We start from the raw sequence: 55722 nt of genomic DNA on the forward strand, positions 1-55722 counted from the left end.
GGGCGACCGCCCGGTGATCTCCCTCGCCGTGGGCGACCGCGTCACCCACGACCAGTTCGGCATGGGCACGGTCGTCTCCGTGACGGGCCGCCCCGGCGACGAAAAGGCCACGATCGACTTCGGCGACCCCCGCCCCAAGCAGCTCCTGCTGAGGTACGCCCCGGTGCAGAAACTCTAGGCACGCTCCCGGCAGAGGGAGTGCTCCCGGTGAAGGCGCCCCGTCAGGGGCGCGGGGAACTGCGCGACCAGCCCACCACCGGCGGGTGGTGCCGGGACGGCCGTAAGGGGCAGGGCGGGGGCAGGGGTTAAGGTCGGCCCGGGGTTACCGGGGGTCCAGGCCGTGGGAGAGCAACCAGGGCAACGGGTCGATCGGCGCGCCCCCACCAGGGCGCACCTCGAGGTGCAGATGCGGCCCGGTCGTGTTCCCGGTGTTCCCCGAGTACGCGATCACATCGCCGGCCTTCACCGACCCGCTCCGAACCTTCGTACTGCTCAAGTGGCAGTACCACGTCTCCGTCCCGTCCGGAGCCGTGACGATCGCCATGTTCCCGTACGAGCTGTTCCACTGCGTGCGGACCGTCCCGTCCGTCACCGCGGTCACCGGCGTCCCGACCTGCACCGGGAAGTCGATCCCGGTGTGCAGCGCCATCCAGTTGACGCCGGCCTGCCCGAAGTACGCGCTGAGCCCCTTCTGCTTCACCGGCAGCAGGTACTTCGGCCGCAGCGCCTCCTTCCGCGCCGCCGCCTCCTGCTTCGCCTTCTTCGCCGCCGCCTCGCGGTCCTTGAGGTCGATCCGCTCCTGGGTCCTGCTGGCGCGGGTCGCGAAGTCGTCCGCGTCGGCGCTGACTCCGGTGAGCTGCCGGTCGAGCTGCGTGGTCGGCGCGTTCGTCGCGGCCGTGGCCGTCGACACCGGCGCGTCCGCCTGCGACTTGGTGTCCTGCGCGACGCCGACTCCGCTGACCGCGGCCGCGCCGACCGCCGCGACGCCCATCACGGCGACCGACGGCACTCCGACGGTCAGCAGCGCGGACCGCTTGTGCGGCTTGCGGCGGCGGCTGCGGGCCGCCGGCATCACGTCGTCGCCGGGGCCGTCGGGCGCGTAGTCGTGCTGCTCGGCCGGCTCGTCGTCGTGCGGTGCGGCCTCCGCGGCGGCGTAGGCCGCGTCGAGGTCGAAGTCGAGATCGACGCCGAAGTCGGGGGCGGCCGCCGGTACGGGCTCAGGCCGCGGGTCCGGCGCCAGGTCGCGTTCCGGCTGCGGCTGTTCCCGCTCCTGCTCCTGGTACGGCGGGGCGACCTGCTCGTATATCCCGGTGTCGCCGCCGGCGTCATAGCCGTACCCGTAGCCGTAGGCGGGGTACGCGCCCGAGTCCCAGTCCGGCTGCTGTTGCTGCTGGGGCTGCGGCTGGGGCGACTGCTGCTGCGGGATCGTCGGCATCGTGGCCGTCTGGTACGCGGTGGCCTGCGCCTGGTACGGGTCCTGGTAGTCCGTCACCGGGTAGTAGCCGGTGGTCGTTTCGGGCTGCTGCCAGAGCGCGGAAGTGTCGTACGTACCGGTGTCGTAGTACGTGCCCGTCGCCGTCGGGTACGTACCGGTCTCCTGGCCGGCCGGCTGACCGGCGGCGTACGGGTCGTAACCGGTGCTGTAGCCCGCGCCGCCCGTGTCGTAGCCGGCGCCGTAAGCGGCGGTGTCGTACGCGGGGACGTATCCGGTGTCGTAGCCCGTGCCGTAACCGGCGCCGTATGCCGCGTCGTAGCCGCCGGCGTAACCGTGGTCGGCGACGGGCGCCTGGCCCTGGCCCTGCGGGACGTATGCGTAGCTGCCGGTCGCGTCGGGCGAGGGGCCGAAGAGCGGATCCGCCGCGGAGAAGGTGGTGCCGACGGTCTGGTACGAGCCTGAGGAATAACCGTCATACCCGTAGGCGTCGTAGTCGGGGGAGTACCCCGACGGGGGACGTTCGTTCACCGCCAACTTCTCTTTCGCCTCGGCAGCAGGAGAATTAGCGGTGACTGTAGCTGCCCGGACCCTGAGCCGACAATCTCCGGCGGCGACCTGACGTCCGCCTTGCCCGGCGTTCGGTTGATATTCGACCGTTATGTGTCCGTTATGCGGCGTCGATCGCGTCCGGCAGCGGGCCGTGTCCGGCCAGTGTGCGGCGGATCTCCGCGGCCACTTCGGCGTGCAGCGGCAGGCCGAGATGTCCGACTCCGGTCACCTCGATGTTTTTCGTCCTGAGGTCCTTGTGTTCGAGGCGCGCCGACTCGACCGGGATCATCAGCTCGTCCAGGTCGCTCCAGAACGCCACGAACCGGGTCCGGCAGCCGCGCGCCCGGCCCGCGAGTTCGGCCAGCACCTCGGAATCCGGCCGCATCTGGCGGATCAGCGGGTGCGGCAGCAGCGCCGGGATGGCCCGGGTGCCGGTGTGCGGGGTGCCGAGCGTCACCAGCGTGCGGACCCGGCGGTCGCCGCCGAGGCACTGCACGTAATAACGCGCGATCAGGCCGCCGAGGCTGTGCCCGATGATGTCCACCTGCTGGTGGCCGCTCTGCTCGCAGATCTGCTCCACCTGCCGGCCGAGCAGTGCGGCGGCGGTGCGGATGTCGCTGGTCAGCGGCGAGTAGTTCAGGGCGGGGACCCGGGTCCAGCCGTGGTCGAGCAGCGAGCGGCGCAGCGTGCTGAAAGTGGACCGGTTGTCCACGAAGCCGTGCAGCAGCAGGGCCGGCGGCAGGTCCCGGCCGGTGGCCGTCGGCGCGAGCGCGGGCCCGGCGTTCCTGCCGGCCTTCCGCGGGCCGTCGTCGGCAGCGTCCCTGGGTGGCGGCGGGGCCTGGTCGCGCTCGGGGAATATGCCGGTGGGATACATGACCAGGTGCCGGGCCAGGACCGCGAGGTCCATCGCCGTGGCCCGCGCCAGATTCACGCTGTGCCACAGCCGGCCCGCGGCGGACGTCTCCGCGGCCTGCGCCGCGTCCGCCGCCTCAGCCGCCGCCTCAGCCGCTGCCTCAGCCGCTGTCCCGGCCGCCGCGGTGGCGGCCGGACGCTTCGGCTCCTGGTCCTTGCTCCTGCGCTTGCCCGCCCCGGGCTCTCCCTCGGGGTCCGCTCCGGATCCTGTCCCGGCTGTCGGTGACTGGGCGGCCATGGCCCACCTCCCGTCGCGGCACCCGGGGGATCAGCACTGGCCCCGGGGGCCCTCGCGGGAGCCGGAGCGGATGCCGCACCGGCGCACCCTGCGGCTGCGAGTGCGGAGATACGGCATCCTGGCGGCGGCTCCACTGGAACGCGCCGGGCCCGCGGCGGCTGGGGCGTGTCCCGCGCCCGGCACCGTCAGGGACCCGACCTCTGGTGAATGTGTCCCACTGTGTGATTTCCCCCTCCCCGGGGTTCGTAAAACTGACGGGCGGCTCGCATCGGCGATAACGTTCGTTCACCGCGTAGTCCGCATGGAGGTAGTGATGCCAGTGTCCGGTCCGATTCGCGTGGTGGTCGCCAAGCCCGGCCTCGACGGCCACGACCGGGGGGCCAAGGTCATCGCGCGGGCACTGCGGGACGCCGGTATGGAGGTCATCTACACCGGCCTGCACCAGACGCCCGAGCAGGTCGTGGACACCGCCATCCAGGAGGACGCCGACGCGATCGGCCTGTCCATCCTGTCCGGCGCGCACATGACGCTCTTCGCGAAGGTGCTGGAACTGCTCAAGGAGCGGGACGCCGAGGACATCAAGGTCTTCGGCGGCGGCATCATCCCCGAGGCCGACATCGCCCCGCTCAAGGAACTCGGCGTCGCCGCGATCTTCACCCCGGGCACGCCCACCGGCGACGTGGTGACCTGGGTGAACACCCACGTCCAGCAGGGCGTCGCCTGACCGCTCGGCGGGCGGCCCGCGCCGCCACCCGAACGGGCTAACCGCGCAGCTCGGCCAGCATCAGCGCGCGCAGCCGCAGCGTGCCGGTCAGCCGCTGGAAGGCCTCCGACCAGTACGTCGCCGCTCCCGGTGACGCCTCCGGCGGGTCCTCGCCCGCCGCGCTGAGCACCGCCACCTGCTCGGCCGCCGCCGGGTCCAGGCAGCGCTCCGCCAGGCCCATCACCCCGCTGAAGCTCCACGGGTAGCTGCCGCCGTCCCGGGCGATGTCCAGGGCGTCGACCACCGCCCGGCCCAGCCGCTCCGACCAGGGCACCGCGCACACCCCCAGCATCTGGAACGCCTCGGACAGGCCGTGCGCCGCTATGAAGTCCGCCACCCAGCGGGCCCGCTCCTCCTGCGGCAGTATGGACAGCAGCTTGGCCGGGTCGCCGACCGCCGCGACCGGTCCTGCCGGGACCGGCGGCGGGCCGAGCAGTGCCCGCGCCCAGGCCGGATCGCGCTGCCTGACCGCGGCACGGCACCAGGCCGCGTGCAGATCGGACTGCCAGTCGTCCAGCACCGGCAGCTCGATGATCTGCTCCGGGCCGCGGCCGCCGAACCTGGCCGGCCAGGTGGACAGCGGCGCCGAGTCCACCAGCTGGCCGAGCCACCAGGCCCGCTCGCCCCGGCCGCTGGGCGGCTTCGGTGCCACGCCGTCCCGCTCCATCGCCGCATCGCACTCGTAGGGCGCCTCCACCGTGATGCCGTCCGGGCCCAGTGAGACATGGCTGCGAGCCCGGGCCGCCATCCGCGCCGCCAGCGCCGAACCGGGCAGCGCGGACAGCAGCTCGGCCGCCGTCGAGCGGACGTTGCGGCTGCGGTCGGACAGCGCCTGTTCGAGGAACGGCTCGTCGTCGGCGGACAGTCCGATGCGCAGCGAGTCCAGGAACATCAGCCGGTCCTCGGCGCGTTCGCTGCGCCAGCTCGCGGTGAGCAGGGCGAGCGCGCCGGCCGGGTCGGACCGGCGCAGCCGGGTCAGCAGGGCGATGCGCTCCGCGAACAGGCCCTCCTCCCACAGCTTTTGCGCCTCCTGCGGGTCCTGCTCCTCGTCCTGGCCGGCCGCCGCGGCGGTCAGGGCGCCGCTTCCGGCGCGCAGCGCGAATTTCCAGTCCGGGTTCAGCTTCGCCAGCCACAGGCCGCGCGGGCCCGCCAGCGCGAGGGCGTCGGCCCGCAGATCGGTGCGGGCCCTGGCCGCTTCGAGCAGCGCGGGCAGCTGCGCCGGCGGCGCGGCGAAGCCCTCCCGGCGGGCCGCGGCCAGCCACTGCGGCAGCAGCTCCGCGAGGTTCGGCGCCGCCCCGCGCCGGCCGCCCGAACTCCCCCCGGTCCGGTCCGCCAGCAGCTTCCCCAACCGCTGCTGCGCCGCGGCGGGCATCTGCGCCCGCCCGTCCACCGGCGCCACCGCGGGCCGCTGCCCCGCCACCCCGGGAAGCACCCCGCCCCGCCGCCGCAGGACCCCCACGGCAGCAGCGTCGAGCAGCCCCAGAGCGGCCTCCTCCGCATCCCCGCCGACCACCCCACCCGGCCGCCGCCGCTCCGTCCCGAGCAGAGCGCTCCCCACGAGGTCATCCCACCGATTCCCCACGACTTTCCCCTCTCTACCCGTCGTTCCCGTCGAGCCGCCCCCAACGAGCGCCCCCCGTCATGCCGTTCACACCGAACCCGCCAGACCGGCCGTCCCCTGCCCGTCCCGGCCCCCGCCCGCAGCGGGACCCGCGAGCCGCCCCCCGTATCCCCGTTTGACCTCGACCCCGGCCCCGCCCGCCATTTCCGCCCGCAGGGCTAGAGGGGGATCGGTTGGGACGTCTCCGGGGACCAGACCGCCAGGGGGTGGAGGCCCGTGGGGGTGAGTTCGCCGAAGACTGTGACCGGGTGGCCGGCGGAGACCGCGGCCAGGCGCCATAGGCCGGACGGGGTGGGCGGGGGCGTCAGGGGGACGGCGTCCTCGGCGGTGGCGTCGGCCAGTTGCCAGCGGTCGGGGCCGGGTATGGGGACCACGCCGGAGAGCATGACCGGCCACGCGTCGAGCCACGGGTCGTCGGCCAGCGCCGTGCCGTAGAAGTCGAGCGCGGGGGAGACCGCCGTGCCCGTCGGCACCGCCGCCGACGCCGCGACCGCGCCGTGCCGGGTGCCGAGCGCGGCCCGCAGCGGCAGCGCCGCCGGGTGGTAGGCCAGCTCCGCGTCGAGCACCGAGCCCACCGCCAGGGCCAGTTCGGGCGCCCGGCCCGCCGCCCCGAACGACAGCAGCATCGCGAACCGCCCCTCCACCTCGTCCCGCAGCCAGATTCGCCGGGTGGTGAGCCGTTCGTCCGCCGTGTCGTACTGCGCGAGCACCTGCCAGCTGCCCCGCACCGTCGGCCCGGCCAGCAACTCCGCCGTGTCCACGGTGAATCCGACCCTCGCCCGTACCGTCTCCTCCAGCGGCCGGGGCAGCCGCTCGCGGCCCAGGAAACCGCGGGCCAGCAGATGCAGCAGCGCCGTCTCCTCCAGCATCCGCGACGGCCAGTCGCCACCCGCCCCGACCACCGCGCCCAACCCCCTTACCCGGGTGGCCAGCCCGGGCGCCTGCGCGTCGACCATCCGGGCCGCGATCTCGTCCCACTGCCGGTATCCGCCCCGATCGGCCCCCGCCAGCCCGCCGCGCAGCAGGTCCGCGAGCCGCTGCTCCAGCTCCACCGCCCCGCCCTCCACCCGGACCGCCCGCCGGTCGGCCCGCCGCTTCGCGCCGTCCGGATCGGCCGGTCCGGAGGCGGCCCGCGCCTCCGCCGACTCCGCGGTGGCCTCCGCCTTCTTCCGCCGCGCGGACAACCACAGTTCGGCCCACTCCGGCACCGCCGCCGGCTGAGCCGCGGCCACCGGGCCCTGCTCGCCCTCCGCCCAGAGCAGCAGCAGCCCGAGCGCGTGCTTGCACGGGAACTTCCGGCTCGGGCAACTGCACCGGAAGGCCGGCCCCTCGACATCCACCACCGTTTGGTAGGGCTTGCTGCCACTGCCTTTGCACAGCCCCCACACCGCCGATCCCACCGTCCCCGCGCCGGACCACGGGGCAGGCGTGGCGAGCCGCGCGCCCGCCTTTCGTGAGGCGGCGTCAGGCGCGAGCGCCAGGACCTGATCCGCTGTCCACCGTGCTTCCATCTCCATGCCCACGACCGTAGAACCCCCCACTGACAATCACCTTGACCTGCGGAAATAGCGCGCTGTGACGGATTGTCAGTGGTCGGGTGCAAGGTGGATGACAGCACGGGCCGAGGGGTCCTGACTGATCGAGTGGGGGAGTTCCATGACTGCCTTGACGGGCATCTCACAGGCGCCGGCGGCCGAGGGCGCCGGCACCGGTTCCGGGGCCGAGCAGGCGCTGCGGCCGCACGCCGAAGACGCCTTCGCGGACGAACTCGCCGCGCTCGCCGCCGCGGACGACCGGCCGCGGCCGGCCCGCTGGCTGATGTCGCCGTGGGCGGTGGCCACGTACCTGCTCGGCGGCACGCTGCCGGACGGCACGGTGATCACCCCGAAGTACGTGGGCCCGCGGCGGATCGTGGAGGTCGCGGTCACCACGCTCGCCACCGACCGGGCGCTGCTGCTGCTCGGCGTGCCCGGCACCGCGAAGACCTGGGTGTCGGAGCATCTGGCGGCCGCGATCAGCGGTGACTCCACGCTGCTGGTGCAGGGCACCGCGGGCACCCCCGAGGAGGCCATCCGATACGGCTGGAACTACGCGCAGTTGCTCACCCACGGCCCGAGCCGGGACGCGCTGGTGCACAGCCCGGTGATGCGGGCGATGGCCGAGGGGCGGATCGCCCGGGTGGAGGAGCTGACCCGCATCCCGGCCGACGTGCAGGACACGCTGATCACGATCCTGTCGGAGAAGACGCTGCCGATACCGGAGTTGGGCTCGGAGACGCAGGCGGTGAGCGGCTTCAACCTGATCGCCACCGCCAACGACCGCGACCGCGGGGTCAACGACCTGTCCAGCGCGCTGCGCCGCCGCTTCAACACGGTGGTGCTGCCGCTGCCCGCCTCCGCGGAGGACGAGGTGGACATCGTCTCCCGCAGGGTGGACCAGATCGGCCGCGGCCTCGAACTGCCCGCCGCCCCGCGCGGCGCGGACGAGATCCGCCGGGTGGTCACGGTCTTCCGCGAGCTGCGCGGCGGCATCACCGAGGACGGCCGCACCAAGCTCAAGTCGCCCTCGGGCACGCTCTCCACGGCCGAAGCGATCTCCGTGGTCACCGGCGGACTCGCGCTGGCCGCGCACTTCGGCGACGGGGTGCTGCGCGCGGGCGACATCGCGGCGGGCATCCTCGGGGCGGTGGTCCGCGACCCGGCGGCCGACCGGGTGATCTGGCAGGAGTACCTGGAGACGGTCGTCCGCGAGCGCGACGGCTGGAAGGACTTCTACCGGGCGTGCCGCGAGGTGTCGGCATGACCCCGCCCACCACGCTCCGCTCGGCGTCGACCGCCCGGGCGCGGACCGCGGTCGCCGCGCATGACCCGAGCGGCCCGCCCGGCCGGGCCGGAAAGCCCGGGCCCGCCACGGCGGGGGCTCCCGGTGCCGCCGCCGGGAGCCGTTCGGTGGCCGGCGCCGTCGATCCCGGCGCCGGCGGGAGCGCGCGCGGCGGCCTGGGGGAGCTGGTGCTGCTGGGGGTCCGGCACCACGGGCCCGGGTCGGCGCGCGGGGTGCGCGCGGCGCTGGAGGAGTGGCGGCCCGACGTCGTACTGATCGAGGGGCCGCCCGAGGCCGACGCGATGGTGGGGCTCGCTGCCGACCCTGAGATGCGGCCGCCGGTCGCGCTGCTCGCCCATGTGGTGGATCAGCCGGCCAAGGCCGGGTTCTGGCCGTTCGCGGAGTTCTCGCCCGAGTGGGTGGCCCTGCGGTGGGCCGCGGACAACGGCGCCGAGGTGCGCTTCATCGACCTGCCCGCCGCGCACAGCCTGGCGATGCGCGCCGAAGCCGAAGCCGAAGCCGAAGCCGGAGCCGACGGCCCTGACGGCCCCGGCGGCCCAGCACCCGACACCGACGACGAGGCGGCCGACCGCGTGCGGATCGACCCGATCGCCGTACTCGCCGAGACCGCCGGGTACGACGACCCGGAGCGCTGGTGGGAGGACGCCGTCGAGCACCGGGACGGCTCGGCGGCCGGCGCCGGCGACGCGCTCACCGCGTTCACCGCGCTGGCCGAGGCGATGACCGCCATCCGCGAGACCTACGGCGACGGCGGCCACGCCCAGGACCTGGTCCGCGAGGCGCACATGCGGCTGCGGATCCGCGACGCCCGCCGCCAGTACGGCAGAACGGCGGTGGTCTGCGGCGCCTGGCACGTGCCCGCGCTGGCCGAGCGGACGACGGCGGGCGCCGACCGGCAGGCGCTCAAGGGCCTGCCCAAGGCGAAGGTGGAGATCACCTGGGTGCCCTGGACGCACCGCAGGCTGTCCCGCGCGAGCGGCTACGGCGCCGGGATCGACTCGCCGGGCTGGTACCGGCACCTGTTCACCGCCGCCGACCGCCCCGTCACCCGGTGGATGACCAAGGTGGCCGGGCTGCTCAGGGACGAGGACCTGCCGGTGTCGTCCGCGCATGTGATCGAGGCGGTGCGGCTCGCCGACACGCTCGCCGCGATGCGCGGCCGCCCGCTGGCCGGGCTGCGCGAGACCACCGACGCGGTCAGGGCGGTGATGTGCGACGGCTCCGACGTGCCGCTCGCCCTGATCAGGGACCGGCTGGTGGTCGGCGACGTGCTCGGCGAGGTCCCGCCGGACGCACCCGCCGTGCCGCTGGCCCGCGACCTGGCCAAGGAGCAGCGCAGGCTGCGGCTCAAGCCCGAGGCGCTGGAGCGGCAGTTGGAGCTCGACCTGCGCAAGGACATGGACGCCGAGCGCAGCCGGCTGCTGCACCGGCTGGCGCTGCTCGGCATCGGCTGGGGCGAGCGGACCACCGCGTTCAACACCAAGGGCACCTTCCGGGAGAGCTGGCAGCTGCGCTGGGAACCGGAGTTGGCGGTGCGCATCGCCGAGGCCGGGATCTGGGGCACCACCGTGCAGGGCGCGGCCACCGCCCGCGCCGAGGAGACGGCCGCGAACGCGAGCACCCTCGCGGACGTCACGACCGTGGCCGAGTCCTGCCTGCTGGCCGGCCTGTCGGACGCGCTGCCGGTCGTGATGCGGGTGCTCGCCGACCGTGCCGCGCTGGACGCGGACGTGGCACACCTGGCCGCCGCGCTGCCCGCGCTGGTCCGCGCGGTCCGGTACGGCGACGTGCGCGGCACCGATTCCACGGCGCTCGCCCGGGTCGCCCACACCCTGTCCCAGCGCATCTGCGTCGGCCTGCCCCCGGCCTGCGTCGGCCTCGACGCGGACGGCGCCTCCGCGATGCGTACGCACATCGACGAGGTCCACCGCGCGATCAGTCTCCTCCCGTCCGCCCCCGCCGCGCCGGACCCCGGCCAGGGAACCTCGGTGGACGACCTCCGGGAGCGGTGGGCCGGGATGCTGGGGGGGATCGCGCGGCGGGACGGGGCGATCCCCGGCCTGCTGCGCGGGTCCGCCGCGCGGCTGCTGCTCGACGACGGGCGGCTGGACGTGGAGGAGGCCGCGCGGCTGATGGGCCTCGCGCTGTCGCCAGGAACCGGGCCCGGCGAGGCCGCCGCGTGGGTGGAGGGGTTCCTGTCCGGCGGCGGGATGCTCCTCGTGCACGACGAGCGGCTGCTCGCGCTGGTGGACGGCTGGCTGGCGAGCGTGCCGGCCGACGCCTTCACCGACGTACTGCCGTTGCTGCGGCGGACGTTCGCGGAGTTCGAGTCCGGGGTGCGCCGCACGGTCGGCGAGCTGGTCAGGCGCGGCCCCGCCGCCTCGCAGCGCCGCCCGGCCGCCTCCGCCGAGGCCGGCCTGCCCGGTTTCGGCCCCGGCCTTGACGCCGCCCGCGCGGAGGCCGCCGTCCACACCGTACGGCTGCTGCTCGGCACGGCGGCCCCGACCGAAGCGGAACTGACCGGCGCCGAGGGTGCATCCGAAACCAGCACGACCACCCCTGGGGGGACGCAGGATGACTGACACCGACGAGCGGCTGCGCCGCTGGCGCCTCGTCCTCGGCGGCGGGTCGGCCGACGGTACGGGCCGCGAACTCGCCGGCCGGGACGCGGCCATGGACCGTACGCTCACCGCGCTCTACGGCGGCTCCGCGCCCGGCGACCGGGGGGCGGCGAGGGGCGGCGACCGCTCGGCCGGGCTCGGCGGCTCCGCCCCGCAGGTCGCCCGCTGGCTCGGCGACATCCGGACGTACTTCCCCAGCTCCGTCGTCCAGGTCATGCAGCGCGACGCCATCGACCGGCTCGGGCTGTCCGCGCTGCTGCTGGAACCGGAGATGCTGGAGGCCGTGGAGGCAGACGTCCACCTGGTCGGCACCCTGCTCTCGCTCAACAAGGCGATGCCCGAGACGACCAAGGAGACCGCGCGGGCGGTGGTCCGCAAGGTCGTCGACGACCTGGAGAAGCGGCTCGCCGGCCGCACCCGGGCGACGCTGACCGGCGCGCTCGACCGTTCCGCGAAGGTCAGCCGCCCCCGGCACCGGGACATCGACTGGGACCGCACCATCCGCGCCAACCTCAAGCACTACCTGCCCGAGCACGGCACGATCGTCCCCGAGCGGCTGATCGGCTACGGCCGCGCCGACCAGGCGGTGAAGAAGGACGTGGTGCTCTGCATCGACCAGTCGGGCTCGATGGCCGCCTCCGTCGTCTACGCCTCCGTCTTCGGCGCCGTCCTCGCCTCGATGCGCTCCATCGACACCAAGCTGGTGGTCTTCGACACCGCCGTGGTCGACCTCACCGAGCAGCTGGACGACCCGGTCGACGTGCTGTTCGGCACCCAGCTCGGCGGCGGCACCGACATCAACAGGGCGCTGGCGTACTGCCAGTCGCTGATCACCCGCCCGGCCGAGACCGTCGTCGTCCTGATCAGCGACCTCTACGAGGGCGGGATAAGGGACGAGATGCTCAAGCGGGTCGCGGCCATGAAGGGCTCGGGCGTGCAGTTCGTCGCGCTGCTCGCGCTGTCCGACGAGGGCACCCCCGCCTACGACCGGGAGCACGCCGCCGCGCTGGCCGCCCTCGGCGCCCCCGCGTTCGCCTGCACCCCCGACCTGTTCCCCGAGGTGATGGCCGCCGCCATCGAGAAGCGCCCGCTCCCGATACCGGACGCTCTGTGACCGTTCTCACCGCTCACATGTGATCGGTGATTTAGGACGAGGCGCGCCCCGGCGATAGCCTGCAAGACGGACATGCCGCGTACTCGGTCACCGTGTGCGCTTTCTTGTGACAGTGCAGCAGTCGCCCTGCCCGTAGCGGCACGCCCAGGCAGACCAACCCAGGCAGCCAACCGCTGAATCACTGAATTCCAGGGAAAAAAGGGAGACGGACGCGCGTGGACCTGTTCGAGTACCAGGCGAGGGACCTCTTCGCCAAGCACGGTGTACCGGTGCTGGCCGGTGAAGTCATCGACACGCCTGAGGCGGCGCGCGAGGTGGCGGAGCGACTCGGCGGCCGTGCGGTCGTCAAGGCGCAGGTCAAGGTCGGCGGCCGGGGCAAGGCGGGCGGCGTGAAGCTGGCCGCCGACCCGGCCGACGCGGTGGCCAAGGCCGACGCGATCCTGGGCATGGACATCAAGGGCCACACGGTCCACAAGGTGATGCTCGCCCAGACCGCGGACATCAAGGAGGAGTACTACGTCTCCTTCCTGCTGGACCGCACCAACCGCACCTTCCTCGCGATGGCGTCCGTCGAGGGCGGCGTCGAGATCGAGATCGTCGCGGAGGAGAACCCCGACGCGCTGGCCAAGGTCCCGGTGGACGCGCTGGAGGGCGTGACCCCGGCCAAGGCCGCCGAGATCGTCGCCGCGGCGAAGTTCCCGGCCGAGATCGCCGACCAGGTCGCGTCCGTGCTGCAGCAGCTGTGGACCGTCTTCATCAAGGAAGACGCCCTGCTCGTCGAGGTCAACCCGCTGGTCAAGACCGGCGAGGGCAAGATCGTCGCGCTGGACGGCAAGGTGTCGCTGGACGAGAACGCCGCGTTCAGGCAGCCGGAGCACGAGGCGCTCGAAGACAAGGCCGCCGCCAACCCGCTGGAGGCCGCCGCCAAGGCCAAGGGCCTGAACTACGTCAAGCTCGACGGCCAGGTCGGCATCATCGGCAACGGCGCGGGCCTGGTCATGTCGACCCTCGACGTCGTCGCCTACGCCGGCGAGGCGCACGGCGGCGTGAAGCCCGCCAACTTCCTCGACATCGGCGGCGGCGCGTCCGCCGAGGTGATGGCCAACGGCCTGGAGATCATCCTCGGCGACCCGGACGTCAAGTCCGTGTTCGTCAACGTCTTCGGCGGCATCACCGCCTGCGACGAGGTGGCCAACGGCATCGTCCAGGCGCTCGAACTGCTCAAGTCCAAGGGCGAGGCGGTCACCAAGCCGCTGGTCGTCCGGCTGGACGGCAACAACGCGGAGCTGGGTCGCAAGATCCTGTCCGACGCCAACCACCCGCTGGTGCAGCGGGTGGACACCATGGACGGAGCGGCCGACAAGGCCGCCGAGCTGGCTGCGAAGTAAGGGACGAGGACACCGACAACCATGGCTATCTTCCTGACCAAGGACAGCAAGGTCATCGTCCAGGGCATGACCGGCGCCACCGGCATGAAGCACACCAAGCTGATGCTGGCCGACGGCACGAACATCGTCGGCGGCGTCAACCCGCGCAAGGCCGGCACCACCGTCAGCTTCGACCAGGGCGAGGTCCCGGTCTTCGGTTCCGTGCAGGAGGCCATCAAGGCCACCGGCGCTGATGTGACGGTCATCTTCGTCCCGGAGAAGTTCACCAAGGACGCGGTGGTCGAGGCCATCGAGGCCGAGATCCCGCTCGCGGTCGTCATCACCGAGGGCGTCGCGGTGCACGACTCCGCCGCGTTCTGGGCGCTGGCCCAGGCCAAGGGCAACAAGACCCGGATCATCGGCCCGAACTGCCCCGGCCTGATCACCCCCGGCCAGTCCAACGCGGGCATCATCCCCGGTGACATCACCAAGCCCGGCCGGATCGGCCTGGTGTCGAAGTCCGGCACGCTGACGTACCAGATGATGTACGAGCTGCGGGACATCGGCTTCTCGACCGCGGTCGGCATCGGCGGCGACCCGGTGATCGGCACCACGCACATCGACGCGCTGGCCGCGTTCGAGGCGGACCCCGACACCGACCTGATCGTGATGATCGGCGAGATCGGCGGCGACGCGGAGGAGCGGGCGGCGGCGTACATCGCGAAGAACGTGACGAAGCCGGTCGTCGGCTACGTGGCGGGCTTCACCGCGCCCGAGGGCAAGACGATGGGGCACGCGGGCGCGATCGTCTCGGGCTCGTCGGGCACGGCCCAGGCGAAGAAGGAAGCGTTGGAGGCCGCGGGCGTGAAGGTCGGCAAGACGCCGTCCGAGACGGCCCGCCTGGCGCGCACCCTCCTCTCCGCCTGACCCCGTCTCCCCGCTTCTCCCCGGCCCGGCGGGCCCGCTTCCCCTTCACAGGAGGCGAGCCCGCCGGGCCGTTTCCATGCTCCCGGCTCCGCCCGGTTTGAGGAGCACGGGGCTGCGCTTCATTTGCGGCTGCCGCCGCGTGGGCGCGAGCAGCGCTGCCGGGGCGGCCCCGGCATCATCAGGGGCGCGGGGAACTGCGCCACCAGCCCCCACCGGCCTGGGGGCACCCCCGGCCGAAGGTTGGGGGAGGTCGGGAAACAACAGGACCAGCCCCTTCGGGCCGGTGGTAAGGCGCGCCGCCGTCGTGGCTTGTCGCGCAGTTCCCCGCGCCCCTGAAAAACCTGGCGTAGCCGGGAGCCTCCTTGCGGCGGCAGCGCCGTGGCTCTGAAAACCGGGCGTAGCCGGGAGCGTCCGCGCAGCGGGGCTACCGGGGGGTTGGCCAGCGGGGGAGACGGATGGGCCTCGGGGGGCGGCCCGGGTGGAAGAAGTGCGGGGCCGCGGCCGTACCGGAAACGTGGGGCGTGGTGGACGGGATGGTTGCCGGGTTCGCGCCGAAGGCGTGGGGCGTGGTGGACGGGATGGAGGCCGGGTTCCCATCGGAAGCGTGCGGCGTGGTGACCGGCTTCCGCGCCGGAGGCGCAGGGCTGTGGTCGGGGGAGACCGCGATCGTCACCACCGTCGCCGCCACGATGAGCCCCGCCACCGCGTAGACCCCGAGTGTCCGCCGCCGCACCCCCCGCTCGCTCGCCCCCCGCACCCCCTCGGGCCGGTCGGGCGGTGCCCCGTCCGCCCCGTCGAGCAGCGCCCCGAGCCGGACGGCGACCCCGTCGCCGTCGCCGTCGCCGTCCTCGTCGAGGCCCGGTACGTCCGCGGCGAGCGCGGCCCGCGCCCGCTCCACCCGTCCGGCCGTCGCCATCGTGCTCGCCTGGGTCTCCTCGGCGGCCTCCGGCAGGTCGATGCCGAGGCCGTCGTGCAGGAGGACGGTCTGCCGGCGGTCGGCGGGCAGCCGCAGCAGGGCCGCCCGCAGGGCGCCGTCGGCCTCGGGGTCGAGCAGCGCCCGGGTCAGCATGCGCGGATGCGTCCGGTGCCCGGGCACCCAGCGCTGCCAGGGCGCGAGCGCGTACCGGTACGCGGCGGCCCGTACCCAGCCCACCGGCTCGGGATCACGGGCCACCTCGGGCCAGTGCTGCCAGGCGAGGTCGAACGCCCGGGCGACGGTGTGACGGGCGAAGGGCGGGTTGCCGGTGAGGAGTTCGACCTGCCGCAGGAGGCCGCTCGCGCTGCGCAGGTAGAGCTGGTCGAAGGCGGCTTCCGGGGTGCGGGTGTCGTCCTCGCGGGTACGGTCATCGGCCGGATCGTCGCGCTCGCCGTCGGCGCGGGGAGACGGTCCCGGCGCGGGCGCGGGCGCGGGCGCGGGCGCGGGTGCGGGCTTGGGCTCGGATGTGGGCGTGGGCGCGGACTTGCGCTCGGCCTTCGCCGTCGGCCTCGGGGTGCGCTTCGGCGCCGGCTTCGGGCGCGGGGTGGGCTTGGGTTTCGTGACGGGCGTCGGCGTGGGCTTGGGCGAGGCTTTCGGCATCGCCTCGGGGGTGGGCTCCGGGGCCGGGTCCGGCTTGGGTTTCGCGGGCGCCGGCGGCCCCGGCTTCGGGGGCGGCGCCGGTTTGGGCCTCGGCTTCGGTTTCGGCTTCGTCTCGGGCTCGGCGGCCGTCGCCGTGCCGGTCGAGGCCGGAACCTTCGTGCGGACCGCCGACCGCTTGCGAGGGCTCATCGCTCGCGCCTGCCGGTGCCGCGCGTTCCGTCATCCCGTACATATGACGGTGTGTAAAGAGGACACATAACGCCCATCGTGGGCGACACGACGACCTTTCGCTCCTTGCATAGGCGAATCGGGTGTTTTTGACACCATGGGACGCCGTGACCCACATGACCGAGCACGCCCCGGTTCTCCCCGGCGACCCCGCCGCCCGCGCGCGGCGGGCCGCCGTGGCCCGCTTCTCCGCGTTCGCGGCGGGAGTCGCCGCCGCGTGCCTCAGCCTCGGGGTGCTCGGCGCGCTCGTCCTGCTGCTGTGGATCGGCTCGCCGTTCCCCGACAGCGGGCTCGGCGGCGCGCTGCACGTCGGCGCCGGGCTGTGGCTGCTCGCGCAGGGCGCGGACCTGGTCCGTACGCACACCCTGTCCGGCCACTCGGCGCCGATCGGGGTCACACCGCTGCTGCTCACCGCGCTGCCCGCGTGGCTGCTGCACCGGGCCGCGGCCTCGGCGGCGGCCGCGCGGCGCGATGACGGCATCCAGGAGTCGGCCGTCGCCGCCGGGTGGGTGCTCGGGGGTTACCTGGCGGTGGCCTCGGGCGTGGCCGCGTACGCCGCCGGCGGCTCCGTGCACGTCGATCTGCTCGGCGCCGCGGTGTACGTGCCGCTCTTCGCGCTGGCCGTGGTCGCCGCGGGCGCGTGGGCCGGGTGCGGCCGGCCGCCGATCGTACGGTGGTTTCCGCGCGCGGGCGACGTCGCCGCGGCGCTGCGGGCCGGCGGGATCGCGACCGGCGTGCTCGTGGCCGGTGGCGCGCTGCTCGGCGCGGGATCGCTGGTATGGCACGCGGGCGCGGTGGGCCGGACGTTCGAGCAGCTCAGCGGGCCGCTGGCGGGGCGGATCGCGGTACTGCTCGTGGCGCTCGCGCTGGCGCCGAACGTGGCGGTGTGGGGCGCGGCGTACGGCCTCGGAACGGGGTTTGCCGTGGGCGCCGGCAGTGCGGTGGCGCCCGCCGGGGCGTCGGGGTATCCGTTGCTGCCCGGCTTCCCGCTGCTCGCGGCCCTCCCGGGCCAGGGCGGGGGGACAGCGGTCACGTGGGCGGCGGTGGGGGTGCCGGTGCTCGCGGGTTGTGCGGCGGGTTGGTCGGCCGGCCGGGCGGGCCGGGCGCCGGCCCGGGCGGTGCTTGTGGCTGCGGGCGCGGCGGTCAGCTGCGGCGCGGCGGTAGGACTACTCGCGGCGTGGTCCGCGGGCCCCATGGGAACGTCCCGGCTGTCGACGTTCGGCCCCAGCGAGCTGTGGACCCCCCTGGCGGCCCTCGCCTGGACCCTGACCGTCGCGATCCCCACGTCCCTGGCCCTGACATGGCGCCCAACGCTCCCGGCCCTGACGTGGCGCCCGACGTGGCCCCGCCGAATCCCCACGCCCGGGTGGCGCCTGCCATGGCGCCCAACGCTCCCCGCCGTGACGTGGCGCCCGACGTGGCCCCGCCGAATCCCCACGCCCGGGTGGCGCCTGCCCTTCGCGACTCGACGCGATTCGCCCCCGCTACCCCCACCCCCGCCCCACCCCCCAACAGTCCCCCCGCCGCTCCCCCCGAAGCCCCCGCTCCCCCCGCCCGCCCGCGACTAACACCCGGCCCGCTCCCCTGGGCCACCCGCCGTTGTCGATTGCGCCCCGCTCCCGACCGCGCCCCGCCGGTGGGCTGATCGCGCAGTTCCCCGCGCCCCTTCGGGGCACGTCCGGCCGGGAGCGCCCACGCGGCGGCAGCCGCAGATCAATCACAGGCCCGAGCCCCTGGGCTACCCGCCGTTGTCGGTTGCGCCCCGGCGGTGGGCTGATCGCGCAGTTCCCCGCGCCCCTTCGGGGGCACGTCCCGGCCGGGAGCGCCCACGCGGCGGCAGCCGCAAATCAACAACAGCCCCAAGCCCCTTCGGGGCACGTCCCGGCCGGGAGCGCCCACGCGGCGGCAGCCGCCGATCGGTCGGGGCCTGAGGTGTTGCCCCGTCAGGGGCGCGGGGAACTGCGCGATCAGCCACGACGGGCCCGCACGGGTCCACCGGCCGGCGGCATGGGCGTCCTCGTGCGGCGGTAGCCGCCCGCCCCTGGGGCCCGAGGTGTGCCCCGTCAGGGGCGCGGGGAACTGCGCGACTAGCCACGACGGGCCCGCACGGGTCCACCGGCCGGGGGCGTGGGCGTCCTCGCGCGGCGGTAGCCGCCCGCCCCCGGGGCCTGAGGTGTTGCCCCGTCAGGGGCGCGGGGAACTGCGCGATCAGCTACGACGGGCCCGCACGGGTCCACCGGCCGGGGGCATGGGCGTGCTCGCGCGGCGGTAGCCGCCCGCCCTCTGGGGTCTGAGGTGTGCCTCGTCAGGGGCGCGGGGAACTGCGCGATCAGCCACGACGGGGCCGCGGCGGCCCACCGGCCGGGGGGCTGGGGTCTCCCCGGCTACCTGGCCCGGAGGGCGGCTAGCTGCGGAGCGACGGCACGTGTCGCAGCGGTGACGGCAGCAGCCTGTCGCACGTCTGGGACGCCGGGTGCGTCAGCGCGTCCTTCTTGCACGTGTAGTAATCGCGGTACGCGACCTGGAGGGCGAACGTCGCCGCCACCAGCGCCAGCGTCACCGCGCTGGTGACGATGCCCGTCCACGCCGCCGTCAGGAAGGAGCGCTGGGCGTCGGGGCCGGGCGCCGGGGGAGCCGGGCGCGGGGTCTGGGTCGCGTCGGCCAGGGCGGACGCCGCCTCCGCGCGGGCCTTCGCCCGCGTCTCGGGCGACATCCGCAGCGCGCTGACCCCCCAGTAAAGCGCCAGCGCCCCCAAAAGCATCGAGACGTTGGACCATCCGAGGATCCAGAAGAGCAGGCCCCACATCCCGCAGATCAGCGCGTAGCGCGACCGCCGCTGCGCCGGGTCGGTGGGGTCGAAGCGGGGCGCGGTGCCCTGCGGCCCGGTCGGCCCGCCGGTGTTCTGCGGCGGGCGGCCGAACGGGTCGGGGCGGCCGGACTGCGGCTGCTGGTTGCTCCACTGGCTGCCCCAGGCCGGCGGCTGCCGCCGGTCGGGCGGGCCCGAGGGAGGGGTGGGCCCTGCCGGGGACGAACCCGACGGCTGCCGCGGCTCCCACGGCCGGTCCGGGGTGCCCTCGGCGGGCGGCGCGAACGGGTTGTCCTGCTCGTCCTGCCCGCCGGCACCCGAGCCGGATCCCGAACCCGAGCCGGACCCGGAACCCGAGCCGGACCCGGCGCCCGAGCCCGCGCCAGAACCGGACCCCGCGCCGGACCCCCGCCCCTGGTCCTGATCCTGCTCGCCCCCGGGCGCGCGCAGCGCGAGACGAATACGGCCGCTGCTCATGATGTGATGCGCCATCCCCTTGGGCCCGACTCCTCGTACTAGTCCCGAGTGCACGCTCCCGCGCGCCGCTGCGCCCGTGCGCTCTGCTTCATGCTCGCCGCTGCGCGCGCTCCCGGACGCCCGCATCCGTGTCAGATGCGTCACGTCCACTCCCGCGCACGGCGCTCGCACGACCGCTCTCCACCCAGACGCTACCGCCCGGACGCTCCCCCGTCCCCCGGGGGCCGCCGCGAGTGCCGGTATCGTTGCTGACGGTCGGCGGCCTTGTAGGGTTCCCCGGATTCCGGTCGGCCTCCGACTCGTACGATCATCCAACATGTAGTCCAGCCCGGAGCCCGACCCGGAATCCGTCACGGATACCCCTCCTTCAGTTCTGCGGGCGATCCGCAGTCGTTCCGCACGGACTCGAAGGACTCGCGAGAGAGAGCCCCCGCCAGTGGCCGCCCGAACCCCCGCCCGCCTCGTCGTGCTCGTCTCCGGTTCCGGGACGAATCTTCAGGCGCTGCTCGACGCCATCGACTCCGACCCCTCCTACGGTGCCACGATCGTCGCCGTGGGGGCGGACCGCGAGGGCGTCGCCGGCCTGGAACGGGCCGAGCGGGCCGGGCTGCCGACCTTCACCGTCCGGGTCCGCGACCACGCCGACCGCGCCGCGTGGGACCTCGCGCTCACCGAGGCGACCCGCCGGTACGAGCCCGACCTCGTCGTGTCGGCCGGCTTCATGAAGATCGTCGGCAAGGAGTTCCTCGCGGTCTACGGCGGCCGGTTCGTCAACACCCACCCGGCGCTGCTGCCGAGCTTCCCCGGCGCGCACGGGGTTCGGGACGCGCTGGCGTACGGAGCGAAGGTGACCGGCTGCACCGTCCACTTCGTGGACGACGGCGTGGACACCGGGCCGGTCATCGCGCAGAGCGCCGTCGAGATCCGGCCGGACGACACGGAGGACGCGCTCCACGAGCGCATCAAGCAGGTCGAACGGCGACTGCTTGTCGAGGTAGTAGGGCGGCTGTCGCGCGACGGCTACCGCATCGAAGGACGAAAGGTTCTGATTCCGGCATGAGCGCCGAAGGCAGCACGCACCCCACCCCCGGCACCACCACCACCGGCAACGCGGCGGGCGACACCAAGCGGCCGGTGCGCCGCGCCCTGATCAGTGTGTACGACAAGACCGGCCTCGACGAGCTGGCCCGCGGCCTGCACGAGGCCGGTGTCGAACTGGTCTCCACCGGCTCCACCGCGGGCCGGATCGCCGCCGCCGGCGTGCCGGTCACCAAGGTCGAGGAGCTGACCGGCTTCCCCGAGTGCCTGGACGGCCGGGTCAAGACGCTGCACCCGAAGGTGCACGCCGGCATCCTCGCCGACCTGCGGCTGCCCGACCACCAGCGGCAGCTCACCGAGCTGGGCATCGAACCGTTCGGCCTGGTCGTGGTGAACCTCTACCCGTTCCGCGAGACCGTCGCCTCCGGCGCGAGCCCGGACGAGTGCGTGGAGCAGATCGACATCGGCGGCCCCTCGATGGTCCGCGCCGCCGCCAAGAACCACCCGTCGGTCGCCGTGGTCACCAGCCCGGAGCGGTACGCGGACGTACTCGCCGCGGTCGCCGGCGGCGGCTTCGACCTGGCCGCCCGCAAGCGGCTCGCCGCCGAGGCGTTCCAGCACACGGCCGCCTACGACGTGGCCGTCGCCTCCTGGTTCCTAGCGGGCTACTCGGACGATGACGCGCTGCCGGCGTTCAGCGGGCACACCTACACCCGCCAGCACACCCTGCGCTACGGCGAGAACCCGCACCAGGCCGCCGCGATCTACACCGACGGCTCCGGCAAGGGCCTGGCCGGCGCCGAGCAGCTGCACGGCAAGGAGATGTCGTTCAACAACTACGTGGACACCGAGGCCGCCCGCCGGGCCGCCTACGACCACGACGGCATCTGCGTGGCGGTCGTCAAGCACGCCAACCCCTGCGGCATCGCGGTCGGTTCGGACGTGGCCGAGGCGCACCGCAAGGCGCACGCCTGCGACCCGAAGTCGGCGTTCGGCGGGGTGATCGCCGTCAACCGGCCGGTGTCGGTGGCGATGGCCGAGCAGGTCGCGGAGATCTTCACCGAGGTCATCGTCGCGCCTGGCTACGAGGAGGGCGCCGTGGAGATCCTGGCCGCCCGGAAGAACCTGCGGGTGCTGCGCTGCGCGGACGCGCCGGACGCCGTCACCGAGCTCAAGCCGATCGAGGGCGGGCTGCTCGTCCAGGTCAAGGACCGGCTCCAGGCCGCCGGCGACGACCCGTCGCAGTGGACGCTGGCCGCCGGCGAGCCGCTCAGCCCCGCCGAGCTGGCCGACCTGGCCTTCGCCTGGCGGGCCTGCCGCGCGGTGAAGTCCAACGCGATCCTGCTGGCCAAGGACGGCGCCTCGGTCGGCGTCGGCATGGGCCAGGTCAACCGGGTGGATTCGGCGAAGCTGGCGGTGGAACGGGCCGGTGCCGAGCGCGCCGCGGGCTCGTACGCGGCCTCCGACGCGTACTTCCCGTTCCCCGACGGCCTTGAGGTGCTCACCGAGGCGGGCGTCAAGGCCGTGGTGCAGCCGGGCGGTTCGGTACGCGACGAGCTGTCGATCGAGGCGGCGAAGAAGGCCGGCGTGACGATGTACATGACGGGCACCCGGCACTTCTTCCACTGAGCGGCGACACGTACGACGGCCGGGCCCCCTCACCAGCTCGACGAGGGGCCCGGCCGTCGCACGTCAGCGCTCAGCGTTCAGGGGGCAGAGGGCGCGCCGGTGCGCGCGCTCACAGCTGGTCCTTGACCACCACCGTGCTCACGCACTTGTCCGCGAACGTCTGCCGCTTGTCGTCCCACAGCGGCCACAGATAGCCCAGGCAGCAGGCCATCGAGTCCAGCACGTGCAGCAGCCGGCGGCCGAACGCCATGCCGAAGCCGAGCGCCGAGCCGTCAGCCAGCCGCAGCAGCCGGATGCCGACGATCCGCTTGCCCGGCGTCTGGCCGGTCTTGCCCTCGCGGTAGGCGAGGTAGAGGGTGACGGCCAGGCCCAGCAGGCCGCCGATCGCGATCAGCGAGAGCGAGCTGCTCTGGATCTTCGGGTTCGGGCAGTTCGCCGACGAGATGCCCTGGTCGTCGCACTTCTGCTGCGCGTCGTAGACCTTGACGATGAACTTCACGTAGCCCGCGATCACCAGGCCGGCGGGTATCAGCCCGAACATCAGCCCGTCCAGCAGCTGCGCGCCGACCCGCGCGCCCCAGCTCGCGAACGGCGGCATGCCGGCCGGCAGTCCCATCGGGCCCTGCTGGTAGCCGTATCCGTACGGGGCCGCGGGGTATCCCTGCTGCGGCTGGCCCGCGTACCCGGGCGGATACCCCGGATACCCCTGCTGGCCGCCCTGGCCCGGACCGGGACCCTGACCCTGGCCCCCCGGCGCGGGATAGCCGAACGGCGGCGCGGGCGGCTGCTGCTGCGGTGGCTGCTGCGGGTAGCCCTGGGCGTACGGATTCTGCTCCGGCGGCTGCCCGCCGGGCTGCTTCTCCGGCTGGTCGCCGTACGGGTTCTGACCGGGTGGTTGACTCACGTGCGGATTCCTTAGAGCGGGGACGGCGATCACGGTGTGCGGCGACGGCCGCGCTGCCACCGACGGGACATCGTCCGACCGCGGCGGGGCGGTGCGCAAGGGACAAAGCCACCCAGAGCGGCTGTGGATTGGTCGGCGGCGGTCCCGATCCGGGAGTATGGGGGCATGACCGCCCAGATTCTCGATGGCAAGGCCACCTCCGCCGCGATCAAGCACGAACTGACCGTTCGCGTCCAGGCGCTCAGGGACCGCGGGATCGCCCCCGGACTCGGCACCCTGCTGGTCGGTGACGACCCGGGCAGCAAGTGGTACGTGGCCGGCAAGCACCGCGACTGCGCGCAGGTGGGCATCGGCTCCATCCAGCGCGAGCTGCCCGACACCGCGACCCAGGAGGAGATCGAGGCGGTGGTCCGCGAGCTGAACGCGAACCCCGAGTGCACCGGCTACATCGTGCAGCTGCCGCTCCCCAAGGGCATCGACACCAACCGGGTGCTGGAGCTGATGGACCCGGACAAGGACGCCGACGGCCTGCACCCGATGAGCCTGGGCCGGCTGGTGCTCAACGAGACGGGCCCGCTGCCCTGCACGCCCAACGGCATCGTGCAGCTGCTGCGCCGGCACGGCGTGGAGATCAACGGGGCCCATGTGGTCGTGGTCGGCCGCGGCATCACCGTCGGCCGGTCGATCGGGCTGCTGCTGACCCGCAAGTCGGAGAACGCCACGGTGACCCTGTGCCACACCGGCACCCGCGACCTGTCCGCGCTGCTGAAGCAGGCCGACATCATCGTGGCCGCGGCCGGCGTGCCGCACATCATCAAGCCCGAGGACGTCAAGCCGGGCGCGGCCGTGCTCGACGTGGGCGTCAGCCGGGACGAGAACGGCAAGATCGTCGGCGATGTGCACCCCGGGGTCGCGGAGGTGGCCGGCTGGCTGTCGCCGAACCCGGGCGGGGTCGGGCCGATGACCAGGGCGCTGCTGCTGCAGAACGTGGTCGAGGCGGCCGAGCGGGCCGCGGCGGAGCCGGGCGCGGGCCATGTCGGCTGACCGGGAGGCCGGCGGCGTCCCGAGCGTCGCCCGCCCCGAGGGCGGCGGCCGGGCCGCGAGCAGCGACGCCCCGGCGCCCGCCCGGCAGTGGCCGATCCTGCTGGTCGTCACCGGGACGATCGCCGGTCTGATCATCACCGCGGCGGACCACTTCCGCCCCGGCACGATCGTGATCGGCGCCTCGCTGCTGGTCGGCGCGCTGCTGCGGTGGGCGATGACGGCGGTCGGCATGCTCGCGATCCGCAGCAGGTTCACCGACGTGATCACGTACGGGCTGCTGGGGCTCGCGATCCTGCTGCTCGCGCTGATGGCGCAGCCCGACCCGCTGATCCGGGTGCCGTTCCTGGAGGACATCATCCACTTCTCGGTGCGCTGACGCTGCGCTGAGCTGATGGGGTGGTGGGGCCCCCGGGAGCCCCGGACCTGTCGCCGCCGCCGTCGCCGGCTACCGGTTCTTCCGGCTCTGCCGTGCTCGGTCGCCGCCGGCTGCCGCTTCCCGGTCTCCGGCTGCCGCCGCTGCCGTTCCCGGCTCCCGGTCTCTGACTGTCGCCGGTCACAGCGGCTGACGACCGCGGCTTCCCATAGCAGCTCGAACGCGTTTTTGGTGCCCTGTCCCGAAAGCACTCCGGGCGGGGCACTGGCGTTCTACCGTGGCTCTGGGCCCGGCAGGTGAGGGCCCGTCAACAACGGTCCGCGGGTCGGTGCGGGACCGGTGCGGGGTCGGTGGCAGGGGGAAGAAGCGCGATGGGTCAGTGGCAGCCGTTGGCAGACCGCATTCCGCTGGACATGCGGCGGCTCGCCACGCAACTGCGCCGGATGAAGGACCGCAGCGGCATGACCGTACCGGCGCTCGCCGCCCGCACCGCGCAGTCCGCGGAGGTCTGGGAGAAGGCGTTCTCGGGCCGCGAACTGCCGCCGCTGGACGCCGTCGAGGTGCTCGCGCAGGCCAGCGGCGCCGACTACGACCGGATCGGCGCGCTGTGGGAGCTGGCGGAGAAGGCGTCCAACGGCACCGGTGACCGCGGGCGCGGCAAACCGCTGCCGAAGCCCGATCCGCTGGATCCGCTCGGCCCGAGCGAGGGGCTGCCGGGGCGCCGCAAGCGGGTGCTGCTGCTGGCAACGGCGGGCGCGCTGGCCGTCGCCGCGCTGATCGCCGTCATCCTCACGGCCGGCACGAGCACCGGGCGCGCGCCCGGCAGGCAGGACGCGGCGCCGACGGCGACCGGTCAGGCGTCCGCGCCGGGCGCCGCACCGGGTGCGAAGTCCAAGCCGCCGGCCGGGGCGCGCGGCGGCACGGGCGGCAGCGCGCCGGACGGCACGGGTGCGGCCTCCGCGGGCCCCGACGGCACCGCGGGCGCGGACCGGCCGGTGCCGGCGATGGGCGCGCTGTCGCCGCCGGCCGGGGCGCCCGGCGCCACCCGGCCGCCGGCCCCGGGCGCCCCGCGGGCCACCGCTTCGGGTGGTGCGGCCCCGACCGGCGCCGCGCCGACCGGCACCGCGACCGGCGGCCGGCCGGGCACGGGCGGGCCCTCCACGTCCCCCTCGGCGCCGCCGAGTTCGGCCCCCGACTCGCCGCCGGCCGCGTCCTCCTCGCCGCTGTGCCTGAAGGTGATCGTGCTCGGCATCTGCCTCGGCTGACGCTCCGGTGACCGGCTTCCCTGTTCGGGGCTCTGCTGGCCGGCTCCGGCGACCGGGGCTCCGCTGGCCGGCTCCGGTGACTGGGGCTCTGCCCACCGGCTCCGGTGACCGGGGCCACACCACCGCGGGTGAACCGCCGGGCCCGCGCGCGATAGCCTGGCGGACGGCTCTCTTGACGACGAGAGATCGTCCAGGGACCACGTGAAGGGCCGCTCGGGCCACCGCCGGGGCGACCGGTTACCCGCAGCAGAAAAGGCCAGGAGAAGGCATGACTCGCACTCCCGTCAACGTCACCGTCACCGGAGCGGCAGGCCAGATCGGCTACGCCCTCCTCTTCCGCATCGCCGCGGGCCACCTGCTCGGCGCGGACGTGCCGGTGAACCTCCGGCTGCTGGAGATCCCGCAGGGCCTCAAGGCCGCCGAGGGCACCGCCATGGAGCTCGACGACGCCGCCTTCCCGCTGCTGCGCGGCATCGAGATCACCGACGACCCGAACGTGGCCTTCGACGGCGCCAACGTCGCGCTGCTGGTCGGCGCCCGGCCGCGGACCGCCGGCATGGAGCGCGGCGACCTGCTCTCCGCCAACGGCGGCATCTTCAAGCCGCAGGGCAAGGCGATCAACGACCACGCGGCGGACGACATCAAGGTGCTGGTGGTCGGCAACCCGGCCAACACCAACGCGCTCATCGCGCGGTCCGCGGCCCCCGACGTACCGGCCGAGCGGTTCACCGCGATGACCCGGCTCGACCACAACCGGGCGATCGCGCAGCTCGCGAAGAAGACCGGTGCGGCCGTGGCGGACATCAAGAAGGTCACCATCTGGGGCAACCACTCGGCGACCCAGTACCCGGACATCTTCCACGCGGAGGTGGCCGGCAAGAACGCGGCGGAGATCGTGAACGACGAGCAGTGGCTCGCCGACACCTTCATCCCGACGGTCGCCAAGCGCGGCGCGGCGATCATCGCGGCCCGCGGCGCCTCCTCTGCGGCGTCCGCGGCCTCGGCCGCGCTCGACCACGTCCACACGTGGGTGAACGGCACGGCGGCCGGCGACTGGACCTCGATGGGCATCGTCTCCGACGGCTCCTACGGCGTCCCGGCCGGCCTGATCTCCTCCTTCCCGGTCACGACGTCGAACGGCACGTTCGAGATCGTCCAGGGCCTGGACATCAACGAATTCTCGCGGCCGCGGATCGACGCGTCCGTGAAGGAGCTCGAGGAGGAGCGCGCGGCGGTCAAGGAACTCGGCCTGATCTGACCGCACCGGGCGTCCGGCCCCCGGCGGTTCGGGGGCCGGCGGCTGTTTGGGATGCTCAGGGCATGATCTTTCGCCTTGCGACGCGGCGCGACCTGCCCGCGATGGTCGCGCTGCTCTCGAACCCCGACGAGGACGTCCTCGTCGACCCGCTCACCGTCGAGGTCGGCGAGGCGTACCTCCGGGCGTTCGAGGCCGTGGACGCCGATCCGCGCAACGAACTCCTCGTGCTCGACGAGGGCGACGGCACCGTTCTCGGCTGCCTGCAGCTGACCTACATCCCCGGCCTCGGCCGGCGCGGTATCGAACGGGCCCTGATCGAGGCCGTCCGCGTCCGGGCGGACCGCCGTGGCGCGGGCCTCGGCCGCGCCCTCCTCACCGAGGCCATCGCCCGCGCCCGCACCCGGGGTTGCGGACTGGTCCAACTCACCAGCGGCAAGCGGCGCACGGACGCCCACAGGTTCTATGACGCGCTCGGCTTCGTCGCGAGCCACGAGGGCTTCAAGCTCCCGCTCTGACGCTCCCGGTGCGGCGGCGGTCGGCCGGGAACGCTACCCCCGGAGCTCTGGCGAGAGCCGGCTTGTCACGCCGATCCGGTTCCACGCGTTCATCGTCACGCACACCGCGATCAACCGCGGCAACTCCTCCTCGTCGAAGAGCCCCGCGGCCTCCGCGTAGACCGCCTCCGACACGCCGTGGCGCCCAAGCTCCGCCACCTCCTCCGCCAGCGCCAGCGCCGCCCGCTCGCGCGCGGTGAAGAACGGCGTCTCCCGCCACACCGTGACCCCGTAGAGCTTCTGCTCGGTCAGCCCGAGCGCCCGCGCGTCGGCCGCGTGCTTGTCCACGCAGTACGCGCACCCGTTGAGCTGCGAGGTCCTGACCCGGACGAGTTCCCGCACCACCGGGTCGAGCCCGGCCCGCGCGGCCTTGTCGAGCGCGTACATCGCCTGGTGGAAGTCCGGCGCCTTGTCCATCAGGTTGATCCGGCGGGCCGGCGCCGGCACGGTCGGTTCGGCGGCAGCGTCCGCCCGGTTCTTCGCGGTGTCCTCGAAAGTGCTGGTCATGGCTCCACGGTAGGCGCGAAGTGGCACGTGCCCGTGGTCCACTTGGTGGATGAACGAGCGGGCCACTTCACACACGCCGAGCACCGGCCGCCGGGGCCGCGACGACCGCACCGCCGGGTACGACCTGCTGCTCGACCTCGCCGCTCCCCGCGGCGGCCCCGGGTCGGCGCCGCCGGGGCCCGGTGCCAGGGCCGGTGCCGGTGCCGGTGCCAGGGCCGGGCTGGAGCGGGCGCTGCGCGAGGCCGTACGGGACGGGCGGCTGGCGGCCGGCACCCGGCTGCCGTCCACCCGCGTGCTGGCCAGGGACCTGGGGCTGGCCCGCAACACCGTCGCCGACGCGTACGGCCAGCTCGTCGCGGAGGGCTGGCTGACCGCCCGGCAGGGCTCGGGCACCAGCGTCGCACCGCGCCGCGCGCCGGCCGCCGCGCCCCGCAAGCCGGCGCCCGCCGTGCGGGCACCGCAGCCCGCGCAGCCGCTCGACCTCACGCCGGGCACGAGCGGGACGCGCTACAACCTGTGGCCCGGCTCGCCGGACCTGTCCGCGTTCCCCCGGACGGCGTGGGGCGCCGCCGCCCGCCGGGCGCTGGCCGCCGCGCCCAGCGAGGCGTTCGGCTACACCGATCCGCGCGGCCGGCCCGAACTGCGGGCGGCGCTCGCCGAGTACCTGGCCCGGGTGCGCGGGGTCCGCACCGACCCCGAACTCCTCATCGTCTGCTCCGGTTTCGTGCAGGGCACCGGCCTGCTGGCCCGCGCGCTGCACGGCCGCGGCGCCCGCCGGATCGGCGTGGAGGCGTGGGGCTTCCCCGACACCCGCACGCTGCTGCGCAAGGCGGGCCTGACGACGCTGCCGCTGCCGCTCGACGAGGACGGGGCCGCCCTCGACCAACTCCACGCGGCCCGCGCGGACGCCGTACTGCTCACCCCGGCCCACCAGTTCCCGACCGGCGCGCGGCTCTCCCCCGACCGCCGGACCGCCGTGACGGCGTGGGCCCGCGACACCGGCGGGGTGATCGTGGAGGACGACTACGACGGCGAGTTCCGCTACGACCGCCAACCGCTCGGCGCACTCCAGGGGTTGGCGCCCGAGCAGGTCGTCTACGCGGGCACGGCGAGCAAGAGCCTGGCGCCCGGCCTGCGGCTGGCGTGGCTGGCGGTGCCGCCGGACCTGCTGGACGCGGTGGTACGGGAGAAGCGGCTGGCCGACCACCACTCCCCGGTGCTCGACCAGTTGACGCTGGCGGAGTTCCTCGCGTCGGGGGGATACGACCGGCACGTGCGGCGGATGCGGCTGCACTACCGGCGGCGCCGGGACCGTCTGATCGCCGCGCTGGCGGAACGAGTCCCCGCGGTACGCGTCTCCGGCATCGCGGCCGGCCTGCACGCCGTCCTCGAACTCCCGCCCGGCGCAACGGCGTTGACCCCCCTGGTGGCCCAGGCCCACACCCGCGGCCTCTCGCTGTCCCCCCTCCCCTTCTACGGCGCCCCACCCGAGGCCCCGCCGGCCCTGGTGATCGGCTACGGCACACCCCCGGAACACGCGTTCACCGGAGCGGTCGATCTCCTGTGCGAGGTACTGAAGGAGTCGCTCCCGCCCACCCCGTGAGCACCCCGGCGTACGCGGCTCGCCGTGCCCGCGACCGTTTCGGCGTCCTGGACGTTCCAGCCCAGCGGGGCGCGCTCGGGCCCATTCAGTCGTGGACCGGCCAGGCCACCTGCGCGTCGAAGCTAGAGTGTGGCCGGGGTGCATTTGGTGAGGTGGACGATGAGTTGGGAGGCGAGGAACCAGCGTTCGGCGACCGGGTCCTGGTGGTAGGAGAGGTTGTCGTCCGACGGGAACGGCACGAGCTTCGAGTAGCGGTTGGGGACGTAGAAGCCGCCGGAGACGCCCCAGACGCGGGGGTTGGCGCTGCGGATGACGACGGGGTCGGTCAGGTGCGGGCACAGTTCGACGGCCAGTCGGGCGCAGGGCGGGCAGATCGGGGGCTTGGAGGTGAAGCCCTGGTTGGCCGAGTCGCCCATGGCGTGGGTGAGCCGGGTGTACTGCGACAGGAACAGCCAGCCCTGTTCGGTGCGTTCAGCGGGCTTCCCGCAGACCTGGCAGAGCCGGTGCAGCATCGCCTCGCGCTGGCGGACGGAGTGCATGGCCTCGAAGATCGGCCGCCCCGACCCCGGCGCGATCGAGAGCCGCGCCCACAACACCCCCTGCTCGTCCCGGTCCTCGGGCCGCTCGTCGCTGTAGGCCAACCCCGCCCCGAACGGCCGGGCGATCAGCGCGCTGATGTCGGGCTCCTCACCACTCCACGCGGCGGCGAACGGAACGGGCAGCTTCTTCGGGCCCCAGAACAGTGGAGGCCGGACAGACGTTTCAGTCATTGCTTTCCTTGCGTCTCCGAGCCGTCAGCTCTGCCGGGCGGTCGCGAACTCGTCCACGCCGATGTCCTGCGCCAGGATCCAGCTCTCCGTCAACTGCCAGTCGTGGCCGCCCCGGTGATCGGCGATCCGGGCGCAGAGGTACTGCCCGCTGTCCCGCTTGTGCGGGCACAGCGGCAACAGGGAAAGCGACCGCACGACCGTGCTGTCATCCGCCCACCGGCCCCACACCGAACCGACACCCACCCATTCCAGCTCCCGGATGAACCCGAAATGGGCACCCCTGGTGTGCTCCTCCAGCGCACAGCCGAGAACCGTCTCCGGCATCTCCGCCACGTCCGGCGCACCGCCGTTGAGCAGCAGCGCCGAGGCCATCAGCGTCCCCGGGAGGCCGGCCCGCACCCCGCACCGCCCCTGGTCCCACACGTGCGCGTCCAGGTACGGACCCGGGGCCCGCAGTCCGGGAACCCCCCACCGCCGGTACACCTCACGGCCAGCCGCAACCGCCATAGCAGCCGCCGCACTCCCGCCCCACAAAATTCCATGCTTCATTCCGACGAACCGTCCTTAAGGTTTGATTTCGATTGATGTTGCTTTCTCCGTCGAGAGCCCGACCCGGACCGGCCGACCAAGGGCACAGAACGGGTGCGGGATCACGCCGTGATTCGCCAGGCCCGGGCCACGGCCCCGGGCCGGTACGTCACTTCACCCGCTCCAGCCGATCAGGCTCGGTGGTCCACTCGACCCCGCCACCGACAGGAATGAGGTAGGCCAGCACACGACTGCACCTCTTGTTGCCGCGTGCCACGCATCTCGTGACGCAGGACTGCGGCCTCAGCGCAGTCCCGGCCCTGCGTCCGGCATTCCGCCTCGCATTGCTGGACGTGGCGCATCCAGGCCCGGTAGACCAGCCACGGGGCCAGTTGAACGATAGTGTCCTGCACTGTCGGCGCTCCTTTGCAGCGTTGGCCATGCCCCGGGACCGTTGGCGCGGTCGCCGGGGTCTGTCTTGCTCTACGCAACCGTGCGGTCGCTGTGAGCGGTACCGTTGAAGCGCCAGCCGTTTTCAAGAGCGTCAAGCGCAGGCGGGGAGTTGGCCGGTGACAGGTCGTGTGCCGAACCGTGGTCTGGAAGGGCTTTACCGAGAGACAGGCTGGACCTTGAGCCAGTTTGCTCAGGAGGTGAACAGGGTCAGTACCGAGCAGGGAAGGCCCTTGAAATACCGGGCACAGTCGGCTCACCAGTGGCTCGACGGGCACCTGCCCCGCGACGAGGCACGCCCCCTGGTCCTGGAGGCGCTCGCGCGCCGGCTGGGCAGACCAGTGACTCGCGTCGAGGCCGGATTCCCCTCGACCAGCAGTGACGGAGCCAACGACGGTTGCGGCATGGTGGAGGACCTGGTGACGACGGGGAGAGAGGACATGGACCCGTCCCGCCGCAAGGTTCTCGCCGCGAGCCTGTACGCCGCAGCGTTACCCGTCCCCGTCTACGCCAATCTGGTAGATCGGGCAAGGGGCAAGGCCACGGGGCGAACGACAAGGATCGGGGGAGGTGAGGTTGCCACAGTCCGCACCATGACCGAGCGCATCGCGGACATTCTTGACGAACTGGGGGGCGGTCACGCGCGGCCCATGGCCGCTGCCTTCCTGGTGAACACCGTCGGTCCGTACCTGCGCGCGCAGGCGTCAGAGGAGGTCCGGAAGGACCTCATGTCAGCCGTGTCCGACCTGGTCTACCTCACCGGCTGGATGGCCATGTACGAACGAGCCCACGGTCTTGGACAGCGGTACTACCTGCAAGCTCTTGAGTTCGCCGCAGCCGGTGAGGACTACGTCACCTATTGCCGGACGCTGCGAGGCATGGCGCTGCAAGCGGCTAATCTCAAACATTCCAACAAGGCGTTGTCACTTGCGGACGCCGCCGCCGAGGCAGCACCCAAAGTCGGGCCGCGCCTGCACGCCTTTCTCGCCGGACAGCAGGCGCACGGAGCCGCCTTGGTCGGCGACAAGCGACTTGCCTTCACGCGCCTTGCCGAGACGGAAACGGCTCTGGCAAAGGCGGACGGCCGCCGCGACGCCATCGGCGGTTACGACCAAGCTGCCTATCTTTTCCACGTTTCCAGCGTCCGCTACGCGCTGGGAGACGTCCACGGTTCCATCGCGTCCATGCGGGAGTCCAACCGCGTTCGCCCTCCCGTCGAGAAGCAGGGCCGGGCCCACGCAAACGGCCTGCTCGCTCAACGGCAGCTGGAGGTCGGCCACCTCGAAGCGTCCTGCGGCACGTGGCACACCTTCCTCGACGACTACGAGAGCCTGTCCTCGTCACGCGCCGACGAGCACTTCGGCATCCTCCGGAGCAGCATTCGCCCGTACCTGGCAAACCCACAAGCGCGACAGGTACACCAGCGCGCCCGGCAACTGGCGCACCAGAAGGCCATCTGACCCACGACCTCTCCGTACGAGTCCGTTCGAGCCTCCGGCCGGGCCCCGGGGGCTACCGGGGGGATCGGGCGCCGTCCGGGCGCGCTTGCTCGGGTGCACGGGGGGTTTTGGGGGGCGGCGCAGCCGATACCTCGCCGAATCTTGCCAGGGTCAGGGCTCCCAGGACTGCCAGGGTGAAGCCTGATACCGCTGCCGGGGTCCAGCCCTCGCGGGTTTGGTCGCCCAGCGCCAGGACGCCCACCAGCGCCGGGGCGACCGTTTCGCCGATCACCATACCGGCCGTCGCCGCGGTCACCGAGCCGCGGCTCAGGGCTGAGGTCAGGAGGAGGAAGGCCGCTCCTCCGCCCAGCAGCAAGGCGTACAGCGCCGGGTTGGTGAACAGGGCGGACGGTGTCACGTCGTTGATCAGGCGGACCGCCACCTCGACCACGCCGAAGCCGAAGCCGGCGCCCAGGCCCAGGACGGCCGCGCGGGCTCGCGGGGGGAGGGGGCCGGAGGCCGCGCCCAGGGCCAGGATGGCGACCGCCGCCGCCAGCGTGGACCAGCGCAGGGCGGCGCTGCCGTGGCTGTCGCCCTCGCTGCCCGCAGACAGGCCCAGCAGGGCCAGGCCGCCGCAGACCGCGGCGATCGCGGCCCACTCCCGGGCGGACAGGCGGGTGCCGAGCACCCGCGCCGCGGTCACCGCCGTCACCGCGAGGCTCGCCGCGAGCGCCGCGCCCACCGCGTAGATGGGCAACGCCCGCAGGGCGACGAGTTCCAGCGCGAAACCGCAGGTGTCAAGACCGAGGCCGAGCACGTAACGCCACTGCCTGGCCGCGCTGATCAGCAGGTGCGGGTCGACGGCCGAGCCGCCGGAACCCTCCTCCGCCGCGTGCGCCGCCCGCGCGGCGACCGCCTGGAAGACGGAGGCCACGCCGAAGCAGACGGCCGCGGCCAGCGCGCAGAGCATTCCCGTGAGCACGGGCCCGACTCTATGGGGCGGACGGCGCCCGGGCCGGCACGCCTCGCGTCAGCGCACCGCGCGGTCCGCGGAAGTCCGCGGGTGGTGGTCGATCTGCCGTTCGGGCGAGAGCGACCACCAAGGCCCCAGCTGCCACAGCGTCTTGAGGCCGAGGGCCTCGCGCAGATCGGTCAGGGCGCGCTGCACCCGTTTGCGGCTGGTCTGGAAGTGCGCGGCCACCTGCGTCTGGTCCTTGCCCTTCTCCAACTCCCACAGGATGGACCGCTGGAGCGGGGTGGTGATCGCGTGCGGCGGATTGACCTCCGTGCCGGTCCAGTCGGTGGACCTGGCCCACAACTGCTCGTAGGCGGTGGCGAGATACCCGACCACCCCGGGGCTCTGGCAGTGCCACGCGCCCGGCCGCGGCTCGGCGACGGCGACGCCGCCGGAGCCGGAACCAGGGCCGGAGCCGGAACCAGGGCCGCCGCCGCCACCCCGCCGCGGGTCCTCGACCAGGCCGCGGTCCTCGAAGAACGCGTGCCGCCCGTCCACCAGGATCAGCCGGGAGAACGACTCCGTCGTCGTCCGCACCTCCGCGCCGACCTCCACCATCGCGGCGACGTACTCCGCGAGCACCGCGTTGCCGCGCTCGCTCACGTCGTAGACGACCCGCCAGCGGAAGCCGCCCCCGGCGAGCGCGCCGACGTCGTGCCGCCGGGACCTGGCGACGACCTCGGGCGGCCGGAACCCGGGCTGCACCACGTCACACCCGTGGGTGAGCGCGTCGACTTCCCGGCACAGCGCGTCGTCTGCCTCCCGCGCCCCGGCGATGAACACCTCGCCGACCGCCGCGGCCTCCTCGGGGCCGACCCGCTGCTGCACCTGCCGGATCGCGTGCGTGATCTTCGGGATGGCGCGCATCCGGCGCATCGCGCGCTGCACGTCGTACTCCGTGCGCTCCCGCAGCCGGGCCTCGACCTGCTCGGCGCTGGCCAGCGCCAGGAAGCCGGGGCGGTACGGGTCGGAGATCACCACGCCGAGGGCCAGCAGCCGGGGCAGCAGCGGGTGTTGGAGCGAGACCTGCTCCCGCCCGGTGCCGATCTTCAGGCACAGCGCGAGCTCGTCGGACGACAGGTCGAACCGGTCGGCGCGGGCGTGATCGGTCGCCGGTTCGAACTCCGTCCCCGTCTCCGCCATCGGTCCCTCCCTCGTGCCTGACGTCAATGTGTCGCGCGGGCCGGCGGCTCAGCGGAAACGGGGCGGCGGCGCCGGCCGGTGGTCGATCTGCCGCTCGGGCGAGAGCGACCACCAAGGCCCCAGCTGCCAGAGCGTCTTGAGGCCGAGCGCCTCCCGCAGGTCGGTCAGGGCCCGCTGCACCCGTTTGCGGCTGGTCTGGAAGTGCGCGGCCACCTGCGTCTGGTCCTTGCCCTTCTCCAGCTCCCAGAGAATGGACCGCTGGAGCGGGGTGGTGATCGCGTGCGCCGGGTCGGCCTCGTCGCCCGACCACGGGGTCGAGCGCTCCCACAACTGCTCGAACGTCCTGCCGAGGTAGCCGACCACCCCGGGGCTCTGGCAGTGCCAGGCGCCCGGCCGCGGCTCGGCGACGGCGACGCCGCCCCGCCGCGGGTCCTGGATCAGGCCGCGGTCCTCGAAGAACGCGTGCCGCCCGTCCACCAGGATCAGCCGGGAGAACGGGTCGGGCGTCGTCCGCACCTCGGCGCCGGCCCGCACCATGTCCACCACGTAGTCGGCGAGCGCCGGGTTGCCGCGCTCGCTCACGTCGTAGACCATCCGCCAGCGGAAGTCCCGCTCCGCCATGACGGGCACGTCCCGCCGCCGCGATCCGGCGATGACCTCGGGGCGTCGGTGCCCGGGCTGGGCCGAGCAGACGCTGAACATCACGGCGTCGAGCTCCCGGGCCATCGCCTCGGTGGCGCCTTGCAGGCCGGGGACGAACACCTCCTGTACGGGGACGGTGGTGGCCGGGTCGATGCGGCGCTGCACCTGCTGGAGCGCGTGGGTGATCTTCGGGATCTCGCGCATGCTGCGCAGCGCCGCCTGCGCCTCGTGCTCGGTCTGCTCCCGCAGCCGCGCCTCGACCTGTTCGGCCTTGGCCAGCACGAGATCGCCGGGCGCGTACTGGTCGGCGATCACCACGCCGAGGCCCAGCAGGCGGGGCAGCAGCGGATGCTGGAGCGAGACCCGGCCGTGCCCGGCGCCGATCTCCAGGCACAGCGCGAGCTCCGCGGGGGAGAGGTCGAGGCTCTCGGCGCCGGCAGTGTCGATCGCCGTCTCGGTCACGGTCCGCCCCTTCCCGTAGGAGACGACTCCCTCAGGAGACGTGGCCGGCGCGCCTCGCCGGACATCCGCTGCTCTGCGGCATCAACCGCGCTCTGATGGCCCAGGTGCACTGCCGGATGAGCGCGATGCGATCTGCCGCCGATGCTAACAACGGTTCTCGCGCAATTGCGCCGCCGAGGCAGGGTGGGATTCGCCGCCCCGCCGGCGGCACCACGGCGGGGCGGTGACGGGGACGGCACCCACGGCTATCCGCGCAGCACCGCCCGGAGTTGGGCGAGCCCCCAGTCCAGGTCGTCCTTGCTGACGACCAGCGGCGGCGCGATCCTGATGGTGCTGCCGTGGGTGTCCTTGACCAGGACGCCCCTGGCCATCAGCCGCTCCGAGATCTCCCGGCCGGTGCCGAGCGCCGGGTCGATGTCCACGCCTGCCCACAGGCCGCGGCCGCGTACCCCGGTGACGGCGCCGCCGCCGGTCAGCAGGTTCAGCTCGTGGTGCAGGTGGTCGCCCAGCTCGGCGGCCCGCTGCTGGAACTCCCCGGTGCGCAGCATCGCGATCACCTCAAGGCCGACCGCGCAGGCCAGCGGGTTGCCGCCGAACGTCGAACCGTGCTCGCCGGGACGGAAGACGCCGAGCACCTCGGCCGACGAGACCACCGCCGACACCGGTACGACCCCGCCGCCCAGCGCCTTGCCGAGTACGTACATGTCCGGCACCACGCCCTCGTGCTCGCAGGCGAACGTGGCGCCGGTCCTGCCCAGGCCCGACTGGATCTCGTCGGCGATGAACAGCACCCCGCGCTCGGCGGTCAGCCGCCGCACCCCGGCCAGGTAGCCGGGCGGCGGCACCAGCACGCCCGCCTCGCCCTGGATCGGCTCGATCAGCACCGCCACCGTGTCCTCGTCGACGGCCGCCTCCATCGCGGCCAGGTCGCCGTACGGCACGACCGTGAAGCCGGGGGTGTACGGGCCGAAGTCGGCGCGGGCCTCGGGGTCGGTGGAGAAGCTGATGATCGTGGTGGTGCGGCCGTGGAAGTTGCCGTCGGCGACGACGATCTTCGCCCGGCCGTCCGGCACGCCCTTGACCCGGTAGCCCCACTTGCGGGCGGTCTTGACCGCGGTCTCCACCGCCTCGGCGCCGGTGTTCATCGGCAGCACCATCTCCATGCCGCACAGCTCGGCCAGCTCGGTGCAGAACGCGGCGAACCGGTCGTGGTGGAAGGCCCGCGAGGTCAGCGTGACGCGGTCGAGCTGGGCTCTGGCCGCGTCGAGCAGCCGCCGGTTGCCGTGGCCGAAGTTCAGCGCCGAGTACCCGGCGAGCATGTCCAGGTAGCGGCGGCCGTCCACGTCGGTCATCCAGGCGCCCTCGGCGGTGCCGACGACGACCGGGAGCGGGTGGTAGTTGTGCGCGCTGTGCGCCTCGGCGGCGGCGATCTGCCGGACGGCCTCGGGGCCGGGGGCCGCGTCCGGGCCGGGGCCGTTGTCAGCGCTGGTGCCGGTGTCGGTGCCGGTGCCGGGGTGGCCGGAGGTGGTGGTCACGTGGGTACTCCGTTCGTCGTGCGTCGGGAGGTCGAGCCCGGGGCGAGGGGTGGTGCCCCTTTCTATCGTCGCTCGCCCGCGCCCGGGCGAAACCTCGCCCGAGAAAGGCCCGAGGAAGGCCCGGGGAAGGGTGGGGGAGTGCGGGGCGGACCTGAGAGAATGGGGGCATGTCCTCTGACCGCCCGGCCGGGCGTCCTCGCGCGCTGTCCGGCATCCAGCCCACCGCGGGTTCCTTCCACCTCGGGAACTACCTCGGCGCCATCCGCCAGTACGTGGCCCTCCAGGAGACGCATGACGCGTTCTACATGGTGGTGGACCTGCACGCGATCACCGTGCCGCAGGATCCGGTCGAGCTGCGGGCCAACACCCGGCTCGCCGCCGCCCAGCTGCTCGCGGCCGGGCTCGACCCGGACCGCTGCACGCTGTTCGTGCAGAGCCATGTGCCCGAGCACGCGCAGCTCGGCTGGGTGATGAACTGCCTGACCGGCTTCGGTGAGGCGTCCCGGATGACCCAGTTCAAGGACAAGTCGTCCAAGCAGGGCGCCGACCGGGCCACCGTGGGCCTGTTCACGTACCCGATCCTCCAGGTGGCCGACATCCTGCTGTACCAGGCGGACGCGGTGCCGGTCGGCGAGGACCAGCGGCAGCACGTCGAGCTGACCCGGGACCTGGCGGAGCGCTTCAACGGCCGGTACGGCGACACCTTCACCGTGCCCGCGCCGCACATCGTGCGGGAGGTCGCCAAGATCTACGACCTCCAGGACCCGACGGCGAAGATGAGCAAGTCGGCGGCCTCACCGAAGGGCCTGGTCAACCTGCTGGACGACCCGGCGGCGTCGGCGAAGAAGTTCCGCAGCGCGGTGACCGACACGGACTCGGTCGTACGATACGACGAAACGGGCAAGCCGGGCGTCAGCAATCTGCTCACCATTCACTCCGCCCTCACCGGTACCGGAATCCCGGAACTTGAGGAGCGATACGCGGGCAAGGGCTACGGTGCGCTGAAGACGGATCTCGCGCAGATCTTCGTGGAATGGGTCACACCGTTCCGCGAGCGCACGCAGGAGTACCTGGGGGATCCGGAGACATTGGACTCGGTACTGGCGAAGGGTGCGGAGAAGGCACGTTCGGTGGCCGCGGAGACCCTGGCCGCCGCGTACGACCGGATCGGGCTGCTGCCCGCGAAACACTGAGGACGATGACGGCGAGATGACCGCGCGGGCACGGACGGGGGTTCCGGGCCTGCGGCGGTTCCGGCATGCCTCCGGGCGCGCGACACTGGGAGCGGGCGCGGGGCGACCGGGAAGGCTGGGACGGTTTACGCAGTTTGGGTAGCGTGGGTAGCGGGGGAAAGGGGTGAACGGTGAACGCACTGGGGACTACCACGATCGGCGTGTCCATCGCTGTCCCGGAGCCGTACGGCAGGCTGCTCCAGGAGCGCCGGGCCGGGTTCGGCGACCCGGCGGCGTACGCGATCCCCACCCATGTGACGCTGCTGCCGCCCACCGAGGTCGACTGCGCGGACCTGTCCGCGTTCCGCGGGCACCTGGCCAGGGTCGCCGCCGAGAGCCGCCCGTTCGTGATGCGGCTGCACGGCACCGACAGCTTCCGCCCGCTGTCGCCGGTGGTCTACGTCCGGCTGGTGGAGGGCGACACCGGCTGCGCGCTGCTCCAGGAGCGGGTGCGGTCGGGGCCGGTGGCGCGCGAGCTGCAGTTCCCCTACCACCCGCATGTGACGGTCGCGCACGGCATCGCCGAGGAGGCGATGGACCGGGCGCAGAGCGAGCTCACCGAGTTCGCCGCGGGCTGGACGGCGCTGGGCTTCGCGCTGTACGAGCAGGGCGGCGACGGGGTGTGGCGCAAGATGCGCGAGTACCCGTTCGGCGCGGAGGACCGGCCGAGCCCGGTCCCGCACCAGCAGTCGTCATCCAGGACCCCGACCCGGCTCTGACAGGTCCCTTGAAAACGGCCCCCTCGGACCGGGGCCCGTTCTAGACCGGCAGCCGGCGGAACAGCGGCCGGGGCAGGTGCCGCAGCGCCGCCATCACCAGCCGCAGCGTCCCCGGCACCCAGATGGTCGCCGAGCGCCGCCGCAGCCCCAGCTCGATCGCCGCGGCCACCGCGCCCGGCGTGGTGGCGAGCGGCGCCTCGTCCAGGCCCGCGGTCATCCGGGTCCGGACGAAGCCGGGGCGGACGATCATCACATGGACGCCGGTGCCGTGCAGGGCGTCCGCGAGCCCCTGGGTGAACGCGTCCAGGCCCGCCTTGCTGCTGCCGTAGATGAAGTTGGCCCGCCTGGCCCGCTCGCCGGCCACCGAGGACAGCACCACCAGCGCCCCGTGCCCCTGCTGCTGGAGCGCGGTCGCGCAGACCAGCGAGGCCGACACCGCGCCGGTGTAGTTGACCTGCGCCACATGCACCGCGGCGAGCGGCTCCCGCTCGTCCCGCGCCTGGTCGCCGAGCACGCCGAAGGCCAGCAGCACCATGTCGATGTCGCCCTCGGTGAACAGCTTCCCGAGCACCTCCTCGTGCGAGGCCGGGTCCAGCGCGTCGAACGGCACCGCGTGCGCCTCGGCGCCGAGCGCCCGCAGCTGCTCGGCCGCCGCGTCCAGTGCCTCCGAGGGCCGCCCGGCCAGGTAGACGGTCCGGGTGCGGCGGGCGATCAGCCGGCGCGCCGTGGCGAGCCCGATCTCCGAGGTGCCGCCGAGGATCAGCAGGGACTGGGGTGCGCCGAAAGCGTCCTTCACGGGTTCTCCAGAGGTCGAAGCGGCAGGTCAGCGGGCCGTCCGGGCGGGCGGGCCGGTGCGGCCCGGGGGAGCGGCGGGCCGCGGGGGCGTCACAGCGCGAGCCTCCTGGCCAGGTCGGAGTTGATCGCGCCGCGCGGATCGTGCCGGGCGCGCAGCTCGCGGAAGTCGTTCAGACGCGGGTACATCCCGGCCATCAGCTCGGGCCGCAGCCGGGAGTCCTTGGCGAGGTAGACCCGGCCGCCGGCCAGCGCCACCTCCTCGTCCAGCTCGTCCAGGAAGCTGCCGAGCCCGGGCATCGAGGCCGGGATGTCCAGCGCCAGCGTCCAGCCGGGCAGCGGGAAGGACAGCCAGCCGCGGTCGGCCTCGCCGAACCGCTTGAGCACCGCGAGGAAGGACGGGCAGCGGCGGGCGGCGATCCGCCGCACGATCCGGCGCAGCGCCTCCTCCTGGCCGTAGCCGACGACGAACTGGTACTGGACGAAGCCGCTGCGGCCGTAGATCCGGTTCCAGTCCGGCACCCCGTCCAGCGGATGGAAGAACGCGGACAGCTTCTGCAGCTCGCCGTGCCGCTCGCGCGGGGCCCTGCGGTACCACAGCTCGTTGAACGCGCTGACGCTGCGGCGGCCGAGCAGCCCGTCGGGCAGGTGCCGCGGCGCGGCCGGCAGCCGGCCGGGGCGGAACGCCAGCGGGGCCCGCCTGGCCCGGGCCGGCAGCGCGTCCAGCGGGGCGTGCTCGCCGCGGGTGAGCACCGCGCGGCCGGTCCTGGCGCCGCGGGCGAGCAGGTCGATCCAGGCCACCGAGTAGCGGTAGCGGTGGTCGGTCGCGGTGAGCCGGGACATCAGGTCGTCCAGGTCGGTGGCGCGCTCGGTGTCGACGGTCATCAGCGAGGTCTGCACCGGCAGCAGCTGGATGGTGGCGGCCAGCACCACCCCGGTCAGGCCCATCCCGCCGGCCGTCGCCCAGAACAGCGCGGGGTCGTCCTGCGGGGTGACGACCCGGCTCTCGCCGTCGCCGGTGAGCAGCTCGACCGCCCGCACGTGCCGGCTGAACGACCCCGACACGTGGTGGTTCTTGCCGTGGATGTCCGCGCCGATCGCGCCGCCGACCGTGACGTAGCGGGTGCCGGGACTGACCGGCACGAACCAGCCGAGCGGCAGCAGCACCTCCATCAGCCGGTGCAATGACACGCCCGCGTCACAGGTCACCACGCCGTTCACCGCGTCGATCTCGTGGATCCGGTCGAGCGCCGTCATGTCCAGGACGGTGCCGCCGGCATTCTGCGCCGCGTCGCCGTAGGCCCGGCCCAGGCCCCGGGCGATGGTGCCGCGGCCGTCGCCCTCCCGTACGGCGCGGATGACCTCGGCGTACGAGCCCGGGCGCAGCAGGCGCGCGGTACTGGGGGCGGTTCTGCCCCAGCCGGAGACGGAGGTGGCCGTGGCGGCGGAGGGTACGGACATACGGGTGACCGTATCGCCACATAGATGTCAAATGCGGCTTATGACGGCTTTCTCACCGTAAAGGGTGAGTGGTGGGGAGTGAGGAGGCCGCCCGCACGGTAAGCACTCGTGGTCCGTCCGACGTGACATCCGGTCCCGATCCGCCCGACCGGGGCGGAGCGGCCGTCCACGTGTGAGGGAGAACCGCCGGTGCGCCAGCCCCACTCCGCCGCCCAGCGCGCGGACCACGAACTGCTCGCGGCGCTGCGCCGCCGCGGGAACGACGCCTGCGTGGCGGGCGCCGCGAAGGCGCTGTCCCTGGCGGGCGAGCACGGCGCGCTCTGGCTGGCCGCCGGGCTCGCGGGCGCCGCCGCCGACCCCGGGCGGCGCCCCGAATGGCTGCGGGCCACCGCGCTGGCCGGCACCGCGCACCTGGTGAGCATGGCCGCCAAACGGGTGGTGCGCCGGCCGCGGCCCGTGCTGCCCGGCGCGCCGCCGCTGGTGCGTACCGCCGGGCGGCACAGCTTCCCCAGCTCGCACGCGGCCTCCGCGACCGCCGCCGTGGTCGCCTTCGCGCCGCTGCTGCCGCGCCCGCTGGGCTGGGTGGCGCCGCCGGTGGCCGCCGCGATGTGCCTGTCCCGGCTGGTCGTCGGCGTGCACTACCCGAGCGACGTGGCCTGCGGCGCGCTGCTCGGTGCCGTCACCGCGCAGGCCGGCCGCCGCCCGGGCGGGCCACTGCTCCCGGTGCTGGCCGCCGCCCTGACCGGGCTGACCGCCCTGGTCGCCGCCATGCCCGCCCCCGAGCCCGCGCCCGTCACACCGCTGCCCGCTCCAGGGGGCGGCGACCGGCCGCTCGGCTGGGTGGTGCCGCCGCTGCGCACGGCGGCCGGCACCGGAGCCCGTCATGGGTGACCCCGCCGCGTTCGTCGAGGAGGGCGGCGGCGGTGGCGGCGCCTCCGTCGCGGTCGGCGCGGGCCTGGCCGGCGGCTCGGTCAGGACGCTGCCCGGCGGCCTGCTGCGCACCGCCAGGCCCCGGCAGTGGGTGAAGAACGGCCTGGTGCTCGCCGCGCCGTTCGCCGCCGCCCGGCTGCTGTCGGTCGCCGACCTCGTCCAACTGGGCGTCGTCCTCGCGCTCTTCACCGCCTGCGCCTCGGCGGTCTACCTGATCAACGACGCCCGCGACGCCGACGCCGACCGCGCGCACCCCGTCAAGCGCAACCGCCCGGTGGCCTGCGGGCAGGTGCCGGTGCCGGTCGCGTACGGGGTCGGCGGCGCCCTCGCCGTCCTGGCGCCGGCCGCCGCGGGGGTGCTGTGCAACCCGGCCACCGCCGTCCTGCTGGCCGGGTACGTGGTGATGCAGCTCGCCTACTGCGTCTGGCTCAAGCACATACTGGTCGTCGACCTGGTGGTGATCGCCGCAGGGTTCCTCATGCGCGCCATGGCCGGCGGGATCGCGCTCGGCATCGGGCTGTCCCGCTGGTTCCTGATCACCTCCGCCTTCGGCGCGCTGTTCATGGTCGGCGCCAAGCGCTACTCCGAGCTGGTGCTGATGTCGCTGCGCGCCGAGCAGGACGGCGGCCAGGTCACCGCGACCCGCTCGCTGCTCGGCGCCTACACCGCCGGCTACCTGCGCTTCGTGTGGCAGCTCGCGGCCTGCGGCGCCGTCCTGGCCTACTGCCTGTGGGCGCTGGAGAGCGGCGCCCACCCGCCGGGCCTGCTGCCCTGGCGGCAGCTGTCGATGATCCCGTTCATCCTCGCCGTGCTGCGCTACGCCGTCTTCGCCGACGCCGCCACCGCCGGCGCCCCCGAGGACGTGGTGCTGCGCGACCGGCCGCTGGCCGTCATCGGCCTGGCCTGGGCCGCGCTGTACGTGCTCGCGGTGGTCAACACGTGACCCGTCCCCTCACCCCGGAGATCCTCGGCTTCGCGCTGGCCGGCGGCGCCGCCTACGCCACCGACCTCGGCCTGTTCGTCTGGCTGCGCGGGCCGGCCGGCTTCGGCCCGCTGACCGCCAAGTCGCTGTCCTTCCTGGCCGGCTGCACGGTCGCCTACCTCGGCAACGCGCTCGGCACCTACCGGGGCCGCACCCCGCCGGTCGGCCGGGCCCGGCAGTACGGGGTGTTCTTCGCGGTGAACCTGGCCGGCGCCCTGGTCCAGCTGGCCTGCCTCGGCTTCTCGCACTACGTGCTCGGCCTCACCGGCGCCCGCGCCGACGTCGTCTCCGGGGCCGGGGTCGGCATGGCACTGGCCACCGCGCTGCGCTTCTGGGGCACCCGCACGTTCGTGTTCGGCGCGCGTGCCCAGGCCAGGAGGGGGTAACCGGCCGTTATGGACTGGTTGACCGGGCTGCCCTGGATCGGTCCGCGCGTCGCGCGGTTCATGCGGACGCACGCCTGGCGCGCGTTCGCCCACCTCCAGGAGGTGCACTGGACGCGGCTGGCCGCCGCGATGACCTTCACCAGCTTCCTGTCGCTCTTCCCGCTGCTCGCCGTGGTGGCCGCGATCGGCGCCGCGCTGCTGTCCAAGCACCAGCTCGACACCCTGCAGAACAAGATCTCCGCGCAGATCCCGGGCATCGCCGACCAGCTCAACATCGCGGGCCTGGTCGACAACGCCGGCACCATCGGCGTCATCGCCGGTGTCACCCTGCTGTTCACCGGCATGGGCTGGGTCGCGTCGCTGCGCGACTGCCTGCGCGCGGTGTGGCGCAAGGACGACGAGCCGCACAACCCGGTCAAGGCCAAGGCGTTCGACGCCGGCATCCTGGTCGGCCTGGGAGTTGCCGTACTGGTCTCGCTCGGCGCCTCCGGCATCGCCACGGCCGCCGCCACCTGGGCCGTCCAGCGCACCGGCCTCGACGACCACGGGCCCGGCAAGCTGCTGTTCACCGTGATCGGCCTGGTCCTCGCGGTCGGCGCGGACTTCCTGATCCTGACCTACCTGCTGACGGTGATGCCGGGCGTCGACCCGCCGCGCCGCTCGGTGGTGCTGGCCGCGCTGATCGGCGCGATCGGCTTCGAGCTGCTGAAGCTGCTGCTCAGCGGGTACCTGCAGAAGGTCGCCGGCAAGAGCATGTACGGGGCCTTCGGCACACCGGTGGCGCTGCTGGTGTGGTTCAACTTCATGGCGAAGCTGCTGCTCTACTGCGCGGCCTGGACGGCGACGCCGGTCCACGCGGAGGACGCGGACGCGGCGGCTGAGGAGGACGGCGGGACGGCCGACAGGGCCGACACGGCCGACCCGGACCGCGCCGGGGAGCCGGACGCCGCCGACCCGCTGCACAAGCCGGCGCCCGGCGACACCCCGCGCGGCGGCGCCACCCGCGCGCCTAGCGGCCCGCCCGCCGCGACCCGGAACCGGAGCGGCGTCTTCCGCGGCGCTGGGAACGAGACCGTCCGTCCGGCCCGTCCGAAGACCCCGCTGGACCAGGACCAGGACCGGCGCCGACCGAGTTCGGAAGCGGACGGCGGCGCCGCACGACGATGATCAGCACGGCCAGCACCAGCGCCGTGCCCACCGCGATCCCGACCGCCGTCAGCACCCCGCCGTCCGACGAGGACGACGACGAGGCGGTGTCCGCCGACGGGTCGCCCCGCTTGCCGTCCTGCGGCGCCTGCGCCTTGGTCGGCGTCGGCTTGACCTCGCTCAGCGGCGGCACCAGCGTGCCGACCGGCTTCGCGGTGGGCGCCGCCTTGAAGCCCCAGTCCAGCAGCGAGGCCGCCTCGCGGTAGACGAGGTTGTGCTTGGGCGCCGGGTTCATCACGGTGACCAGCAGCTTGCGGCCGTTCCGCTCGGCGACCCCGGTGTAGGTGGCGCCGGCGTTCGTCGTGTCGCCGTTCTTCACGCCCGCGATGCCCGGGTAGCGGGACAGGTCGTAGTCCCCGCTGAGCAGGCGGTCGGTGTTCTGGATCTGGAACGAGGAGCGCTTCCAGGCCACCTTGCCGGTCTTGGGGTCCTTCTTGGCCACCCAGTTGCCGGGGAACTGCGCGGTGACCGTCGAGCAGTACGCGCGGAAGTCGGCGTTCTGCAGGCCCGCGCGGGCGAACAGCGTCAGGTCGTACGCACTGCTCGCCTGCCCGGGCTCGTCGTAGCCGTCCGGCGTCACCACATGCGTGTCGTTCGCCTGCAGCTCCTTGGCCTGCGCGTTCATCTCGGCAACGGTCGCCGGCACGCCGCCGTTCATCGCCGCCAGGACGTGCACCGCGTCGTTGCCCGAGCGCAGGAACACCCCGCGCCACAGGTCCTGCACGGTGTACGGCTGCTTCTCCACCACCCCGACCAGGCTGCTGCCCTCGCCCATGCCCTTGAGGTCGGACGGCTGCACGGTGTGCTTGGTCGTGCGCGGGAACTTGGGCAGCACCACGTCGGCGAACAGCATCTTCAGCGTGCTGGCCGGCGGCAGCTTCCAGTGCGCGTTGTGCTCGGCGAGCACCGCGCCGGTCTCGGCGTCCGCGACGATCCAGGACCGCGCGGTGAGCTTCGCCGGCAGCGCCGGCACCCCCGCGGTGGTGTCCACCTGCGTGCCCGGGACGCCGAGCCGGTCACCCCCGACGGTCGACAGGTGGGCCGGCGGTCTGGGCGCCGGAGTCTTGGGCGCGGCGCTCGCGATCCCGGCCCCGGTCAGGACCGTGCCGCCCAGCAGCGCGGCGGTCGCGGACACGGCCAGGGCGGTACGGAGCGGCGAGCGGCCTCGGCGGCGGGCTGCGGCTATAGGCGTGGACACCCGCAAGAACGTACAGGCTGCCGGGGCCACTGTGCTTCCCCGGGTCCCGGAGGGAGTCCTTCCGGACCCGGGGAGGCACGGTGACGTCGGCGAACGGCCGCGCCGGGCGCGGCACGCGTGTCAGACCCCGTCGCTACGCTCAGGCCGTATGACGAATATCACCGAAGCGGATCTGGTCCTCGGCGACGGCCGCACGCTGCACGTCTACGACACCGGGGGCTCCGGCAGCGGCGGCTCGTTGGCGCTGTTCTGGCACCACGGCACGCCGAACCTCGGCTCGCCGCCTGAACCGCTGTTCGCGGCGGCCGAACGGCTCGGCATCCGCTGGGTGTCGTACGACCGCCCCGGCTACGGCGGTTCGACCGAGCTGCCCGGCCGGGACATCGGCTCGGCCGCCGATGACACCGCGGCGGTGGCCGACGCGCTCGGCATCGAGCGGTTCGCCGTCATGGGCCACTCCGGCGGCGGCTCGCACGCGCTCGGCTGCGGCGCGCTGCTGCCCGAGCGGGTGGTCGCGGTGATCAGCGCGGCCGGTCTCGCCCCGTTCGGCGCCGACGGGCTCGACTGGTTCGCCGGCATGGCGCCGTCGGGGGTGGCCTCGCTGACCGCCGCCGCGGGCGGGCGCGCGGTGAAGGAGGCGCAGCAGGCGGCGGAGGGCGCCGACTACGACCCGGAGTTCACCCCGGCGGACCTGGCCGCGCTCAAGGGCGTGTGGTCCTGGCTCGGCACGGTGGTCGGGCCTGCCGTCGAGGCGGGCCCCGGCGGCCTGATCGCCGACGACCTCGCCTATGTGGCGCCCTGGCGCTGCGACCCGGCGCAGATCACCGCACCTGTCCTGCTGCTGCACGGCGCCCTCGACCGGATCGTGCCCAGCGGCCACGGCCGGTGGCTGGCCGGCCGCTGCCCGGACGCGGAGCTGCGGCTGACGCAGGACGACGGGCACCTCTCGGTGCTGCGGCACGCGGAGTCCGCGCTCGACTGGCTGGCCGCGCGCGCCAAGGGGTAGCCGGGAGCGGCCCCCCGGCGCGGGGCAGGCGGGCCCGGGCGCACATACTGGGGCGTATGAAGCTCAGCCGTCGGGTGTCCTGGTTCCTTGTCGCGTTCGGCGTGTGGTCGTGGATCGTCTGGGTGACCTTCGTCAAGAACCTCTGGAAGGACACCAGCGGGCTGGCCTTCCACCACGGCGACCACTCCTCGCCGACCGCGTACTTCTGGATCCACCTCACGCTGGCGATCGTCTCCACGATCCTGGGCACGGCGATCGGCGCCCTCGGCATCCGCGCGCTGCGCGCCCACCGCCGCGAGGAGACGGTGGCACCGGACGGCGCCGACCCCGCCACGCAGAACCCCGAGCCGGCCGGGACCGCCGGCCGCTCTTAAGGCCTGCGGGTGGTGCGGCCTATGGTCGGCAGGATGAAGTCCTGGATCAGCGACTTCGCGTCCCGGACCATCGGGCGGAAGACCCGGTAGCGGGACAGCGCGATCAGCCGGGCCACCAGCGGGGTGGACCGGCGGACGAACTCGCGGGTGCGCTCGGTGTCCGGGGTGCGGTCGAAGACCCAGTAGAGGACGACGACCATCAGGTGCAGCCAGAGCAGTTCGGGCAGCAGTTCGGCGAGCTCGGCGTCGAGCTTGGCGGCCAGGTCGGAGCCGTTCAGCACGTCGGCGAAGAGCTCGACGGCGGTCGCGCGCGCCGGGTGCGACTCGTTGGAGAACGGGCTCAGCGAGCTGTCCGGGTCGGCGGCGGTGCGGAAGAACTGGGCGGCGAAGCCGTGGTAGTCGGCGGCGCAGTCCAGCCAGGAGACGAGGGAGATCTCCAGGCGGGCGGAGAAGTCGGTCACGCCTCGCAGGCGCAGGGCCGCGGCAGCGGCGTGGTCGTGGGTCATCTGGTCGTAGAACCCCTGGATCAGGAATTCCTTCGACTCGAAGTAGTAGTAGGCGTTGCCGACCGAGACGCCGGCTTCCGTGGCGATGGCGCGCATGGTCGTCTTGTCGTAGCCGCGCTCCCGGAAGAGGCGCATGGCCGTTTCGAGGATCAGCGCGCGGGTCTGCTCGCTCTTCCCGGTCTTGGGCCGCGCGCGCCCCCCCGGCAACTCCTCCGCGCGGTCGGCTCCCGCCTCGGGGTTGCCCGTCTTCTCCACGTCCTCCACGCCCCCGACCCTAATGCGCCCCGACCCCCCGGGGCCCGTCCACCCCCGGCGGGCGGCGCCCCCAGCCGGGGCGCAACCCTGAGCCCGGGGGCTGGAGAATCAGCGGGAAGCGCCGTCGTTGCGGGTCCAGCCGCCGTCGTCCAAGTACGTCCACCCGTCCTCCTTGGCGTACACCCACGGCACCGCCGGGGCCGGGGTGGCGGCGGGACGGGGCGGAGCCGGGGAGCGGCGGCAGGCGTCCGCCTCGCGGAACTTCGCCGCTGTCACGACCGCCGCGCGGGCCATCCTCCGGTTGCGCGGCAGCGCGAACGTATGGGCCAGCGGCCGGAATTCGGCGAGCGCCCACAGGCAGACCAGCCACGCCGAGTCGCCCCGGTAGACCTGGCCGCCGTCACCGACCACGGTGACCTCCCGCGCGGTGGCCGCGTGATCCAGCTCCGGGAAGAGCCGCCGGGCCCGGTCGGAGCCGACCGGCACCAGGTCGAGCGGCACCAGCTGCCGCTGCCGCGGCAGCCAGTTGGAGATGAAGGCGCAGAGCCGGCAGTCCGGGTCGTACAGCACGGTCAGCCGCTCCAGCGGCGCCCCCTGCGCGGGCCGCCGCGCCCGCCGCCGTCCGGCCACGGCGGAGCGAGCGGGACGAGCGGAGCGAGCCGGACGGCCCGGGCGAGCCGGACGGCCCGGGCGAGCCGGACGGCCCGGACGAGCCGGACGACCGGGGCCGGCCGGGCGGAAGGAAGCCGTGGCCACCGGGTCACGCCCCCGTCGGCGTGAAGCCGTCCGCGTCCACCGGCGGGTACTGCTCAAGCTCCATGAGCCCCCGCCGCCGGATCTTGTTGAGCACGTACACGTTCGCCAGGTGCATCCCCCCGAGCACCAGCAGCACGACCCCGAGCTTGACCGACAGCGCGTTGAACATCTCCCGCGCGTTCCCGATCGTGTCGGCGCCGCGCAGGTAGAGCGCGACGAAGCCGAGGTTCACCAGATAGAAGCCGACGACCAGCAGCCGGTTGACCGCGTCGGCCAGTGCCTCGTCGCCGTGCAGCACGTCGGCCAGGAAGACCCGGCCGTTGCTGCTGAGGGTCTTCGCCACCCAGACGGTCAGCCCGATGCTGATCACCAGATAGACGACATACGCGAGGACCGTCAGGTCCATGACGCTCACCACCCCTTGTTGAACACGTTCAAAACCTTCTGGACCTGAATCTAGCCCTCGTTTTGAACATGTTCAAGCTCGTCGCGGCAGTGAGACCCACCTCACCCCCGCCCCCGTTTGCGTTCGAGCAAGCTCTAACCCATAGCGTCTGCGGTATGACGAACTCCGACCGCTACGACCGGGGCCTTGCCGCCCTCCGCCAGGTGACCGGGACCGAGCGCCCCGCCGTCCTCGACTCGCTCGCCGACATCGCGCCCGACCTGGCCCGCTACACCATCGAGTTCGGCTACGGCGACGTCTGGACCCGGCCGGGGCTCACCCCCAGGCAGCGGCAGCTCGCCACCGTCGCGGCGCTCGCCGCGCTCGGCAACGCCGCGCCGCAGCTGAGGTTCCACATCGACGGCGCGCTGAACGTCGGCGCCACCCGCCGGGAGATCGTGGAGGTCTTCATCCTCAGCAGCGTCTACGCCGGCTTCCCGGCCGCGCTCAACGCGCTGACCGCCGCCCGCGAGGTCTTCGCCGCCCGCCCGCCGGCCGACGGGGACGCCGCCGCCGACGACGTGACCGTCCGGCAGGAGTCACCCGCCGACCGCTACGCGCGCGGCCTCGACGCGCTCCGCGAGGTGGACGGCCCCGGCGGCGTCCAGGTCGCCGCCTCGCTCGACGACATCGCGCCCGACCTCGGCCGCTATCTGATCGAGTGGGTCTTCGGCGACGTCTACACCCGCGACGGCCTCGACCTGGCCACCCGCGAGCTCGCCGTCGTCGCCATGTGCACGGCGAAGGGCACCGCGGCCCCGCAGCTGCGCCTGCACATCGGCGCGTTCCTCAGGGCGGGCGGCACCCGTACCGAGGTGATCGAGGTGATGACCCAGATGGCCGGCTACGCCGGCTTCCCCGCGGCCCTGAACGGCGTGGCGGCCGCCCGCGAGGCGTTCGAGACCCACGCGTCCCACGCCGCCGACGACAACGCCTGACCGGGGCGCCCGGACGACAGGCCCCCGCTCAGACCTTCAGCGGTTCGAGCACCGGCGGCGCCTGCGCCGCCGGGTCGGAGCTCAGCAGCCGCTCGACGTAGTCCGCGGTCTGCTGCCAGCTGCTGACGGCGACGCAGCGTACGCCCATCGCCCTGACCGGGTAGTCGTTGCCGCCCTCGTCCAGCCGGTCGCCGAAGAACAGCAGGTCGTCCAGGCCGACATCGAGGTGGCTCATCAGCTTGCGCATGCCGTAGCCCTTGTCGATGCCCTCGCGCGTCACATCGATCGAGGTGGAGCCGCCGCTGCGGACCTCCAGGCCCGGCAGCCGGGCGGCGGCGTACTCGCGCAGCGCCGCCCGCCTGCCGCCGTCCGGGTCCCAGGCCGCCTTCACCTGGTGCGGGGCCTGCTGGCCGAGGGCGGAGAAGGTCACCTGGCTGCCGCGGTTCTCGATGATCTCGCCCCAGGTCCGCGACTCCCACAGGCCCAGCTCGGTGGCGCCGTCGGTGAGTACCTTGGTGACCAGCGCGATCTCGTCGTCCGACAGCGTCTCGTAGTAGACCTCACGCCAGTCGCCGGACTCCCAGCGCAGATAGCGGGTGCCGCAGGTCGGCATCAGATGCAGCCGGGCGGCCTGCTCGGGCTCCAGCGGGAGCTCGTCGAGCACCTGGGTCTGGAACTGCTGCAACCTGCCGCCGGAGATGATGCACACCTGCGCCTCGGCCAGCAGGGCGGTCAGGCAGCGCGCGATGCGCGGCGAGATCTTGGCCTTGGAGAGGGCGAGGGTGTCGTCCAGGTCGAAGACCACGACACGGGCAGGCAGCATCAGTTCTTTCGGCACGTCGTGATGATAACGACCCGGCCCCGGACACCCGACGGAAGGCCGGGACCGGGGCCGTGAACAGGGCCTGGAGGCGTCTGGATCAGAACCGCCGGGTGATCAAGGCGCGCTTGACCTCCTGGATGGCCTTCGTCACCTCGATGCCGCGCGGGCAGGCGTCCGTGCAGTTGAACGTGGTGCGGCAGCGCCACACGCCGTCCTTGTCGTTCAGGATCTCCAGGCGCTGGGCGCCGCCCTCGTCGCGCGAGTCGAAGATGAAGCGGTGCGCGTTGACGATCGCCGCCGGGCCGAAGTACTGGCCGTCGTTCCAGAACACCGGGCAGGCCGACGTGCAGGCCGCGCACAGGATGCACTTGGTGGTGTCGTCGAAGCGCTCGCGGTCGGCCGCCGACTGGAGGCGCTCGCGGGTCGGCTCGTTGCCGGTGGTGATCAGGAACGGCATCACGTCGCGGTAGGCCTGGAAGAACGGGTCCATGTCGACCACGAGGTCCTTGAGCACGGTCAGGCCCTTGATGGGCTCGATCGTGATCGGCTTCTCCGGGTTGAGGTCCTTGATCAGCGTCTTGCAGGCCAGCCGGTTGCGGCCGTTGATCCGCATCGCGTCCGAGCCGCACACGCCGTGCGCGCACGAGCGGCGGAAGGTCAGCGTGCCGTCGATCTCCCACTTGACCTTGTGCAGCGCGTCCAGGACGCGCTCCTTGGGGTCGATCGGCAGCTGGTAGTCCACCCACTCGGCCTGCGCCGCGACCTCCGGGTTGAACCGGCGGATCCGCAGCGTCACCGTGATCAGGTGCGCGGCACCGCTCTCGGCGGCGTCCAGCGCGGCCGAGTTGTCGTGGTGGTGGCCGTCGCCGCCGTCGTGCTTGTCGAGCGTCGGGGTGCTCATCAGTACTTACGCTCCATCGGCTGGTAGCGGGTCTGCACGACCGGCTTGTAGTCCAGGCGGATCGACTCGGCGCCGGTCGCGTCCACCTCGCGGTAGGCCATCGTGTGCCGCATGAAGTTGACGTCGTCCCGGGTCGGGAAGTCCTCACGGTAGTGGCCGCCGCGCGACTCCTTGCGGGCCAGCGCGGACACCGCCATCACCTCGGCCAGGTCGAGCAGGTTGCCCAGCTCGACGGCCTCCAGCAGGTCGGTGTTGAACCGCAGTCCCTTGTCCTGGATGGACACCCGCAGGTAGCGGTCGCGCAGCTCGCCGATCTTCTCCACCGCGGTCTTGATGGTCTGCTCGGTGCGGAACACCATCACGTTGGCGTCCATGCACTCCTGCAGCTCGGTGCGGATCACCGAGACCCGCTCGCTGCCGTCTGAGTCGCGCAGCCGGGCGATCTGCGCCACGACCCGCTCCTCGGGGTTGTCCGGCAGCGGCACGTAGTCGTTGGCGTGCGCGTACTCGGCGGCGGAGACACCGGAGCGGCGGCCGAAGACGTTGATGTCGAGCAGCGAGTTGGTGCCGAGCCGGTTCGCGCCGTGCACGGACACGCAGGCGACCTCGCCGGCCGCGTACAGACCCGGTACGACGGTGGTGTTGTCGGACAGCACCTCGCCCTGCACGTTGGTCGGAATGCCGCCCATCGCGTAGTGCGCGGTCGGCTGGATCGGGATCGGGTCGGTGTACGGCTCGATGCCCAGGTAGGTGCGGGCGAACTCGGTGATGTCGGGCAGCTTCGCGTCCAGCTGCTCCGGCGGCAGGTGGGTCAGGTCCAGGTAGACGTGGTCGCCGTCCGGGCCGCAGCCGCGTCCCTCGCGGATCTCGGTGTAGATCGCCCGGGAGACCACGTCGCGCGAGGCCAGGTCCTTCATGACCGGCGCGTACTTCTCCATGAAGCGCTCGCCGTCCTTGTTGCGGAGGATGCCGCCCTCACCGCGGGCGCCCTCCGTCAGCAGGATGCCCATCCGCCAGATGCCCGTCGGGTGGAACTGGAAGAACTCCATGTCCTCAAGGGGCAGCCCGCGCCGGTAGACCGCGGCCTGGCCGTCACCGGTCAGGGTGTGCGCGTTGGAGGTCACCTTGAAGAACTTGCCGGTGCCGCCGGACGCGTAGATCACGGCCTTCGCCTGGAAGACGTGGATCTCGCCGGTGGCCAGCTCGTACGCCACCACGCCGGCCGACCGCTGGACGCCGTCCACCTCGGTCAGCAGCTGGTCCAGGACGTAGAACTCGTTGAAGAACTCCACACCCTCCTTGACGCAGTTCTGATAGAGCGTCTGGAGGATCATGTGACCGGTGCGGTCCGCGGCGTAGCAGGCCCGGCGCACGGCGGCCTCGCCGTGGCTGCGGGTGTGGCCGCCGAACCTGCGCTGGTCGATCTTGCCCTCGGGCGTCCGGTTGAACGGCAGGCCCATCTTCTCCAGGTCGAGGACCGCGTCGATGGCCTCCTTCGCCAGGATCTCGGCGGCGTCCTGGTCGACCAGGTAGTCGCCGCCCTTGATCGTGTCGAAGGTGTGCCACTCCCAGTTGTCCTCCTCGACGTTCGCGAGGGCGGCGGCCATGCCGCCCTGGGCGGCGCCGGTGTGGGACCTGGTCGGGTACAGCTTGGTCAGCACGGCGGTGCGGCTGCGCTTGGTCGCCTCGATGGCGGCGCGCATGCCGGCGCCGCCCGCGCCGACGATGACGGTGTCGTACTTGTGGATCTGCATGGGGGTCGCTTCCCTGTCCAGCCCTGGCTCAGTGTTGGCGCTTAGCGGATGTTCGGGTCGAAGGTGAAGATCACCAGCGAGCCGAGCACGATGGTGAACGCCACGGCTGTGAACAGCAGCGTCTTGAGCCAGAAGCGGGTGTTCGCCTGCTCGGCATAGTCGTTGATCACGGTCCGCAGACCGTTGCCGCCGTGCAGCATCGCCAGCCACAGCATGGCCAGGTCCCAGTACTGCCAGAACGGGGACGCCCAGCGGCCGGCCACGAAGGCGAAGCCGACCTTGCTGACGCCGCCGTCGAGCACCAGCTGGATCAGCAGGTGGCCGAGCACCAGCACGACCAGCACCACGCCGGACAGCCGCATGAACAGCCAGCCGTACAGCTCGAAGTTGGTGCCGCCGAACTTCTTGGTGCTCTTGGTGCGGGCCCGCGGCGGCTCGATCACCGGGGCCGGGTTCTGCGGGCTGTACGTGGCGCTGGAGCCGGTCAGCTCCACAGCGTCCGAGATGTCAGTGGCCATGGGTCAGCTCCCGAACAGGACTCGTGCGGCGTGTCCGAGGACCGGATAGATCGCGCCGACCATCAGCAGCACCCACAGGCCGATCACCGTCCACAGCATCTGCTTCTGGTAGCGCGGGCCCTTGGTCCAGTAGTCCACCGCGATGATGCGCAGGCCGTTCAGCGCGTGGAAGAGGATCGCGGCGACGAGGCCGTACTCCAGCAGGCTGACGATCGGGGTCTTGTAGGTCGCGACGACCTTGTCGTAGTCCTCCGGGGAGACCCGTACGAGCGAGGTGTCGAGCACATGGACGAACAGGAAGAAGAAGATGAGGACACCGGTGACTCGATGAGCCACCCACGACCACATGCCTTCCCGGCCGCGGTACAGCGTTCCAGCCGGCACGGAAAATACCCTCCGGGAGTGATCCTGGGGTGCCGGCTGGCGCTGTTCGTCAGCTGTCGGTCACGCCCGGCCGGGTACGGTCCACCGGCCCCGGCCATCGTAGCGACGCGTTATCGGCTGCGTGTCGCGGGGTGGGCCAGGTGTGAGCGATCCCGCACGGTCGGGTGAACCGGGGGCGGTGAATACCGGGAGGCGCTGGGCCGGATGCCCGCCGGTGTCCGCGAGCCGCAGCAGCCGGGCCCGGCAGATCCGGCGCAGTTGCTCCGCGGTGGCCGCCGACTCGGTGTCCTCGTCGTGGCCGAGCCGCTCACGCAGGCTCTCCAGGGTGTGGTTCAGCGCGGCGGCCGGCCCGGCGCCCGGGTCGAGCGCGACGACGAACGCGTGGCCGAACTTCGCCTCGTAGGCGGCGTGCGCGGCGCGCAGCGCGGTGTGGGTGGCCAGGCCCCCGCGGTCGGGCAGCGCGGTGGTGGCCTCGCCGGCCAGCGCCTCGGCCAGGTCGCCGGGCGTCAGGTCGTACGCGGC

General features: G+C 73.3%; 50 protein-coding genes and 2 pseudogenes (2 of these 52 only partly in view). 26 read left to right on the forward strand and 26 right to left on the reverse strand.

Annotated features, from left to right (window positions below; genetic code table 11):
* Positions 1-178 carry the 3' portion of a DNA helicase PcrA gene (gene pcrA / locus ACQPW6_RS24960; protein WP_433891904.1) on the forward strand. Its footprint begins 2288 nt before the window's first position, so only the last 178 of its 2466 coding nucleotides appear in the window; its start codon lies beyond the left edge, outside the window; it ends in the stop codon at positions 176-178.
* Positions 179-322: 144 nt separating this feature from the next.
* Here pcrA and ACQPW6_RS24965 read toward each other — a convergent pair whose 3' ends face one another.
* Together ACQPW6_RS24965 and ACQPW6_RS24970 are read right to left on the reverse strand one after the other, a co-directional pair.
* On the reverse strand, positions 323-1963 hold the full coding sequence (locus ACQPW6_RS24965) for a peptidoglycan DD-metalloendopeptidase family protein (RefSeq protein ID WP_433891905.1): 1641 nt from the start codon (positions 1961-1963) through the stop codon (positions 323-325).
* Positions 1964-2102: 139 nt separating this feature from the next.
* On the reverse strand, positions 2103-3134 hold the full coding sequence (locus tag ACQPW6_RS24970) for an esterase/lipase family protein (RefSeq protein WP_433891906.1): 1032 nt from the start codon (positions 3132-3134) through the stop codon (positions 2103-2105).
* A gap of 313 nt (positions 3135-3447) precedes the next feature.
* Between ACQPW6_RS24970 and ACQPW6_RS24975 the strand changes: the two genes are divergently transcribed.
* On the forward strand, positions 3448-3858 hold the full coding sequence (locus ACQPW6_RS24975) for a cobalamin B12-binding domain-containing protein (protein WP_433891907.1): 411 nt from the start codon (positions 3448-3450) through the stop codon (positions 3856-3858).
* Between the two features lie 37 nt (positions 3859-3895).
* Here the strand turns inward: ACQPW6_RS24975 and ACQPW6_RS24980 are convergent, their stop codons facing one another.
* Together ACQPW6_RS24980 and ACQPW6_RS24985 are read right to left on the reverse strand one after the other, a co-directional pair.
* Positions 3896-5455, reverse strand: coding sequence for a DUF5691 domain-containing protein (locus ACQPW6_RS24980; protein ID WP_433891908.1), 1560 nt, complete (start codon positions 5453-5455; stop codon positions 3896-3898).
* Positions 5456-5676: 221 nt separating this feature from the next.
* Positions 5677-7035: an SWIM zinc finger family protein gene (locus tag ACQPW6_RS24985; protein WP_433891909.1), complete on the reverse strand. Its 1359-nt coding sequence runs from the start codon at positions 7033-7035 to the stop codon at positions 5677-5679.
* Between the two features lie 139 nt (positions 7036-7174).
* Between ACQPW6_RS24985 and ACQPW6_RS24990 the strand changes: the two genes are divergently transcribed.
* From ACQPW6_RS24990 to sucD, 5 genes are all read left to right on the forward strand, one after another.
* Positions 7175-8320 (forward strand): ATP-binding protein, encoded by a 1146-nt coding sequence (locus tag ACQPW6_RS24990; protein WP_433891910.1) that lies wholly within the window; start codon positions 7175-7177, stop codon positions 8318-8320.
* Positions 8317-10941, forward strand: a complete 2625-nt coding sequence (locus ACQPW6_RS24995) for a DUF5682 family protein (RefSeq protein ID WP_433891911.1) — start codon at positions 8317-8319, stop codon at positions 10939-10941. The genes ACQPW6_RS24990 and ACQPW6_RS24995 overlap by 4 nt, the downstream gene beginning before the upstream one ends.
* Positions 10934-12094: a VWA domain-containing protein gene (locus ACQPW6_RS25000; protein WP_433891912.1), complete on the forward strand. Its 1161-nt coding sequence runs from the start codon at positions 10934-10936 to the stop codon at positions 12092-12094. The genes ACQPW6_RS24995 and ACQPW6_RS25000 overlap by 8 nt, the downstream gene beginning before the upstream one ends.
* Before the next feature lie 215 nt (positions 12095-12309).
* Positions 12310-13482 (forward strand): ADP-forming succinate--CoA ligase subunit beta, encoded by a 1173-nt coding sequence (sucC, locus tag ACQPW6_RS25005; RefSeq protein WP_433891913.1) that lies wholly within the window; start codon positions 12310-12312, stop codon positions 13480-13482.
* Positions 13483-13503: 21 nt separating this feature from the next.
* Positions 13504-14388 carry a succinate--CoA ligase subunit alpha gene (gene sucD, locus ACQPW6_RS25010; protein WP_433891914.1) on the forward strand — a complete coding sequence of 295 codons (885 nt, stop codon included), beginning with the start codon at positions 13504-13506 and terminating at the stop codon, positions 14386-14388.
* Between the two features lie 424 nt (positions 14389-14812).
* Here the strand turns inward: sucD and ACQPW6_RS25015 are convergent, their stop codons facing one another.
* On the reverse strand, positions 14813-15964 hold the full coding sequence (locus ACQPW6_RS25015) for a sigma factor-like helix-turn-helix DNA-binding protein (protein ID WP_433891915.1): 1152 nt from the start codon (positions 15962-15964) through the stop codon (positions 14813-14815).
* A 344-nt stretch (positions 15965-16308) separates the two neighbouring features.
* Between ACQPW6_RS25015 and ACQPW6_RS25020 the strand changes: the two genes are divergently transcribed.
* Positions 16309-17760 (forward strand): cell division protein PerM, encoded by a 1452-nt coding sequence (locus ACQPW6_RS25020; RefSeq protein ID WP_433894647.1) that lies wholly within the window; start codon positions 16309-16311, stop codon positions 17758-17760.
* Positions 17761-18596: 836 nt separating this feature from the next.
* On the opposite strand, the gene ACQPW6_RS25025 is transcribed toward ACQPW6_RS25020, so the two are convergent.
* Positions 18597-19490: a hypothetical protein gene (locus tag ACQPW6_RS25025; RefSeq protein ID WP_433891916.1), complete on the reverse strand. Its 894-nt coding sequence runs from the start codon at positions 19488-19490 to the stop codon at positions 18597-18599.
* 421 nt (positions 19491-19911) lie between these two features.
* Here ACQPW6_RS25025 and purN point away from each other — a divergent pair, with 421 nt between their 5' ends.
* Both purN and purH read left to right on the forward strand, forming a co-directional pair.
* Entirely contained in the window at positions 19912-20535 is a 624-nt protein-coding gene (gene purN, locus ACQPW6_RS25030) for a phosphoribosylglycinamide formyltransferase (RefSeq protein ID WP_433891917.1), read from the forward strand.
* Positions 20532-22142 carry a bifunctional phosphoribosylaminoimidazolecarboxamide formyltransferase/IMP cyclohydrolase gene (gene purH / locus ACQPW6_RS25035; RefSeq protein WP_433891918.1) on the forward strand — a complete coding sequence of 537 codons (1611 nt, stop codon included), beginning with the start codon at positions 20532-20534 and terminating at the stop codon, positions 22140-22142. Before purN ends, purH begins: the two co-directional genes overlap by 4 nt.
* A 109-nt stretch (positions 22143-22251) precedes the next feature.
* Here purH and ACQPW6_RS25040 read toward each other — a convergent pair whose 3' ends face one another.
* Positions 22252-23046 (reverse strand): RDD family protein, encoded by a 795-nt coding sequence (locus tag ACQPW6_RS25040; protein WP_433891919.1) that lies wholly within the window; start codon positions 23044-23046, stop codon positions 22252-22254.
* Positions 23047-23211: 165 nt separating this feature from the next.
* Here ACQPW6_RS25040 and ACQPW6_RS25045 point away from each other — a divergent pair, with 165 nt between their 5' ends.
* The 5 genes from ACQPW6_RS25045 to ACQPW6_RS25065 all read left to right on the forward strand — a co-directional run bounded on the left by ACQPW6_RS25045 (position 23212) and on the right by ACQPW6_RS25065 (position 27501).
* Entirely contained in the window at positions 23212-24090 is an 879-nt protein-coding gene (locus tag ACQPW6_RS25045; protein WP_433891920.1) for a bifunctional methylenetetrahydrofolate dehydrogenase/methenyltetrahydrofolate cyclohydrolase, read from the forward strand.
* Positions 24080-24466 (forward strand): DUF3017 domain-containing protein, encoded by a 387-nt coding sequence (locus ACQPW6_RS25050; protein ID WP_433891921.1) that lies wholly within the window; start codon positions 24080-24082, stop codon positions 24464-24466. Before ACQPW6_RS25045 ends, ACQPW6_RS25050 begins: the two co-directional genes overlap by 11 nt.
* A gap of 368 nt (positions 24467-24834) precedes the next feature.
* Positions 24835-25728 carry a helix-turn-helix domain-containing protein gene (locus ACQPW6_RS25055; RefSeq protein WP_433891922.1) on the forward strand — a complete coding sequence of 298 codons (894 nt, stop codon included), beginning with the start codon at positions 24835-24837 and terminating at the stop codon, positions 25726-25728.
* A gap of 268 nt (positions 25729-25996) precedes the next feature.
* Positions 25997-26986: a malate dehydrogenase gene (locus tag ACQPW6_RS25060; protein WP_433891923.1), complete on the forward strand. Its 990-nt coding sequence runs from the start codon at positions 25997-25999 to the stop codon at positions 26984-26986.
* A 62-nt stretch (positions 26987-27048) separates the two neighbouring features.
* Positions 27049-27501 carry an N-acetyltransferase family protein gene (locus ACQPW6_RS25065; RefSeq protein WP_433891924.1) on the forward strand — a complete coding sequence of 151 codons (453 nt, stop codon included), beginning with the start codon at positions 27049-27051 and terminating at the stop codon, positions 27499-27501.
* Between the two features lie 33 nt (positions 27502-27534).
* Here the strand turns inward: ACQPW6_RS25065 and ACQPW6_RS25070 are convergent, their stop codons facing one another.
* Positions 27535-28047 carry a carboxymuconolactone decarboxylase family protein gene (locus ACQPW6_RS25070; protein WP_433891925.1) on the reverse strand — a complete coding sequence of 171 codons (513 nt, stop codon included), beginning with the start codon at positions 28045-28047 and terminating at the stop codon, positions 27535-27537.
* Positions 28048-28096: 49 nt separating this feature from the next.
* Here ACQPW6_RS25070 and ACQPW6_RS25075 point away from each other — a divergent pair, with 49 nt between their 5' ends.
* Positions 28097-29650 (forward strand): PLP-dependent aminotransferase family protein, encoded by a 1554-nt coding sequence (locus ACQPW6_RS25075; protein WP_433891926.1) that lies wholly within the window; start codon positions 28097-28099, stop codon positions 29648-29650.
* A gap of 122 nt (positions 29651-29772) precedes the next feature.
* Here the strand turns inward: ACQPW6_RS25075 and ACQPW6_RS25080 are convergent, their stop codons facing one another.
* Together ACQPW6_RS25080 and ACQPW6_RS25085 are read right to left on the reverse strand one after the other, a co-directional pair.
* The gene (locus tag ACQPW6_RS25080) at positions 29773-30420 is read right to left on the reverse strand and encodes a hypothetical protein (protein ID WP_433891927.1); all 648 of its coding nucleotides are present in this window, start codon (positions 30418-30420) and stop codon (positions 29773-29775) included.
* Positions 30421-30444: 24 nt separating this feature from the next.
* Positions 30445-30927, reverse strand: a complete 483-nt coding sequence (locus ACQPW6_RS25085; RefSeq protein ID WP_433891928.1) for a hypothetical protein — start codon at positions 30925-30927, stop codon at positions 30445-30447.
* A 590-nt stretch (positions 30928-31517) separates the two neighbouring features.
* Between ACQPW6_RS25085 and ACQPW6_RS25090 the strand changes: the two genes are divergently transcribed.
* Positions 31518-32858, forward strand: a complete 1341-nt coding sequence (locus ACQPW6_RS25090; RefSeq protein ID WP_433891929.1) for a hypothetical protein — start codon at positions 31518-31520, stop codon at positions 32856-32858.
* Positions 32859-32910: 52 nt separating this feature from the next.
* On the opposite strand, the gene ACQPW6_RS25095 is transcribed toward ACQPW6_RS25090, so the two are convergent.
* The 4 genes from ACQPW6_RS25095 to rocD form a co-directional block, all read right to left on the reverse strand.
* Positions 32911-33807 carry a hypothetical protein gene (locus tag ACQPW6_RS25095; protein WP_433894648.1) on the reverse strand — a complete coding sequence of 299 codons (897 nt, stop codon included), beginning with the start codon at positions 33805-33807 and terminating at the stop codon, positions 32911-32913.
* 60 nt (positions 33808-33867) lie between these two features.
* Positions 33868-34995, reverse strand: coding sequence for a hypothetical protein (locus ACQPW6_RS25100; RefSeq protein WP_433891930.1), 1128 nt, complete (start codon positions 34993-34995; stop codon positions 33868-33870).
* A gap of 48 nt (positions 34996-35043) precedes the next feature.
* Positions 35044-36099, reverse strand: coding sequence for a hypothetical protein (locus ACQPW6_RS25105; RefSeq protein ID WP_433891931.1), 1056 nt, complete (start codon positions 36097-36099; stop codon positions 35044-35046).
* 245 nt (positions 36100-36344) lie between these two features.
* Positions 36345-37529 (reverse strand): ornithine--oxo-acid transaminase, encoded by a 1185-nt coding sequence (rocD, locus tag ACQPW6_RS25110; protein ID WP_433894649.1) that lies wholly within the window; start codon positions 37527-37529, stop codon positions 36345-36347.
* 272 nt (positions 37530-37801) lie between these two features.
* Here rocD and trpS point away from each other — a divergent pair, with 272 nt between their 5' ends.
* Together trpS and ACQPW6_RS25120 are read left to right on the forward strand one after the other, a co-directional pair.
* Positions 37802-38827 carry a tryptophan--tRNA ligase gene (gene trpS, locus ACQPW6_RS25115; protein WP_433891932.1) on the forward strand — a complete coding sequence of 342 codons (1026 nt, stop codon included), beginning with the start codon at positions 37802-37804 and terminating at the stop codon, positions 38825-38827.
* Positions 38828-39006: 179 nt separating this feature from the next.
* Complete coding sequence (locus ACQPW6_RS25120) at positions 39007-39585, forward strand: 2'-5' RNA ligase family protein (protein ID WP_433894650.1); 579 nt, start codon at positions 39007-39009, stop codon at positions 39583-39585.
* Between the two features lie 40 nt (positions 39586-39625).
* Here the strand turns inward: ACQPW6_RS25120 and ACQPW6_RS25125 are convergent, their stop codons facing one another.
* Together ACQPW6_RS25125 and ACQPW6_RS25130 are read right to left on the reverse strand one after the other, a co-directional pair.
* Positions 39626-40381, reverse strand: coding sequence for a decaprenylphospho-beta-D-erythro-pentofuranosid-2-ulose 2-reductase (locus ACQPW6_RS25125; RefSeq protein ID WP_433891933.1), 756 nt, complete (start codon positions 40379-40381; stop codon positions 39626-39628).
* A gap of 89 nt (positions 40382-40470) precedes the next feature.
* Entirely contained in the window at positions 40471-41838 is a 1368-nt protein-coding gene (locus tag ACQPW6_RS25130; RefSeq protein ID WP_433891934.1) for an FAD-binding protein, read from the reverse strand.
* A gap of 189 nt (positions 41839-42027) precedes the next feature.
* Between ACQPW6_RS25130 and ACQPW6_RS25135 the strand changes: the two are divergent.
* From ACQPW6_RS25135 to ACQPW6_RS25150, 4 genes and pseudogenes are all read left to right on the forward strand, one after another.
* Positions 42028-42540 (forward strand): annotated as a pseudogene (locus ACQPW6_RS25135) (phosphatase PAP2 family protein); the annotation flags it as partial.
* Between the two features lie 181 nt (positions 42541-42721).
* The gene (locus ACQPW6_RS25140; RefSeq protein WP_433891935.1) at positions 42722-43711 is read left to right on the forward strand and encodes a decaprenyl-phosphate phosphoribosyltransferase; all 990 of its coding nucleotides are present in this window, start codon (positions 42722-42724) and stop codon (positions 43709-43711) included.
* Positions 43708-44136 carry a GtrA family protein gene (locus ACQPW6_RS25145; RefSeq protein WP_433891936.1) on the forward strand — a complete coding sequence of 143 codons (429 nt, stop codon included), beginning with the start codon at positions 43708-43710 and terminating at the stop codon, positions 44134-44136. Before ACQPW6_RS25140 ends, ACQPW6_RS25145 begins: the two co-directional genes overlap by 4 nt.
* A gap of 129 nt (positions 44137-44265) precedes the next feature.
* Positions 44266-44922, forward strand: a pseudogene (locus ACQPW6_RS25150) (YihY/virulence factor BrkB family protein); the annotation flags it as partial.
* A gap of 223 nt (positions 44923-45145) precedes the next feature.
* Here ACQPW6_RS25150 and ACQPW6_RS25155 read toward each other — a convergent pair.
* A complete protein-coding gene (locus ACQPW6_RS25155; RefSeq protein ID WP_433891937.1) occupies positions 45146-46540 on the reverse strand; it encodes a D-alanyl-D-alanine carboxypeptidase family protein in 1395 nt (464 codons plus the stop codon).
* Positions 46541-46688: 148 nt separating this feature from the next.
* On the opposite strand from ACQPW6_RS25155, the gene ACQPW6_RS25160 reads away from it, so the two are divergent.
* Positions 46689-47546, forward strand: coding sequence for an alpha/beta fold hydrolase (locus ACQPW6_RS25160; RefSeq protein ID WP_433891938.1), 858 nt, complete (start codon positions 46689-46691; stop codon positions 47544-47546).
* A gap of 56 nt (positions 47547-47602) precedes the next feature.
* Positions 47603-47920, forward strand: coding sequence for an SCO4848 family membrane protein (locus ACQPW6_RS25165; RefSeq protein ID WP_433891939.1), 318 nt, complete (start codon positions 47603-47605; stop codon positions 47918-47920).
* On the opposite strand, the gene ACQPW6_RS25170 is transcribed toward ACQPW6_RS25165, so the two are convergent.
* From ACQPW6_RS25170 to ACQPW6_RS25180, 3 genes are all read right to left on the reverse strand, one after another.
* Positions 47917-48690, reverse strand: coding sequence for a TetR family transcriptional regulator (locus tag ACQPW6_RS25170; RefSeq protein ID WP_433891940.1), 774 nt, complete (start codon positions 48688-48690; stop codon positions 47917-47919). The two genes, ACQPW6_RS25165 and ACQPW6_RS25170, sit on opposite strands and share 4 nt — an antisense overlap.
* A 99-nt stretch (positions 48691-48789) precedes the next feature.
* Positions 48790-49311 (reverse strand): thiol-disulfide oxidoreductase DCC family protein, encoded by a 522-nt coding sequence (locus tag ACQPW6_RS25175; protein WP_433891941.1) that lies wholly within the window; start codon positions 49309-49311, stop codon positions 48790-48792.
* A gap of 130 nt (positions 49312-49441) precedes the next feature.
* Entirely contained in the window at positions 49442-49843 is a 402-nt protein-coding gene (locus tag ACQPW6_RS25180) for a hypothetical protein (RefSeq protein ID WP_433891942.1), read from the reverse strand.
* Between the two features lie 155 nt (positions 49844-49998).
* On the opposite strand from ACQPW6_RS25180, the gene ACQPW6_RS25185 reads away from it, so the two are divergent.
* A complete protein-coding gene (locus tag ACQPW6_RS25185) occupies positions 49999-50820 on the forward strand; it encodes a carboxymuconolactone decarboxylase family protein (protein ID WP_433891943.1) in 822 nt (273 codons plus the stop codon).
* Between the two features lie 28 nt (positions 50821-50848).
* Here the strand turns inward: ACQPW6_RS25185 and ACQPW6_RS25190 are convergent, their stop codons facing one another.
* The 6 genes from ACQPW6_RS25190 to ACQPW6_RS25215 form a co-directional block, all read right to left on the reverse strand.
* The gene (locus ACQPW6_RS25190; RefSeq protein ID WP_433891944.1) at positions 50849-51658 is read right to left on the reverse strand and encodes an HAD-IIB family hydrolase; all 810 of its coding nucleotides are present in this window, start codon (positions 51656-51658) and stop codon (positions 50849-50851) included.
* Positions 51659-51740: 82 nt separating this feature from the next.
* Positions 51741-52544, reverse strand: coding sequence for a succinate dehydrogenase iron-sulfur subunit (locus ACQPW6_RS25195; RefSeq protein WP_433891945.1), 804 nt, complete (start codon positions 52542-52544; stop codon positions 51741-51743).
* Positions 52544-54298 carry a succinate dehydrogenase flavoprotein subunit gene (sdhA, locus tag ACQPW6_RS25200; RefSeq protein WP_433891946.1) on the reverse strand — a complete coding sequence of 585 codons (1755 nt, stop codon included), beginning with the start codon at positions 54296-54298 and terminating at the stop codon, positions 52544-52546. The genes ACQPW6_RS25195 and sdhA overlap by 1 nt, the downstream gene beginning before the upstream one ends.
* A 41-nt stretch (positions 54299-54339) precedes the next feature.
* Positions 54340-54816: a succinate dehydrogenase hydrophobic membrane anchor subunit gene (locus ACQPW6_RS25205; RefSeq protein WP_433891947.1), complete on the reverse strand. Its 477-nt coding sequence runs from the start codon at positions 54814-54816 to the stop codon at positions 54340-54342.
* 3 nt (positions 54817-54819) lie between these two features.
* Positions 54820-55200, reverse strand: coding sequence for a succinate dehydrogenase, cytochrome b556 subunit (gene sdhC / locus ACQPW6_RS25210; RefSeq protein ID WP_433891948.1), 381 nt, complete (start codon positions 55198-55200; stop codon positions 54820-54822).
* A gap of 60 nt (positions 55201-55260) precedes the next feature.
* On the reverse strand, positions 55261-55722 hold the 3' portion of the coding sequence (locus ACQPW6_RS25215; RefSeq protein ID WP_433894651.1) for a 2-oxo-4-hydroxy-4-carboxy-5-ureidoimidazoline decarboxylase. Its footprint extends 141 nt past the window's final position; 462 of the gene's 603 nt are visible here — the last part of the coding sequence; its start codon lies beyond the right edge, outside the window; it ends in the stop codon at positions 55261-55263.

Origin of the sequence: Streptomyces sp. CA-111067 (genome assembly GCF_050956065.1) — a bacterium.
GTDB lineage: Bacteria > Actinomycetota > Actinomycetes > Streptomycetales > Streptomycetaceae > Actinacidiphila.

What these genes read in the sequence shown, in the direction of transcription:
- ACQPW6_RS24970 (WP_433891906.1), bottom strand. Translation starts at nt 3,134, where the DNA reads ATGGCCGCCCAGTCACCGACAGCCGGGACAGGATCCGGAGCGGACCCC.
- ACQPW6_RS24975 (WP_433891907.1), top strand. Translation starts at nt 3,448, where the DNA reads ATGCCAGTGTCCGGTCCGATTCGCGTGGTGGTCGCCAAGCCCGGCCTC.
- ACQPW6_RS24985 (WP_433891909.1), bottom strand. Translation starts at nt 7,035, where the DNA reads ATGGAGATGGAAGCACGGTGGACAGCGGATCAGGTCCTGGCGCTCGCG.
- ACQPW6_RS24990 (WP_433891910.1), top strand. Translation starts at nt 7,175, where the DNA reads ATGACTGCCTTGACGGGCATCTCACAGGCGCCGGCGGCCGAGGGCGCC.
- ACQPW6_RS24995 (WP_433891911.1), top strand. Translation starts at nt 8,317, where the DNA reads ATGACCCCGCCCACCACGCTCCGCTCGGCGTCGACCGCCCGGGCGCGG.
- ACQPW6_RS25000 (WP_433891912.1), top strand. Translation starts at nt 10,934, where the DNA reads ATGACTGACACCGACGAGCGGCTGCGCCGCTGGCGCCTCGTCCTCGGC.
- sucD (WP_433891914.1), top strand. Translation starts at nt 13,504, where the DNA reads ATGGCTATCTTCCTGACCAAGGACAGCAAGGTCATCGTCCAGGGCATG.
- ACQPW6_RS25015 (WP_433891915.1), bottom strand. Translation starts at nt 15,964, where the DNA reads ATGCCGAAAGCCTCGCCCAAGCCCACGCCGACGCCCGTCACGAAACCC.
- ACQPW6_RS25020 (WP_433894647.1), top strand. Translation starts at nt 16,309, where the DNA reads ATGACCGAGCACGCCCCGGTTCTCCCCGGCGACCCCGCCGCCCGCGCG.
- ACQPW6_RS25025 (WP_433891916.1), bottom strand. Translation starts at nt 19,490, where the DNA reads ATGGCGCATCACATCATGAGCAGCGGCCGTATTCGTCTCGCGCTGCGC.
- purH (WP_433891918.1), top strand. Translation starts at nt 20,532, where the DNA reads ATGAGCGCCGAAGGCAGCACGCACCCCACCCCCGGCACCACCACCACC.
- ACQPW6_RS25045 (WP_433891920.1), top strand. Translation starts at nt 23,212, where the DNA reads ATGACCGCCCAGATTCTCGATGGCAAGGCCACCTCCGCCGCGATCAAG.
- ACQPW6_RS25050 (WP_433891921.1), top strand. Translation starts at nt 24,080, where the DNA reads ATGTCGGCTGACCGGGAGGCCGGCGGCGTCCCGAGCGTCGCCCGCCCC.
- ACQPW6_RS25055 (WP_433891922.1), top strand. Translation starts at nt 24,835, where the DNA reads ATGGGTCAGTGGCAGCCGTTGGCAGACCGCATTCCGCTGGACATGCGG.
- ACQPW6_RS25060 (WP_433891923.1), top strand. Translation starts at nt 25,997, where the DNA reads ATGACTCGCACTCCCGTCAACGTCACCGTCACCGGAGCGGCAGGCCAG.
- ACQPW6_RS25065 (WP_433891924.1), top strand. Translation starts at nt 27,049, where the DNA reads ATGATCTTTCGCCTTGCGACGCGGCGCGACCTGCCCGCGATGGTCGCG.
- ACQPW6_RS25070 (WP_433891925.1), bottom strand. Translation starts at nt 28,047, where the DNA reads ATGACCAGCACTTTCGAGGACACCGCGAAGAACCGGGCGGACGCTGCC.
- ACQPW6_RS25075 (WP_433891926.1), top strand. Translation starts at nt 28,097, where the DNA reads ATGAACGAGCGGGCCACTTCACACACGCCGAGCACCGGCCGCCGGGGC.
- ACQPW6_RS25080 (WP_433891927.1), bottom strand. Translation starts at nt 30,420, where the DNA reads ATGACTGAAACGTCTGTCCGGCCTCCACTGTTCTGGGGCCCGAAGAAG.
- ACQPW6_RS25085 (WP_433891928.1), bottom strand. Translation starts at nt 30,927, where the DNA reads ATGGCGGTTGCGGCTGGCCGTGAGGTGTACCGGCGGTGGGGGGTTCCC.
- ACQPW6_RS25095 (WP_433894648.1), bottom strand. Translation starts at nt 33,807, where the DNA reads ATGCTCTGCGCGCTGGCCGCGGCCGTCTGCTTCGGCGTGGCCTCCGTC.
- ACQPW6_RS25100 (WP_433891930.1), bottom strand. Translation starts at nt 34,995, where the DNA reads ATGGCGGAGACGGGGACGGAGTTCGAACCGGCGACCGATCACGCCCGC.
- trpS (WP_433891932.1), top strand. Translation starts at nt 37,802, where the DNA reads ATGTCCTCTGACCGCCCGGCCGGGCGTCCTCGCGCGCTGTCCGGCATC.
- ACQPW6_RS25130 (WP_433891934.1), bottom strand. Translation starts at nt 41,838, where the DNA reads ATGTCCGTACCCTCCGCCGCCACGGCCACCTCCGTCTCCGGCTGGGGC.
- ACQPW6_RS25140 (WP_433891935.1), top strand. Translation starts at nt 42,722, where the DNA reads ATGGGTGACCCCGCCGCGTTCGTCGAGGAGGGCGGCGGCGGTGGCGGC.
- ACQPW6_RS25160 (WP_433891938.1), top strand. Translation starts at nt 46,689, where the DNA reads ATGACGAATATCACCGAAGCGGATCTGGTCCTCGGCGACGGCCGCACG.
- ACQPW6_RS25165 (WP_433891939.1), top strand. Translation starts at nt 47,603, where the DNA reads ATGAAGCTCAGCCGTCGGGTGTCCTGGTTCCTTGTCGCGTTCGGCGTG.
- ACQPW6_RS25180 (WP_433891942.1), bottom strand. Translation starts at nt 49,843, where the DNA reads ATGGACCTGACGGTCCTCGCGTATGTCGTCTATCTGGTGATCAGCATC.
- ACQPW6_RS25185 (WP_433891943.1), top strand. Translation starts at nt 49,999, where the DNA reads ATGACGAACTCCGACCGCTACGACCGGGGCCTTGCCGCCCTCCGCCAG.
- ACQPW6_RS25195 (WP_433891945.1), bottom strand. Translation starts at nt 52,544, where the DNA reads ATGAGCACCCCGACGCTCGACAAGCACGACGGCGGCGACGGCCACCAC.
- sdhA (WP_433891946.1), bottom strand. Translation starts at nt 54,298, where the DNA reads ATGCAGATCCACAAGTACGACACCGTCATCGTCGGCGCGGGCGGCGCC.
- ACQPW6_RS25205 (WP_433891947.1), bottom strand. Translation starts at nt 54,816, where the DNA reads ATGGCCACTGACATCTCGGACGCTGTGGAGCTGACCGGCTCCAGCGCC.